General features: G+C 35.9%; 49 protein-coding genes and 1 rRNA gene (1 of these 50 cut by a window edge). 25 read left to right on the top strand and 25 right to left on the bottom strand.

Annotated elements, in window-relative coordinates:
- Window positions 1-221: 221 nt before the first annotated feature.
- The 6 genes from rrf (at window position 222) to ccoS (ending at window position 4,851) form a co-directional block, all read left to right on the top strand.
- Window positions 222-337, top strand: a 5S ribosomal RNA gene (gene rrf / locus PHQ93_RS08955).
- A 316-nt stretch (window positions 338-653) separates the two neighbouring features.
- Window positions 654-1,241, top strand: coding sequence for a D-sedoheptulose 7-phosphate isomerase (gmhA, locus tag PHQ93_RS08950; RefSeq protein ID WP_299943297.1), 588 nt, complete (start codon window positions 654-656; stop codon window positions 1,239-1,241).
- Between the two features lie 6 nt (window positions 1,242-1,247).
- Entirely contained in the window at window positions 1,248-1,772 is a 525-nt protein-coding gene (gene gmhB / locus PHQ93_RS08945) for a D-glycero-beta-D-manno-heptose 1,7-bisphosphate 7-phosphatase (RefSeq protein ID WP_299943294.1), read from the top strand.
- On the top strand, window positions 1,756-2,241 hold the full coding sequence (locus tag PHQ93_RS08940; RefSeq protein ID WP_299943291.1) for an asparaginase domain-containing protein: 486 nt from the start codon (window positions 1,756-1,758) through the stop codon (window positions 2,239-2,241). The genes gmhB and PHQ93_RS08940 overlap by 17 nt, the downstream gene beginning before the upstream one ends.
- On the top strand, window positions 2,177-4,633 hold the full coding sequence (locus tag PHQ93_RS08935; RefSeq protein WP_299943288.1) for a heavy metal translocating P-type ATPase: 2,457 nt from the start codon (window positions 2,177-2,179) through the stop codon (window positions 4,631-4,633). Before PHQ93_RS08940 ends, PHQ93_RS08935 begins: the two co-directional genes overlap by 65 nt.
- A 2-nt stretch (window positions 4,634-4,635) precedes the next feature.
- On the top strand, window positions 4,636-4,851 hold the full coding sequence (gene ccoS, locus PHQ93_RS08930; protein ID WP_299943286.1) for a cbb3-type cytochrome oxidase assembly protein CcoS: 216 nt from the start codon (window positions 4,636-4,638) through the stop codon (window positions 4,849-4,851).
- A gap of 44 nt (window positions 4,852-4,895) precedes the next feature.
- On the opposite strand, the gene PHQ93_RS08925 is transcribed toward ccoS, so the two are convergent.
- Window positions 4,896-5,180, bottom strand: coding sequence for a cytochrome C (locus PHQ93_RS08925; RefSeq protein WP_299915953.1), 285 nt, complete (start codon window positions 5,178-5,180; stop codon window positions 4,896-4,898).
- A gap of 145 nt (window positions 5,181-5,325) precedes the next feature.
- Between PHQ93_RS08925 and rfaD the strand changes: the two genes are divergently transcribed.
- Both rfaD and rfaE1 read left to right on the top strand, forming a co-directional pair.
- Window positions 5,326-6,336 carry an ADP-glyceromanno-heptose 6-epimerase gene (rfaD, locus tag PHQ93_RS08920; protein ID WP_299943282.1) on the top strand — a complete coding sequence of 337 codons (1,011 nt, stop codon included), beginning with the start codon at window positions 5,326-5,328 and terminating at the stop codon, window positions 6,334-6,336.
- The gene (gene rfaE1 / locus PHQ93_RS08915) at window positions 6,333-7,757 is read left to right on the top strand and encodes a D-glycero-beta-D-manno-heptose-7-phosphate kinase (protein ID WP_299943279.1); all 1,425 of its coding nucleotides are present in this window, start codon (window positions 6,333-6,335) and stop codon (window positions 7,755-7,757) included. Before rfaD ends, rfaE1 begins: the two co-directional genes overlap by 4 nt.
- On the opposite strand, the gene waaF is transcribed toward rfaE1, so the two are convergent.
- Together waaF and PHQ93_RS08905 are read right to left on the bottom strand one after the other, a co-directional pair.
- A complete protein-coding gene (gene waaF / locus PHQ93_RS08910; protein ID WP_299943276.1) occupies window positions 7,754-8,731 on the bottom strand; it encodes a lipopolysaccharide heptosyltransferase II in 978 nt (325 codons plus the stop codon). The genes rfaE1 and waaF overlap by 4 nt on opposite strands.
- An 8-nt stretch (window positions 8,732-8,739) precedes the next feature.
- Window positions 8,740-9,999 carry a glycosyl hydrolase gene (locus PHQ93_RS08905; RefSeq protein WP_299943273.1) on the bottom strand — a complete coding sequence of 420 codons (1,260 nt, stop codon included), beginning with the start codon at window positions 9,997-9,999 and terminating at the stop codon, window positions 8,740-8,742.
- A 58-nt stretch (window positions 10,000-10,057) separates the two neighbouring features.
- Here PHQ93_RS08905 and PHQ93_RS08900 point away from each other — a divergent pair, with 58 nt between their 5' ends.
- From PHQ93_RS08900 to PHQ93_RS08885, 4 genes are read left to right on the top strand one after another with little or no spacing between them, the layout of a single operon-like run.
- A complete protein-coding gene (locus tag PHQ93_RS08900; RefSeq protein ID WP_299943270.1) occupies window positions 10,058-10,429 on the top strand; it encodes a nucleotidyltransferase domain-containing protein in 372 nt (123 codons plus the stop codon).
- On the top strand, window positions 10,419-10,838 hold the full coding sequence (locus PHQ93_RS08895) for a DUF86 domain-containing protein (RefSeq protein ID WP_299943268.1): 420 nt from the start codon (window positions 10,419-10,421) through the stop codon (window positions 10,836-10,838). The genes PHQ93_RS08900 and PHQ93_RS08895 overlap by 11 nt, the downstream gene beginning before the upstream one ends.
- On the top strand, window positions 10,838-11,800 hold the full coding sequence (locus PHQ93_RS08890) for a glycosyltransferase family 9 protein (RefSeq protein WP_299943266.1): 963 nt from the start codon (window positions 10,838-10,840) through the stop codon (window positions 11,798-11,800). Before PHQ93_RS08895 ends, PHQ93_RS08890 begins: the two co-directional genes overlap by 1 nt.
- A gap of 60 nt (window positions 11,801-11,860) precedes the next feature.
- Window positions 11,861-12,697, top strand: coding sequence for a bifunctional 2-polyprenyl-6-hydroxyphenol methylase/3-demethylubiquinol 3-O-methyltransferase UbiG (locus tag PHQ93_RS08885; protein ID WP_299943263.1), 837 nt, complete (start codon window positions 11,861-11,863; stop codon window positions 12,695-12,697).
- Here the strand turns inward: PHQ93_RS08885 and PHQ93_RS08880 are convergent, their stop codons facing one another.
- The 6 genes from PHQ93_RS08880 to PHQ93_RS08855 are packed head-to-tail and all read right to left on the bottom strand — an operon-like array spanning window position 12,698 to window position 18,117.
- A complete protein-coding gene (locus PHQ93_RS08880) occupies window positions 12,698-13,477 on the bottom strand; it encodes a glycosyltransferase family 2 protein (RefSeq protein WP_299943260.1) in 780 nt (259 codons plus the stop codon).
- Window positions 13,437-14,171 carry a hypothetical protein gene (locus tag PHQ93_RS08875; RefSeq protein ID WP_299943257.1) on the bottom strand — a complete coding sequence of 245 codons (735 nt, stop codon included), beginning with the start codon at window positions 14,169-14,171 and terminating at the stop codon, window positions 13,437-13,439. The genes PHQ93_RS08880 and PHQ93_RS08875 overlap by 41 nt, the downstream gene beginning before the upstream one ends.
- The gene (locus PHQ93_RS08870; RefSeq protein ID WP_299943255.1) at window positions 14,161-15,369 is read right to left on the bottom strand and encodes an O-antigen ligase family protein; all 1,209 of its coding nucleotides are present in this window, start codon (window positions 15,367-15,369) and stop codon (window positions 14,161-14,163) included. Before PHQ93_RS08870 ends, PHQ93_RS08875 begins: the two co-directional genes overlap by 11 nt.
- Window positions 15,366-16,460 carry a glycosyltransferase family 4 protein gene (locus PHQ93_RS08865; protein WP_299943252.1) on the bottom strand — a complete coding sequence of 365 codons (1,095 nt, stop codon included), beginning with the start codon at window positions 16,458-16,460 and terminating at the stop codon, window positions 15,366-15,368. The genes PHQ93_RS08870 and PHQ93_RS08865 overlap by 4 nt, the downstream gene beginning before the upstream one ends.
- The gene (waaC, locus tag PHQ93_RS08860) at window positions 16,457-17,437 is read right to left on the bottom strand and encodes a lipopolysaccharide heptosyltransferase I (protein WP_299943249.1); all 981 of its coding nucleotides are present in this window, start codon (window positions 17,435-17,437) and stop codon (window positions 16,457-16,459) included. The genes PHQ93_RS08865 and waaC overlap by 4 nt, the downstream gene beginning before the upstream one ends.
- Complete coding sequence (locus PHQ93_RS08855) at window positions 17,437-18,117, bottom strand: DapH/DapD/GlmU-related protein (protein ID WP_299943247.1); 681 nt, start codon at window positions 18,115-18,117, stop codon at window positions 17,437-17,439. The genes waaC and PHQ93_RS08855 overlap by 1 nt, the downstream gene beginning before the upstream one ends.
- Before the next feature lie 116 nt (window positions 18,118-18,233).
- Between PHQ93_RS08855 and PHQ93_RS08850 the strand changes: the two genes are divergently transcribed.
- From PHQ93_RS08850 to PHQ93_RS08815, 8 genes are all read left to right on the top strand, one after another.
- Complete coding sequence (locus tag PHQ93_RS08850; protein WP_299943245.1) at window positions 18,234-19,943, top strand: ABC transporter transmembrane domain-containing protein; 1,710 nt, start codon at window positions 18,234-18,236, stop codon at window positions 19,941-19,943.
- A 150-nt stretch (window positions 19,944-20,093) separates the two neighbouring features.
- A complete protein-coding gene (gene hemN / locus PHQ93_RS08845) occupies window positions 20,094-21,461 on the top strand; it encodes an oxygen-independent coproporphyrinogen III oxidase (protein ID WP_299943243.1) in 1,368 nt (455 codons plus the stop codon).
- 2 nt (window positions 21,462-21,463) lie between these two features.
- Complete coding sequence (locus PHQ93_RS08840; RefSeq protein ID WP_299943240.1) at window positions 21,464-22,747, top strand: (Fe-S)-binding protein; 1,284 nt, start codon at window positions 21,464-21,466, stop codon at window positions 22,745-22,747.
- A gap of 5 nt (window positions 22,748-22,752) precedes the next feature.
- On the top strand, window positions 22,753-23,568 hold the full coding sequence (lgt, locus tag PHQ93_RS08835; protein WP_299943238.1) for a prolipoprotein diacylglyceryl transferase: 816 nt from the start codon (window positions 22,753-22,755) through the stop codon (window positions 23,566-23,568).
- A 402-nt stretch (window positions 23,569-23,970) separates the two neighbouring features.
- The gene (locus tag PHQ93_RS08830; protein WP_299943235.1) at window positions 23,971-24,591 is read left to right on the top strand and encodes a DedA family protein; all 621 of its coding nucleotides are present in this window, start codon (window positions 23,971-23,973) and stop codon (window positions 24,589-24,591) included.
- A gap of 114 nt (window positions 24,592-24,705) precedes the next feature.
- Complete coding sequence (locus PHQ93_RS08825; protein WP_299943232.1) at window positions 24,706-26,001, top strand: DEAD/DEAH box helicase; 1,296 nt, start codon at window positions 24,706-24,708, stop codon at window positions 25,999-26,001.
- Between the two features lie 6 nt (window positions 26,002-26,007).
- Window positions 26,008-26,715: a tRNA pseudouridine(65) synthase TruC gene (gene truC / locus PHQ93_RS08820; protein ID WP_299943229.1), complete on the top strand. Its 708-nt coding sequence runs from the start codon at window positions 26,008-26,010 to the stop codon at window positions 26,713-26,715.
- Window positions 26,716-26,786: 71 nt separating this feature from the next.
- Complete coding sequence (locus tag PHQ93_RS08815) at window positions 26,787-27,230, top strand: hypothetical protein (protein ID WP_299943226.1); 444 nt, start codon at window positions 26,787-26,789, stop codon at window positions 27,228-27,230.
- On the opposite strand, the gene PHQ93_RS08810 is transcribed toward PHQ93_RS08815, so the two are convergent.
- From PHQ93_RS08810 to tpx, 4 genes are all read right to left on the bottom strand, one after another.
- On the bottom strand, window positions 27,227-28,369 hold the full coding sequence (locus PHQ93_RS08810) for a hypothetical protein (protein WP_299943224.1): 1,143 nt from the start codon (window positions 28,367-28,369) through the stop codon (window positions 27,227-27,229). The two genes, PHQ93_RS08815 and PHQ93_RS08810, sit on opposite strands and share 4 nt — an antisense overlap.
- A 64-nt stretch (window positions 28,370-28,433) precedes the next feature.
- Window positions 28,434-29,966: a sensor domain-containing diguanylate cyclase gene (locus PHQ93_RS08805; RefSeq protein ID WP_299943222.1), complete on the bottom strand. Its 1,533-nt coding sequence runs from the start codon at window positions 29,964-29,966 to the stop codon at window positions 28,434-28,436.
- On the bottom strand, window positions 29,963-30,793 hold the full coding sequence (locus PHQ93_RS08800) for a substrate-binding domain-containing protein (RefSeq protein ID WP_299943220.1): 831 nt from the start codon (window positions 30,791-30,793) through the stop codon (window positions 29,963-29,965). The genes PHQ93_RS08805 and PHQ93_RS08800 overlap by 4 nt, the downstream gene beginning before the upstream one ends.
- A gap of 4 nt (window positions 30,794-30,797) precedes the next feature.
- Entirely contained in the window at window positions 30,798-31,307 is a 510-nt protein-coding gene (tpx, locus tag PHQ93_RS08795; RefSeq protein ID WP_299943218.1) for a thiol peroxidase, read from the bottom strand.
- 110 nt (window positions 31,308-31,417) lie between these two features.
- On the opposite strand from tpx, the gene PHQ93_RS08790 reads away from it, so the two are divergent.
- Window positions 31,418-31,654: a hypothetical protein gene (locus PHQ93_RS08790; RefSeq protein WP_299943216.1), complete on the top strand. Its 237-nt coding sequence runs from the start codon at window positions 31,418-31,420 to the stop codon at window positions 31,652-31,654.
- Here PHQ93_RS08790 and exbD read toward each other — a convergent pair.
- The 6 genes from exbD to PHQ93_RS08760 are packed head-to-tail and all read right to left on the bottom strand — an operon-like array spanning window position 31,651 to window position 36,347.
- Window positions 31,651-32,046: a TonB system transport protein ExbD gene (gene exbD, locus PHQ93_RS08785; protein WP_299943214.1), complete on the bottom strand. Its 396-nt coding sequence runs from the start codon at window positions 32,044-32,046 to the stop codon at window positions 31,651-31,653. The genes PHQ93_RS08790 and exbD overlap by 4 nt on opposite strands.
- Before the next feature lie 6 nt (window positions 32,047-32,052).
- Window positions 32,053-32,502 carry a TonB-system energizer ExbB gene (exbB, locus tag PHQ93_RS08780; protein ID WP_299943212.1) on the bottom strand — a complete coding sequence of 150 codons (450 nt, stop codon included), beginning with the start codon at window positions 32,500-32,502 and terminating at the stop codon, window positions 32,053-32,055.
- Window positions 32,502-33,332, bottom strand: coding sequence for a sensor histidine kinase KdpD (locus tag PHQ93_RS08775; protein WP_299943210.1), 831 nt, complete (start codon window positions 33,330-33,332; stop codon window positions 32,502-32,504). The genes exbB and PHQ93_RS08775 overlap by 1 nt, the downstream gene beginning before the upstream one ends.
- Window positions 33,322-33,975 carry a response regulator transcription factor gene (locus PHQ93_RS08770; protein ID WP_299943208.1) on the bottom strand — a complete coding sequence of 218 codons (654 nt, stop codon included), beginning with the start codon at window positions 33,973-33,975 and terminating at the stop codon, window positions 33,322-33,324. Before PHQ93_RS08770 ends, PHQ93_RS08775 begins: the two co-directional genes overlap by 11 nt.
- A complete protein-coding gene (gene pyrC / locus PHQ93_RS08765; protein ID WP_299943206.1) occupies window positions 33,968-34,975 on the bottom strand; it encodes a dihydroorotase in 1,008 nt (335 codons plus the stop codon). The genes PHQ93_RS08770 and pyrC overlap by 8 nt, the downstream gene beginning before the upstream one ends.
- Window positions 34,976-34,988: 13 nt before the next feature.
- A complete protein-coding gene (locus PHQ93_RS08760; protein ID WP_299943204.1) occupies window positions 34,989-36,347 on the bottom strand; it encodes a phosphomannomutase/phosphoglucomutase in 1,359 nt (452 codons plus the stop codon).
- 198 nt (window positions 36,348-36,545) lie between these two features.
- Between PHQ93_RS08760 and PHQ93_RS08755 the strand changes: the two genes are divergently transcribed.
- Entirely contained in the window at window positions 36,546-36,989 is a 444-nt protein-coding gene (locus PHQ93_RS08755) for a hypothetical protein (RefSeq protein WP_299943202.1), read from the top strand.
- Window positions 36,990-37,031: 42 nt separating this feature from the next.
- Here the strand turns inward: PHQ93_RS08755 and PHQ93_RS08750 are convergent, their stop codons facing one another.
- The gene (locus tag PHQ93_RS08750; RefSeq protein ID WP_299943200.1) at window positions 37,032-38,483 is read right to left on the bottom strand and encodes an acetyl/propionyl/methylcrotonyl-CoA carboxylase subunit alpha; all 1,452 of its coding nucleotides are present in this window, start codon (window positions 38,481-38,483) and stop codon (window positions 37,032-37,034) included.
- Window positions 38,484-38,589: 106 nt separating this feature from the next.
- Here PHQ93_RS08750 and PHQ93_RS08745 point away from each other — a divergent pair, with 106 nt between their 5' ends.
- Window positions 38,590-39,465 carry a GyrI-like domain-containing protein gene (locus tag PHQ93_RS08745; protein ID WP_299943198.1) on the top strand — a complete coding sequence of 292 codons (876 nt, stop codon included), beginning with the start codon at window positions 38,590-38,592 and terminating at the stop codon, window positions 39,463-39,465.
- A gap of 9 nt (window positions 39,466-39,474) precedes the next feature.
- Here the strand turns inward: PHQ93_RS08745 and PHQ93_RS08740 are convergent, their stop codons facing one another.
- The 3 genes from PHQ93_RS08740 to PHQ93_RS08730 form a co-directional block, all read right to left on the bottom strand.
- On the bottom strand, window positions 39,475-39,735 hold the full coding sequence (locus PHQ93_RS08740; RefSeq protein WP_299943196.1) for a type II toxin-antitoxin system RelE/ParE family toxin: 261 nt from the start codon (window positions 39,733-39,735) through the stop codon (window positions 39,475-39,477).
- A 10-nt stretch (window positions 39,736-39,745) separates the two neighbouring features.
- Complete coding sequence (locus tag PHQ93_RS08735; protein ID WP_299943194.1) at window positions 39,746-39,967, bottom strand: hypothetical protein; 222 nt, start codon at window positions 39,965-39,967, stop codon at window positions 39,746-39,748.
- Between the two features lie 155 nt (window positions 39,968-40,122).
- Complete coding sequence (locus PHQ93_RS08730; RefSeq protein ID WP_299943192.1) at window positions 40,123-40,317, bottom strand: hypothetical protein; 195 nt, start codon at window positions 40,315-40,317, stop codon at window positions 40,123-40,125.
- A 190-nt stretch (window positions 40,318-40,507) separates the two neighbouring features.
- Between PHQ93_RS08730 and PHQ93_RS08725 the strand changes: the two genes are divergently transcribed.
- Complete coding sequence (locus tag PHQ93_RS08725) at window positions 40,508-41,233, top strand: FkbM family methyltransferase (protein WP_299943189.1); 726 nt, start codon at window positions 40,508-40,510, stop codon at window positions 41,231-41,233.
- 48 nt (window positions 41,234-41,281) lie between these two features.
- Here PHQ93_RS08725 and PHQ93_RS08720 read toward each other — a convergent pair whose 3' ends face one another.
- Together PHQ93_RS08720 and PHQ93_RS08715 are read right to left on the bottom strand one after the other, a co-directional pair.
- Window positions 41,282-41,932 carry a nucleotidyl transferase AbiEii/AbiGii toxin family protein gene (locus PHQ93_RS08720; protein ID WP_299943186.1) on the bottom strand — a complete coding sequence of 217 codons (651 nt, stop codon included), beginning with the start codon at window positions 41,930-41,932 and terminating at the stop codon, window positions 41,282-41,284.
- On the bottom strand, window positions 41,920-42,228 hold the full coding sequence (locus tag PHQ93_RS08715) for a hypothetical protein (protein ID WP_299943184.1): 309 nt from the start codon (window positions 42,226-42,228) through the stop codon (window positions 41,920-41,922). Before PHQ93_RS08715 ends, PHQ93_RS08720 begins: the two co-directional genes overlap by 13 nt.
- Before the next feature lie 144 nt (window positions 42,229-42,372).
- Here PHQ93_RS08715 and pepN point away from each other — a divergent pair, with 144 nt between their 5' ends.
- A protein-coding gene (gene pepN / locus PHQ93_RS08710; protein ID WP_299943181.1) for an aminopeptidase N crosses the window boundary here: on the top strand, window positions 42,373-44,532 show its 5' portion. It continues 402 nt past the right edge of the window; the window shows 2,160 of its 2,562 coding nt (coding positions 1-2,160); the start codon lies at window positions 42,373-42,375; its stop codon lies beyond the right edge, outside the window.

The raw sequence follows: 44,532 nt of genomic DNA, 5'->3' as shown, positions 1-44,532 counted from the left end.
TTTAGCTGACCAGTACTAATAGTACGTTTGTCTTTTTTTTAGAAACTTAGGTTTCATTTCAAGTTCACTACCTTACTTAGTGTATAAGTATCCTGTAGTAGTTATTTAGTTATGTTGACTTTAACAAGAATACTTTATGCAATAAAATGCATAAAACTTGCTCTAACTTAAGAACAATCATTTTTAAGTACACACAATAAAGTGTATTTAAATGTGATTGTCTAGGTGGCTATAGAGAGAGGGAAACGCCTGGCTCCATTCCGAACCCAGAAGCTAAGCCTCTCATCGCTGATAATACTGATCCTTGCAGGGTTGGGAACGTAGGTCGCTGCCTAGTTGATCATTTCTTCTTACTTAACAAATCACAATTAAATTATTCTTTATAAAACGCTAAATTAAAACATCTAAATAATTCTAACTATTAACTTTTAAAATCATAACTACAAATTGAACTCTCTGAATATTTTTGTTTTTAGATTGCCGCGCTTCTAAAGAAGCTCGCGATGACGAATATGCTCACTGTAAAGTTTAAAAAAAACTGTGGCAGTCCATAATTAGATTTTGCATATGGTATTTGTAATATTTTTAGATATTCTTGAAGCTTTAACAATTGATTATATGGTATTATTTTATATACTATTTTAGGGTGTTATATGAAAAAATATATTAAAGATCAAATAAAAAAATCTTATGAAACTAAACAAGCTATTTATGAAAATGAGGATTTGTTAAACAAAATTGAAGAGGTTTCTAAATTATGTGTAGATGTATATAGAGCTTCAAAAAAAACTATAATTGCAGGTAATGGCGGCAGTGCGGCTGATGCTCAGCATATAGCAGCCGAACTTGTAGGCAGATACGGGTTTGACAGGCCGTCTATCCCATCTCTTGCATTAACTACGGACACATCGTGTTTAACGGCAATCGGAAATGATTACGGGTATGATAAAGTATTTTCAAGACAATTAGAAGGTATGGGGCAAAGCGGAGATATTTTTATAGGAATATCAACTTCGGGGAATTCAAAAAATATAATCAATGCGTTTGAAGTTGCAAAACAAAAAGGTATAAAAACAGTTGCCTTGGTTGGTCGCGACGGTGGAGAAATGGCTAAGATGGCTGATATTGCTCTAATAGTTCCGTCTGAATCTACGCCGAGAATACAAGAGTCTCATATACTTATAGGTCATATAATCTGCGATATTATAGAAAAAGAGATATTTGGCGACGGTGTTAATTAATAGCTGATGAATAGAGCGCTTTTTTTAGACCGTGACGGTGTTGTTAATGTTGAGATAAACTATCTTTATAAAATTGAAGATTTTGAGTTTGTAGAGGGAATATTGAATCTTTGCAAATATTATCAAGATAAGGGTTACATTATAATTATCGTAACAAATCAATCCGGTATTGATAGGGGTTATTACAGCGAGTCAGATTTTAATTTTTTAACTTTATGGATGACTAAAGAGTTCGCAAAACATGGAGTTGAGATAAAAAAAGTCTATTATTGTCCTCATCATCCTGATATCTCTATGGCATGCAATTGCAGAAAACCAAGCCCCGGTATGATATTAGAAGCCCAAAAAGAGTATGATATTGATTTGAAAAACTCTATTTTAGTCGGTGATAAAGAGAGTGATATAGAGGCGGCGTTAAGTGCCGGAATAGTAGAGACTTATCTTTTTGATGAGAAAAAAATTTACAAAGAGTCAAAAGCTACAAAAATAGTTTCAAAATTAGAGGAGATTTACAATGTTAATACTAAATAGCGGTGGAACTTTTAATAAGCAATACAATCCACTAAACGGAGAACTTGAAGTTCCATATAACAACTCTGCAATAGAGAGAATTTTGCAAAGCGTAGAGTCTAAGTATGATGTGGCAGGCGTTATCTACAAAGATAGTTTGGATATGACTATGAGTGATAGAAAAATGCTTGCAAATATTATAATGGAATCAAAAGACGATACATTTGTAATAGTACATGGAACGGATACGATGCATATGAGTGCAGAGTTTTTATCCGAAATCTTTGATGATAGAAAAATCGTTTTTGTAGGTGCTATGAAACCATTTGAAATAGATAATATCGAAGCTAGTTTAAACCTCGGTATGGCAATAGGATTTGCAAAAGCAGTTCAAAAAGTCGGAGTTTATATTTGTATGAACGGCTATGTTGAACCGTGGCACAAGATACGAAAAAATACAAAATTTGGAAAATTTGAAGTTGTCTCATAAGGTTTCTTGTTCTCATTGTCATTTAGAATTTGATCCTTCGGTAATGATAAAGGATAAAGAGCATTACTTTTGTTGCGGCGGCTGTCAGAATGTATTTCATCTGCTTTGCGATGAAAAACTTGATAGTTTTTATGAAAAAAGTAAAAACCAACTACTCTCTCCGCCGTCTGAAAATTTTGAAGACTCTTCAATTTTTGATACGCCCTCTTTTTATAATAAATTTGTTAAAGTAAATAGTGACGGATTTTGTGAAGTCTCTCTCATTATAGAGGGTATTCACTGTTCGGCTTGCGTATGGCTTAATGAAAAAGCACTCAATAAGATGGATGGCGTTATAGAAGCAAACATAAACTTTACAAATAACAAAGCAACAATTGTATGGGCGGATGATGTCGTTAAATTATCCGCAATTATAGATATGATACGCTCCATAGGTTACAATGCATTTGCGTATGACTCATCGGCGCAAGAGATACATGCAAATAGAGAAAGAAAAGCATACTACTTAAAAATGGCGGTTGCTATATTTGCATCAATGAATATTATGTGGATTGCGGTTGCGCAGTATGCAGGATACTTTAGCGGAATAACTCAAGATGTAAAGACGATACTCAATATTGCAGAGGGTATACTCGCAACACCGGTGCTTTTTTATAGCGGCTGGGTCTTTTTTAGAGGTGCATATTACGGTTTAAAGACAAAAGTCGTAAATATGGATTTGCTTGTAGCAACGGGGGCTTTGCTTACTTATCTATATTCAATTTATATAACTGTTTTAGGGCGGGGAGAAGCATATTTTGACTCGGTAAGTATGATTATTACATTTGTTCTAATCGGTAAATTTTTAGAGGTTTTAAGTAAAAAAAGCGCTGCGGATGTGCTTGATAAAATAACAAAAAATATACCTACGGATGTTAAAATTATCAAGCAAAATAGTATAGTAATATGCAAATTAGATGATGTTATAATCGGAGACATAGTAGTAGTATCTTCAGGAGAGAGAGTTTTGCTTGACGGAGAGATAGTTAGGGGAAGCGGCTTTTTTGATGAATCTAGCTTAACGGGGGAGAGCGAACCTGTATATAAAAGTGTCGGCATGAATGTAGTCAGCGGTACTACAAGCATTGATGCCGATATTCATTTTATGGCAACAAAAGATTTTAAACACTCAACTTTATCAAATATTGTTACTCTTTTAGAATCTGCCATAAATAAAAAACCAAAAATAGAGCTGATGGCAAATAGATTGTCCGAATATTTTTCAACCGCTATTTTAACACTCTCGTTTATAACATTTATTGTATGGTGGATATATTCAAGTAGTTTTGAGATATCTTTTATGGCAAGCGTATCTGTAATCATAATAGCTTGTCCGTGTGCTTTGGCTCTTGCTACGCCTGTCGCAACCTTAGTCGGACTTGGTTTAGGGGCTTTACGAGGTATACTTTTTAAAGAAGCGGCGGGGCTAGAGAGTATGGCAAAAGCGGATACTCTAGTTTTGGATAAAACGGGAACTGTTACGGTCGGAAAACCTGAAGTAATTAGTGAAAGTATCTATAAAGATTTTGATAAAAAATTGCTCTATTCGCTTGTTAAATCATCAAATCATCCCGTTGCAAAAGGAGTTGCAAAGTACATAAAAGAGCAGGATGAAAAGATAGATGAAATTGTTTTTGACGAGTATATTCAAATTCCGGCAAAAGGGATAAGAGCAAAATACAAGGGTGCAGAACTTTTAGGCGGAAATTTAAAATTATTGCAAGAAAACAGTCTAAATGCAGAAGTTTTGATGGAAGAGACAACATTTTATTTTGTAGTCGATAATGAAGTCGTAGCGATGTATGAACTTAGAGATAAGATAAAAGATGGTATCTCGGAGTTGATGGAAAATATGCTTAAACATAGTATAGAGGTTGTACTTTTAAGCGGAGATCACGAAAATATCACTAAAAAAGTAGCTCTTGAAGTCGGCATAAAGAATTTTATGTTTGAACAAACGCCGCAAAATAAAGCTGAATTTATAGAGAAACTGCACTCTGAAGGTAAGAAAGTAGTTATGGTCGGAGACGGCGTAAATGATATCTTGGCACTCGCGTCAGCTGATATAGCGATTGCTATGGGCAGCGGAAGCGATATAGCGGTTGAAGTCGGAGATGTTGTTCTGCTTGATGATTCTCTAAGATCATTAAGTGATGCTTTTAAAATCAGTCGTACGACATTTGGATTAATTAAACAAAATCTGTTTATATCGTTGTTGTACAATGCGCTAACAATTCCTTTGGCAATGACGGGATATGTTATACCTCTTTTTGCGGCTATTTCTATGTCGTTTAGTTCGCTTTTGGTTGTGGGTAACTCTATGCGAATTCGCCATAAATGGGTAAGGAGTTAAAAATGGACAATTGGGTAATTGCGATGATGCTTGGTGTCTCTATATTTTTAGGTGCGCTTGGACTTTTTGCATTTTTATGGGCAGTTAAAAACGGGCAGTTTGATGATGAAGAGAAGTTCTTAAACGGTGCCAAATTTGACGGTGAAAATGAGCTAAATGATGCCGTTAAACGAGAGGAAAAAAAAGAGAATCTGAAGAGAAAGTATAAACCGGAATAAAATTTAAAAGAGGATAAATTGCCCAAAAGGGCAATTTAGGTAAATTATTTACCTACAGTTTTAGAGAATGCATCTAAATCAGCATCGCTGTATTTAGAAACTTGACCAGCCATAAGACCTTTCATTGGTCCGCCGTATGTACCAGCTTTGTAACCTTTAAGAGCTGTAGCGATATCAGCGTGAGTCATCTCAGCAACATTTTTAGATTTACCTAGAGCAGGTTTTGTCCAGTCAGCACCGTGACATCCTTGACATGCACCAGCTTCTACAGCAGCCATTAAAGCAGTAGTTGCAGTTAAAGCAACGATTGATAAAACGATTTTTTTCATAATTTTCTCCTTGAATTTTTTTAATTTCGGGCAAATTATAGTGATTTTACTCTTAAATAGATGTTAATAGAGTATCTGTTATTATTTTGTTAAAGTTATTAGTGTACATAAGGTAACAAAATAAATATGATTGGTAGTTAAGCAGATGAAATATATAGAAAATAGTTTAAAGAACAAGACGATTTTGATTACGGGTGGTGCAGGGTTTATAGGCTCAAATCTGGCATTTTACTTTCAAGAAAACCATCCTGAAGCCAGAGTTGTCGTGCTTGACAGTTTTAGAAGCACCGAGTTGTTATCTAACGGAAATCTTAAAAGTTTTGGGCACTTTAAAAATTTAATAGGATTCCGCGGTGAGGTAATAAGCGGCGATATAAACGATAAAGATTTACTGCTAAATTTGGAGACAAACTATAAATTTGACTATATTTTTCATGAAGCCGCTATCTCTGACACTACCGCGCTAGAGCAAGATTTGATGATAAGAACAAATGTTAATGCTTATAAAGATTTGTTAGACCTTGCCTTAAAGCACGGTGCAAATATGATTTACGCATCATCTGCGGCAACTTACGGAAATGCGCTCTCACCTCAGAGAGTAGGGTATGAATCGCCGCAAAATGTTTACGGTTTCTCAAAACTCTGCATGGATAATTTGAGCCGTGAATATATGGGCAAAAGTGATAGTAAAATAGTAGGACTTCGCTATTTTAATGTTTACGGCGCAAGAGAGTATTTTAAAAACACAACCGCATCTATGATTTTGCAGTTTGGTCATCAGATATTATCCGGTAAAAATCCACGATTGTTTGAAAATAGCGATAAGATTTTAAGAGATTTTATCTACATAGAAGATATCATCCAAGCAAACATAAAAGCGATGAATCCAAAAGAGAGCGGAATTTTTAATGTCGGAACGGGTAAGGCAAGAAGTTTTCAAGATATAGTGGATATTTTACAGAATGAACTTGGAACTACTCTGCCTTGCGAGTATATCCCAAATCCGTTTGTCGGGAGTTATCAGTTCCATACAGAGGCGGATATCTCTACAACAAAAGAGGCACTTGGGTATGAGCCGTGTTTTGAGATGGAAGAGGGCATTCAAGCTTATGTCGGTGAAATCAGAAGAATTTATGAACAAGAAGTGAAAAAATGAAAAATTTTAAAGGTTTGCATCCTCGTATTTTGGTTGTCGGTGACTTGATGATAGATCACTATTTGTGGGGCAGTTGTGAGAGAATCTCTCCTGAAGCGCCTGTGCAGGTTGTCGATATTGCAAAAGAAACAACTGTTCTAGGCGGTGCCGGAAATGTGATAAACAATCTTGTATCTCTTGGAGCGAAAGTTTGGGTAAGCAGTGTTATAGGTGATGACGATATCGGTGTTGAACTTGTCGGTATGCTTCGCTCTCTTGATGTCGATACCTCAAATATAGTTACTCAAAAGGGTAGAAAAACATCAAAAAAAAGTCGAGTAATAGCCAGTTCGCAACAAATTTTACGATATGACAAAGAGAGTAAAGAGCAGATATCAAAAATTTTGGCAGATGATATTGTAAGTTCTTTGCAAGATGTTATTTGCAACTATGATGCGGTAATACTTTCCGACTACGGCAAGGGCGTGTTAAGCGATGAGCTATGTCAAGGGATTATAAAACTTTGTTCAAAAAACAGCGTAAAAGTTTTGGTTGATCCAAAGGGGAGTGACTATAGCAAATACAAGGGTGCATATCTTCTCACGCCAAATAAAAAAGAGGCGATGATGGCTACTAAAATAGAGATAAAAGATAAAATCTCACTTGAACAGGCTCTTTTAAAACTTAAAGGAGAGTGTGAACTGGGTATCTCTATGATTACTCTTTCAGAAGACGGGATAGCGACTTATGAAGATGAGATGAAGATTTTTCCGACCGTTGCAAAAGAGGTTTTTGATGTAACGGGTGCGGGAGATACGGTTATAGCTTCCATTGCATATGCTCTGAGTGCCGGTGCAAATATAGATAAAGCCGCATCATTTGCAAATCTTGCAGCAGGTGTGGTTGTGGGCAAAATCGGCTCGGCAACCGTTACGCTTGACGAGATAGAAGAGTATGAAGCAACTCTGCATAAAAGCACTTCAGACGCACATATAAAGAGTTTTGATGAGATAAAAGAGATAGTAGAGCGATATCGCAGAATTGGTAAAAAGATAGTCTTTACAAACGGCTGTTTTGATATCTTGCATGTCGGACATGTGAAGTATCTCCAAGAGGCAAAGAGTTTTGGAGATGTTTTGATAGTAGGACTTAACTCTGATGCGTCTGTAAAAAGGCTCAAAGGTGCATCAAGACCTATAAATGTGGCAGAGGATAGAGCTTATCTTTTGGCGGCTCTTGAAGCTGTTGATTTTGTCGTGCCGTTTGAAGATGATACGCCTTATGAGCTTATAAAAATGATTTCCCCGGATACGCTTGTAAAGGGTGGCGATTATGAAGGTAAAGAGGTAGTTGGAACCGAGTTTGCCGGCGAGTTAAAACTTGTTGATTTTGTAGATGGAAAGAGTACGACAAAAACTATACAGAGGATACAGGAGAGTTAAAGTTTTAACTCTCTTACCGCCTCTACAACCTCATAGGCTGTAATGCTCTTCATACACTCATGATGACCAAGAGGACACTCTCTTTTAATACACGGTGAACACTCCAAATCATGTCTTACAATCTTACCTTTTTCATTCATCCATGGATATGTTTGTTTGTACTCTGTCGGTCCAATTATAGCTATTGTAGGAGTTTGATAAGCAGCGGCAATATGCATAGGTCCGCTATCATTTGTAAGCATTAGTGAACATCCGCCGATATATGCACAAAGCTCTTTAATATTTGTCTTGCCTGCTAAGTTAATATAGTTTGTTACACCTAAAGATTTTAGATTTGACTCTATCTCATTTGCAATGTCAATTTCATTTGGAGCACCTAAGATTACTATATCAAACTTGTTGCTATACTCTTTTGCTACTTGTGCAAACCGCTCCGGATACCATCTTTTTGCAGAGCCATAAGCGGCGCCGCCATTGATGCCCATGGTAGGCTTATCAAATTTTTTTGCATCTATATGGAGTTTAAGATTTGATGTTTGTCCATTCCAACTAGGTGTGTTAATCATCGCAAGTTGTGCATACTGCTGAGCTAGATGTTGGGTATATTTTGATATTTTAGGCGTATGTGAGAGTAAAAACATAGAGTGCCACGATTTTTTAGCAATACAAATTACTGAACCTGTAAATTTTAAAAGCAGAGTTGAATGAATTTGGTTTCTAAAAGTAATAGCAAAATCAAATGCTCCTAATTCACGGGCAAGTTTATAGGTAGCCAAGAGTCTGCTTGAGCTTTTTTTTGTCTCATCAATTACGGTTTTTTCACATTGAGGATGATACTTTATAGCTTCAATAGAGACATAACTACCGACAAATGTAAATTTGGCATCCGGATAATGTTGTGATAAAAGTTCAATGGCAGGAGTTGCCATAACCGTGTCCCCAAGCCAGTTAGGTAAAATTATTAATATTTTCATGGTTGTTATTATACCGCCTCTTTTATGTAAATATATATCGGTGATGAACCTATGTTTATTTTTTCGCTTTTTATTATCTCTCCATCACGAGAATAAACTTCAAAAATATCTTCATTTTTTATAGTTGTCGGTTTGAGCGACCAGTGGATCTGAAGCAGTTTGTTGTCAACTAAGCATTGAAGTATATGGTAGTCTCGTTTTATGTCAAATCTTAGAAATTCGGCATTTTTTAATGTTTGAACCATAAATTTATATGTTGCATATGCAGAGCGTTTTTTAATACCGTCTCTATTGTCGACAAGCCCATACCCAGCAGCAATAAGCTGATGCCACGATACGGAATCAACCTGCCCGGAGGCAAAAGCAAGTAGATAGTATCGTAACATATAATCCGCATAAAGCTCTTCGTTAACACACTCATATTCGCTTGTCGGAGCGTACGGAGCGGTACCGCTTATAGGCCAGTTTGTTTCTGTAATGTAAAGCTTATGCTTGCTTTTAGGACTTAGCCAAACCATTGTTCCCAGAAGTGCGATTTTGTCTTGTAAAGTAAAACCCATCTGCATATTTTCAGGTGCACCTCGTCTGTCTACGTATAGAAGTGAAGAGATTCCGTCATAACAGTAGTTGAAAAAGTTAAAAAGTGTGTGAGCGGTAAAGTGGTATTCAAAATCTATAACTCCGCTACCGATAAGTTTGATGTGAGAAAATTTTGAGATTTTCAGATCATAGGCGACTTTATAAAACCTGCTATACTCATCGACGCTAAAAAATCCCCATTTTGCTCTGTTTATGGTTGAACCTATTTCAAAAATATCTACATATTTGCCGAGCGCGCTAAAAATAGTCTCTAAATCTTTTTGCAAAAGTGACAAATCTTCTATATGTTCTCTATCTTGCATGATTTTAAGGGTTACTTTTTTATCTTGGCATAGAAGAATGAAATTTTTTAAAAGCGGTAGTTTTTCCATCTCCCAAAGCTTCAAACGCAGTAAAATCTTATCCACTCCAAGCTCTTCTATCATCATAAGTGTTGCTTGCGGCTCTCTCTCAAAGTCAACACCTATGCAAAAAAAATCGTTTGAGTTTATCTTTTTTCTTTTTACAAAGGGTGTCATCAAAAGCGAGACGGGTAATACAAAAATAGAGACAAGAAGAGTTTTAAGTAGTGAGCCAATTTGACCTTTTCTCATCTGCTTTTTGTAGTTTTTATCTTGTAACGGATATGGTTGATCGGAATAGTTATCCCAGATGTATGGTTGTTTCATAAGGCGAATTATAACCTTTTTGAGATAAAATGGTTCTATTTTTAAAAGGGGAGTTTTTGTGACACAATCTATAATAAAAAATTTATTGATACAAAAGCTACAAACTCTTGCTAATGTTGAGTTCGCATATCTGTTTGGTTCTTATGCAGAGGATTTACAAAAAGAGTCAAGCGATATAGATATTGCCGTTTTTTTAAATAAAACAGATTTGGATTCGCAGCTGCAGTTAAACTATGAGCTCTCAAAATTTCTAAAAAGAGATGTTGATTTGTTACTGCTTAACAGTGCAAAAAATCTCTTTCTTTTAGAGGCAGTTTTAAAAAAAGGTGTTATTTTAAAAGATTGTGATGAAAGAGTTGATTTTGAGCTTAGAACCGGACATGATATATTGGATTATAAAGAGTTTAAAAGAAGTATAGATGCAGCGTAGAATTTTAAAAAAAATAGAAAAAATTAACTACTATTTAGATCTTTTGGATAATTATAAGGATGATTGCAAAAATAGATTTTTAAGTGACCCGATGTATGAGGGAGCACTTCTTCATTATCTCTATTTGGTAAGTGATGGCTCTATATCCTTAGCAGAGATGGTCATAAAATATAAAAATTTCGAATCAGCACAGAGCTATTATGAAGCCATAGATATTTTGGGTGAAAATGGAGTTTTGCCAAGAGAGTTTTCATATGATTTTGCAAAAATAGCATCATTTAGAAATTTTTTAGCACATGATTATGAAAAGATAGATTACTTAGTTATTTGTGAAGATGTTTTAGCAAAGCTTGGTGATATAAGGAAATACCTCTCTTATATTCAAAAAGTTATTTCGAGAGAGAATTAATGAATATTCTTGTAGTACGCACAGATAAATTGGGTGATTTTGTAACAGCTCTTCCTGCTATATATGTTTTAAAAAATCATAACCCTCAAAATAGAGTTATTGTATGCGTTGCTCCGTTAAACAAAACTTTAGCACAGAGCTGCGACTTTATAGATGAGGTTATAGTTGATGATGGCGGAAGTTTTTGGGGATTGGTTGCAAAGCTAAGAGAAGCAAAAATAGATGCCTCGATAACTCTTTTTTCAAATACGCGCGTCGCTCTTGCTCAGTTTCTGGCAGGGATTCCAAAACGAATTGCACCTGCAACGAAAATAGCTCAAATCTTTTATACTTCAAGAGTGGTGCAGAGACGAAGCGAAGTAAAAATGGCTGAGTTTGAGTACAACTTAGAGCTTACAAAGGCTCTTTTTAGCGATATAACTTTAGAGTATAAAAAACCGCTTTTAGAGTTTATCGATGCGAAAGAAATTTATAGAGTTTTTTGTGCAAATAACGATATAACAAGAGAAACAATAGCTTTTCATGTGGGATTTGGCGGTTCAAGCGATGCAAACTGGTCTTTGGATGAGTATGAGATTTTAATCCGCGCAGTTGTAAAACAGGATAGATATCAAGTTGTTTTAACATTTGGTCCTGATGAAAAAGGGCTTTTTGAAGAGATGCAAAATAGACTCTTTGATGTAAATGTAGTTTTTTATCTCTCGCTTGAAGGATTGGTCTATTTTGCAAAATTAGTGAGCAATTTTAAACTCTTTGTCTCCACTTCAACCGGAACTTACCATATAGCCTCTTTGGTAGGAACTCCGACTATGACTTTTTTTGCAGACAATCTTTTTGCAAGCGCTAAGCGATGGAAAAGTATTGGAGATGAAAAACTGCAAAAGCACTTTATGATACCTTATGATAAAGAAAAAAGAGAAGAGTTATTTGAAGAGGTAAAAAAAGCATTGCTTTGTTATTAATTAAATATAATGTTGCGAACAGAGATTGTGATAAATATAAAAAAAAAGGTATCTTAATTTATGAATAAATATGAGTATGATTTCCCAAAAAAGGGAATTAATAAATATACAACCCAGTATATAAGAAATTTACCGGATCTTACGGGTAAGATAGTCTTAGATATCCCATGCGGTGATGGAAGAGCGAGTTATGAGTTTAAGAAAAAAGGTGCAGAAGTAAAAGCTTTTGACCTTTTTCCGGATTTTATGAAACTAACAGACATTGAGTCTAAATATGCTGACTTGTCAGAAGAGTTACCCATAGAGAGCGAATCAGTAGATTATATTATATGCCAAGAAGGCATAGAACATATACCAAATCAGCTAAAAGTACTCCAAGAGTTTAACAGAGTTTTAAAAAAAGATGCAATTCTTTTAATAACCACGCCAAATGATTCACAGATTAAAGTTAGAATGTCAAATTTTTTACTAGAAACTGATTTATGGAAAAGAATGCCTCCTACAGAGGTGGACAGTATATGGTTTGCCGAAAATGATACAAATAAATTGTACTATGGTCATCTGTTTTTGCTTGGAGCACAGCATTTTCAAACTCTGCTTACTCTCTCTGGATTTAAAACCAAAAAACGAATAAAGACAGATTTTAGTACATCTTCGCTAATTCTTGGAGTTGTCTTTTACCCTGTTTTGGCAGTAATGACTTTTCTTGCATATTTTTTATATAAAGATGAAAATAAACATGTAGAAGAGAAAGCAAGAAAAAGAATCCTATTTGATAGAGCTATTTTAAATCTTTTACCTACAACTCTATTTAATAAACATATATTTTGGGAGATTAAAAAAGAGAGCAATAATATAGAAACAATTTCTAAACTAAGACAAATGTATAGAACTTAACTATAGTTTTTGGTTTAGTTCATAAAGTTTTATATATTTGTAAAAATTTGTAGCCATATGGGAAAATGCTATCACTAAACCAGCGTAGCCATCTAAAAAACCTCTTTTTATAAAGTAGGTTTTAAAAAATGAAAACAGACCGTTAAAAAAGGCTTTGCTTGGAGATGAGCTTTTTTTACCCACATTATCATTTGCAAATGCGCTCGAGTAGCGGTCAAGTTTGATAATAAAGTCCGTGATAGTGGCGTATGGATAGTGTTTTACACTGCCCTTTATCGGTACTACGCCAAAGCCATTTTCAATCACTTTTTCATGCACTTTTTCATCCGTAAATGCCGTTTTAGTTTTGTTAAAGAGTCTGACTATAATGTCATTTCCCCAACAGTGCTTTACTTGGGTATTTTTATAGTAGTTTTCTCTTAGGATGGTGTATATATTTTTATCGTTTAACTCTATGGAGGTTAGATTTTTTATAAACTCATCCGATAAAACTTCATCTGCATCTAACGACAGTACCCAATCATTTTTTGCAAAAGAACAAGCCAGATTTTTTGTGCTGCCAAATCCCAAGAACTCACCTTGAAAAATAGTAACATTTGAGTATTTTTTTGCAATCTCTAAAGTTTCATCCGTTGAGCCGTTGTCGTATAAAACAATATCCTCAAAATATTTTAGAGAGCCAAGGGTTGCATCTATGGTAGTGGCCGCATTTTTTACGATAATAACGCATGAAATGTTTTTAATCGACAACTGCTTCTCCTCGTAATCTTTTTTTTGCATTTTTTCTATCTTTATGAGCTTGTGACTGTTTTAGTGCGGTTTTAACACAACTATCTTCATCGCTGTTTATCAGCTGGCAATACTCTTTTATAATTGTTTTTAAGTCCTCATCTTTTGCCCAGAGTTTGGAGAAATTTTTGAGCCTTTCCTCTAAGCTAAGAGGTTTAAACTCCATTCGGTTAATGTCTACTATTTTAAATATATAAGTGCCGTTTTCTTCTTTAATCAAAATATTGCCCGGTGAGTAGTCAAGATGAAAAATACCTTCTTCGTGAAGTTTGTATGTAAACTCCGCAAAAGCCTTAAATACCGCATCTTTTTTTGGAAACTCTTTACTGACAAGAGGCTCTCTTATCGTAAAATCATATTTGAAATTTTCGCTTACAAAATAGCTTTCATCGATTAAACCAAATTTTTTAAACTCTATATATCCTATGGGTTTTGGTACAAAATCTTTTATCTTTATACTGTTCTCATACGACTTTTTTGCTTTTGAGTCTTTAAAAAATGTATAGACTATTTTATTTATTATGTTTGGAATTTTAAAAGATTTTACAACCAAACTCTCATCCTCGAAATCGATGATTTTTATCTCGTTTCTTGCTTTGTGAATTGAATTTCTTGAATCATTAAAATATGTTCTTATCTTTTTTAAGAAATCAATATATCTATTATCGATTGATTTAAACTTCATTTTCTATCCTATGTTGTGCTATAAAAATTCCTGCAAAAAAAGCAAGGAATGCGGCTGAAAACTGTTCATGAAACATAGTTTCTACTAAGCTTGAAATTGAGTAAACGCTTACGAAAACAATCATCATGTTAAAATAGTATTTATCTCTAATATCGAGTTTTAAGATACTATAAAAGAGCATTAGATATAAAAACAACCCAGCTATTCCCAAATGAACTGCAACTTGTATATAAAAGTTATGATAACTCGGCATCTTTGCAACGCAATGCATATCAGGATGGTTTACCAAGATACTCTCTTTTAGGCTATCCATCTCACTTGTAATCCCAATTCCGAGTATTGGGTTGTTTAGAAAAATTTCGCTTCCGATACTCCAAGCGCCAAATCTTAGACCGATTGAGGTGCAGTAATCTTTTTTGTTTATTAATTCTTCTATATTTGATATGCCGATATCAACTCTCTTTTTAAAGTTTGGGCTAAGTTGATATGATGTGTAAAAAAGTGATAAAATTAAGAAAAGTATGCCAAAAAAAGCCAAAACTCTATTTTTTATATTTAAAAAACCAACTAAAAAAATAGATACTGCAAATGCCGCTTGACCTGTTCTCCCGGCATTCACAAAAAGATTTATAGTTGTTGTTAAAAAAAAGACAGAGTAAAATATTTTTATCTTTACATTTTCTTCATAAAATATTTTATTTAAAAGAAGCAGTGATGTAAATGCCAAAAACATTGAGTACTGAATATGATTTATAAAGGGGGTTGGAAAATCAACTGTTGCATTTTTAAAACTCCACAGCTCGAAAAACACACCATAAGAGATAACCTCACTTAACAGCATACCTGCTAAAAATGCAGAAATTGCGTGTATGAGATATTTTTTCTCTATTGCAGTGGCAATGACTAAAACAAGTATAAAATACCAATATTTTCTTATGTAGTAGATACCACTGCTAATATTTTCAGACCAAAGCAGAGAGAGTATATTAAAACTTATAAAAGCTAGGAGATAAAAAATAGCCCTGTTTGATTTTATAAAATCTATTTTTTTTCTAAAATCGTTTGAAAATAGCCATAAAACAAATAGCAGTGCTGTTAATACTGATATGCCACCCCTTGATATGGGCAATAAAAATGCATACAAAACAAATAGATAATTAATATAATTGTCTATAGCTATGTTTTTAAGTTTAATCATTTCGTACTGTCTAAAAGCGAGTTAAAAAATTTGTCAAACTTCTCTACGGTAGTTCTGTGCGACATCTTATTTTCAATGGTATAGGCACAATTTTTTGAAAATTCTTGCAGTTTTTGGGGCGAGTTATAGAGTTCTATGATTTTTTTTGCGATTGCATCCGCATCTTTTATAGGAACTATAAAACCGTTAAAATCGTCCTCTATGATTTCCGAATTTCCCTCAATCGCCGAAGCAATTACCGGTACATTTGCGGCTAATGCTTCAAGAATAACTCGCGGTAAACCCTCTTTGCGGGTTGATGCTTGAACTAAAACACTACATGAGGCTATGATTTGCGGTGCATCATTTCTAAATCCACTTAGATGAATTCTCTCTTGCATACCGCAATTTTTTATCTCGGAGATATAAGGCTCTTGGGAGATATTTTCGCCGATTAGAATGATGTGGATATTTTCAAATTTTGCCAACTCATAAGCAGCCCTTAGCAGATAGATAAGCCCTTTGTGTGGTCTGACATTTGCGACAAAAGCGATATTGAAGTTGTTTTGATTTGTCCCAAACTCTTCAAGATTTATAGGCTTTGTGTTATACCATGAAACTTCATGTCCTTTGTAGATAGTTTCAACTTTTTTTGACTGACTAAGTATCTGTTTTCTTACATGTTTACTCACGGCTTCGGAGACGCAAATAACGCCGTCAACTCTTGGATTTAGTGCATTTAAGTATGAACTTGGATCATGTCTGTAAAGTCCGCCTGTCGTTCCTCTGTATGTTACGAGTTTTACTTTGGTGCCTATGCAGGCAATTACGGCATTTGAGATTGATTTTGAGTTTGTCGCATACACAACATCAATATTGTATTTTTTTATAGTATCTCTTATTTTTATGATGGTGCTTGGCGAAATCTTTTTTTTATAGTGAGTATCAATTACTCTTATGCCTTGCTCTTTAAATCTTGAAGCGTATGCGCTGTTCTCTTCCGTCATAACTGTTATGTCGTAACCGAATTTTAGAAGTGAAATATATATTTCGGCTTCTGGTCTTACGCTGTTGTATGAGCCGTCAGTGGCTGTTAGTACAAGAAGATTCAATTTAGAAGTTCCTTTGCTATTTTTATAATCTCGTCTGCTTCTATCTCACAAATAGAGAAGTCGTTTTTGTTTAGTTTGTAGTGATTTACAACACTTGAAGATTTTACGACTCTGTTTATTGGCGTGATATAGACGCGATTTGTCGGAGTCGGACCGAATATGGTGATTGAGGGTACATTTAATCCCCACGCCATATGAGTCGGTCCCGTATCGTTTCCTATAAGCAGAGAACATTTTGAGATAACATATTTTAGCTCATCTAGCGAGCCGCGAGGCAGTATATGTAAAAATTCGGATTGTTCCTGCATCCAAAGAGCTTTTTTATGCTCCTCTTCGCTTCCCCAAACTATGTAAGTTTTAGTTTTTAATGCCTTGGCAATCTCTACAAACTTCTCTTTTGGATAGTTTCTGCTCTCCCAAGTTGAGCCGATAACAAACAAGTTAAAAATCTCGCTTAAGCCCTCTACCGGTGAAGAAGAGAAGAGAAACTTCTCTTTATTTATGATTTTTTCGCTCGTTGCTTTTATGCCGAGCGGTTCGCAGATGACGGTTGCATTTCTATCAATCGTGTTTGCATCATAAGCGATGCGGATTTTTTTGTTGTAAAAAAGAGACGCAATACCCTCCCGAATTGACTCTTTGTCAAAACCTGCAATGATTTTTGCTCCTATGATTCTGGCTACGATTGCGGATTTTAAAAGTCCTTGTGCATCTATGACGATATCGTAGTTGTTTTTTGAGTAATTTTTTAAGATTTTGTACTCTTTAAAAATATTGCTCTTTTTCTTTTTTATGGACTTCAGGTTTATCGGTAAAATATTGTCTATGTGTGGATTATTCTCAAGGATACCCTTAAAATTGCTCTCGACTACCCAGTCTATCACCGCATCAGGAAGCTCTTTTTTTATAAATTGTAGAGCGACCATGGCATGAATGATGTCGCCCATGGCAGATAATTTTACTATGCATATTTTCATTAATTATGCCATCTTATATCTGTTTTTAAAACTTTTGCACTATTTCCACCAATTACACTGTGTTTAATGCCATTGAAATTTTTAGTTATCGTTGTGTTTGCTGCAATAATGCACCCATCATCAATATATGTATTTTTAAGTATAAAACATCTAGCACCTATCCATACATTATTTCCGATAGTAATCTCTGTCGGTTCATTTATAATATTATTATTTATATCTAAAATAGGATGATAATCACTATCCATAATTATAACTTGCCATGATATCCTAGCATTGTCTCCGATACTTATTTTTTTATTGCATAAAATTATAGTATCACCGGTTATACCGAATCTATCTCCGGCATTAAAAATAGCTTCTTTATCTATAATAAACTTTGAACCTAAGCCTATTTTTGCTCTGCCTTTAAAGTTTACAATGCCATCAATTTTTAAGATAGTTCTGGTGTATTCATAGTCTATGTGTTCAGCTCCGCCAAAGCCTATTCGAATAATGCCTGTCTTTACTTTAGCGAGATTTACTTTTCCATTTAATGATATAAGTTTAGTTTTATTTGAAACAATTATAGGTAGTTTTACAGCTTGATTAAAAGGCAAAAGTCTAAAATTTACATAAATACTTTTTGGAAGCCCAAATAGGTATTTAAGCATATGTGATATTTTTCTTAATTTTATCATTATTCTTATAGTTATAATCCCAATAAATTTATGTAATAATAGCATAATCGGATTGAAATTAATTGTTATTGTTTTTTGGGTAAAATTCACTCCAAATTAGAGCATTGGAATAGTTATTGAAAAAAATTTTAAAACGCTATATGCCATTTATAAAAGAGTATAAGTTACAATATTTTTTAGTACTTATCGGCATTATTTTAACCGTAGGTGCGACAACAGCAACGGCTCATATCATGAAGCCGCTTATGGATGAGATGTTTATAGAAAAAAAAGAGGAGATGCTCTACTTCATCCCTCTTGGGCTTGTGGGAATATACTTTTTTAAATCACTCGGCAGGTATGTACAGTCAGTTTTTATGAACTATATCGGTCAGCACATTATCACTAGATTTCGCGAAATGCTCTTAGAGAAAATCATCAACCTTGATATGGCGTTTTTATATCTAAATCGCAGCGGCGAGCTGATTTCCAGAGTTACTAACGATATAGACAGAATAAGATATTTTGTCTCAAATATGTTGCCGGAGTTTTTTCGCGAGAGCTTAACCGTCGTCGCACTTCTGGGTTATGTGATATATTTAAATCCCGTACTTGCTTTTTACTCTCTTATCGTCCTTCCTGTAGCGGTTTATCCGATTTTGCTTATCGGCAAAAAGCTCAAAAAATATTCTCGCCGTTCTCAAGAGAAAAATGCGGATGTTCTTAGCAGACTTACCGAAGTTTTCAACAGCAGTGAAATCATAAAAGCAAATGCGACGCAAAAGTTTGAATTAGGGCGTTTTAGCATTCAAAACTGGCAGTTTTTCAAGATAAATATGAAGTCCGTTTATGTAGGAGATATAGTTTCTCCTTTAATGGAGATTGTAGGCGCAATGGGGCTTGCGGCGGTTATTTTTGTCGGCGGGCGAGAAGTCTATAACGGCAATATGAGCGTGGGCGAGTTTACGGCTTTTATAACTGCAATCGGACTTGTTTTTCAGCCGATTCGCCGTATAGGTTCTATCTACTCAAAGATTCAAGATGCCGTAGCTGCAAGCGAGAGAGTTTTTGAAATGCTTGATATGCAAAATAAAATTGTTGACGGAGATAAAGTTTTAGAAGATGATATAAAGCATGTAGAGTTTAAAAATGTAAAGCTAAAATATGATGACTCTTATGCTTTGGATGATGTAAGCGTAGATATAAAAGAGGGTCAAAATATCGCTCTTGTCGGAGATAGCGGGGGCGGGAAAAGTACATTTATAAATATGCTTCTTCGTTTTTATGATCCAAACAGCGGTGAAATACTCGTAAACGGTACAAATATAAAAGAGTTTACGCAAGACTCCCTAAAATATCATATCTCTTTGGTGACGCAAAGAATTTATATTTTTCAAGATACTTTGGCGGCAAATGTAGCATACGGTCAGGAGATTGATGAAGCAAGAGTTAAAAATGCGCTTGTTTTGGCAGATGCGTGGAGTTTTGTAGAGTCGCTGGAAGAGGGAATACACACAAAAATGGAGGAGTTCGGCTCAAACCTCTCAGGCGGACAGAGACAAAGAGTGGCAATCGCCAGAGCAATATATAAAGATGCCTCTTTGATACTTTTTGATGAGGCGACATCGGCACTGGATAATGAGAGCGAAAAGAGGATTCAGGCTGCTTTAGATGAGTATACAAAAGATAAAATTACCATAACGATTGCTCACAGACTTAGCACGATAGAGCATGCGGATAAGATTTTGGTTATGCAAAAGGGCAGGATTATAGCAAGCGGAAAGCATAGCGAACTTTTGGAGAGTTGTGAGGTTTATCAAAGATTAGCGGGAAAACTTCAAAAGTAGGAGGAGGCTCATGACTTCCCCAACCTTTGCCGCTCCGTTAAACCAACAAGCGATACTCACAAAAAAATTATAACATAAAAGGTAAACTTTATCAATATTTCAACACTTTTTAGAGATAATCGCCTTAATTATAAAAAATGGACTATTAATATGTTAGATTTTGCAAAATTTACAAAGTACTCAAAACCGGGACCTCGTTATACAAGTTACCCTACAGCGTTAGAGTTTAGCGATACATTCGGGTATGACGAGTATATAAAAAAGTTAGAACAACAAGATCCCGCTCGTCCTCTAAGCCTATACTTTCACCTCCCTTTTTGTAAAAATGCATGTTACTTTTGCGGGTGTAATGTCGTCTTTACTTCTAAAGAGGATAAGATGGTTCGCTACATCGACTATCTAAAAAGAGAGTTAAAAATACTTGCTTCGTATGTAAACTGCAACAGAGAAGTGATTCAGATGCATTTTGGCGGCGGAACTCCTACTTTTTTCAACGCCCCGCAATTAGAAGAAGTTATAAAAGAGATAAAATCTTTTTTCCCCAATTTTGTAAAAGATGCCGAGATAAGCTGTGAGATTGACCCTCGCCACATAAACGAAGAGCAGATGAGAGTGCTAAGCCAAAACGGTTTTAACCGCGTGAGCTTCGGTTTGCAGGATTTTAACGAAAAAGTTCAAACTGCCGTTCATAGAATTCAGCCATACGCCATCACAAAAGATGCAATGGATTTGGCTAGAAAATACGGTATGCACTCAGTCAATGTCGACCTTATTTACGGGCTTCCGTTTCAAAATCTAGATACATTTAAAGAGACTCTTGAACTCTCCCTTACACTTAATCCAGACAGATTTGCGGTATTTAACTACGCGCATGTGCCTTGGATGAAAAAAACCATGCGTAAAATCGATGAGACGACTCTTCCTCTGCCTGATGAAAAGCTTCGCATAATGCAGCATACCATTAATTTTTTAACTTCGCACGGGTATAAAATGATAGGGATGGATCACTTCGCAAAGCCTGAGGATGAACTTTTCAAAGCGATAGAAAAAGGCGAACTGCATAGAAACTTTCAAGGATACACTACAAAAGGCGGGGCCGATTTGGTAGGCGTGGGGCTTACTTCCATCGGTGAAGGAGTGGACTACTACGCTCAAAACACAAAAGAGATGAGAGAGTATGAAGACTCAATTGATGCCGGCAAACTACCGTTTGAGAGAGGTATCGTTTTAAACAAAGATGACCAGATTAGACAATTTGTAATAATGGAACTTATGAGCAACTTTAAACTTGATATAAAAAGATTTGAAAAACTCTTTAACATTGAGTTTAAAACATATTTTGCAGATGCTATCGAAGCTTTAAAACCGTTTGAAGATGATGAACTTTTGAGCTTAAGCGATGATTTTATAGAGTGCAGCCAAACGGGAACACTGCTCATTAGAAATATTGCGATGCCTTTTGATGCATATATGAAAAAACATGCCGCAAACGCAAAAACATTTTCTAAAACGGTTTAGCGATGAGTAAAACAGCACAAGAAATTTTCAACTTCGGTGCCACTACTGATGAGTGTATAAAGTGCGGAAAGTGTATCCCCGTTTGTACCATTCACAATGTCAATGCCGATGAAGTTACTTCTCCGCGCGGTTTTTTAGACCTTTTGGGAGCTTATCAAAGAGGTAATTTAGAGTTAGACTTAAATGCAAAAGCTATCTTTGAGAGCTGTTTTTTGTGTACGGCTTGCGTTGAGGCTTGCCCGAAATCGCTTCCTACCGATATGGTTATAGAACAAGTTCGTGCCGACATAGGAAAAAAATTCGGTATAGCATGGTATAAAAAAGCTTTCTTTTTGCTTCTTCGCCATCGCTGGCTTAATGATATAGCATTTAAGCTAGGCTGGGTATTTCAGACATGCGGATTTAAGATTCAAGCAGATATCGACTCTATGAGCTCTCGTTTCAATCTGCCGATGTTAAGAGCAGACAGACTTTTACCGAGCCTCAGAAAAACTTCGTTTTTAAACTCGCATGAAGAGAATATAAACAACGGCGGCAAAAGAAAAGTAGCTATTTTTATCGGCTGTTTGGGTAACTACAACTATGTAAATGTCGGAAATTCGCTCTTAGAGATATTGGAGCATTTAGGCATTGACGCATTCTTGGCAAAAGACCAAAAGTGCTGTTCCGCACCTGCTTACTTTACGGGTGATTTTGATACGGTTGACTACAATGCAAAGTTTAATATTGAGTATTTTGAAAGCTTTAGCAAAGATGTTGAGGCTATCATAGTTCCCGAAGCTACATGTTCGGCAATGCTAAAAATCGACTATGAACACTACTTTCATGACCAACCGGAGTGGAAGGCAAGAGCCGTTGCGCTTAAAGGTAAAATTTTTATGGCGACGGAGTGGCTGCAGCACCATACACAGCTTGAACAGCTCTTGGCTTCAAAGAAAAAAGATACGAAGATAGTCACATATCACGACCCGTGCCATGCAAGAAAAATGCAGGGAATCCACAAAGAACCGCGAAATCTTATAAGTCAAAATTACGGTTTAGTTGAGATGAGTGACCCTAACAGCTGTTGCGGATTTGGCGGTGTTACTATGCAGAGCGAGAAGTACCACTTTGCGAAAGCTGCAGGTATTCCAAAAGCGGATATGATTAAAAAAACGGGTGCCGATGTAGTAAGTTCGGAGTGCAGCGCATGTCGTATGCAGATAAACGCTTCTATGAATTATGTAGATGCTACGCAAGTTTTTAAAAATCCAATCGAGCTTATCGCCGATGCGTTAAGAAATTAGTCCAAATGTCGGCATGGAATAGAATATACGAGACATTTGACCCCGTAGCTTTTACTTTTTTTATACCTGTTCATTGGTACGGGCTTATGTATGTTTTAGCACTCCTGAGCGCGCTTTATCTAGGAAAATATTTTATCAAAAAAGATAACTTGGATTTCAAAGGTAAAGAGATAGATGCTTATTTTATCTATGTAGAAATCGGCGTTATTTTGGGTGCTAGGCTTGGCTATATCCTTTTTTACGATACACATACGCTATATTATCTCTCTCATCCGTGGCAGATATTTAACCCGTTTGTAAACGGCGAGTTTGTCGGTATTCGCGGTATGAGTTATCACGGTGCGGTTTTGGGCTTTTTGATAAGCACTTACATGTACTCTAAAAAACATAAAATCGAGTTTGGCAAGATTATGGATTTGGTCGCCATTAGCGTGCCTTTGGCATTTGTTTTCGGGCGCATAGGAAACTTCTTAAATCAAGAGTTGATAGGTCGCGAAACCGACGTTAGCTGGGGTATTTTGGTAGACGGCGTGCTCCGCCATCCTTCACAGCTTTATGAAGCGGTTTTAGAGGGTTTTGGAGTCTTTTTAGTCGTATACATCTACAAAAAATATCAAAAATTCAGCGGAGAGTTGATTTTAGTCTACGGAACAAGTTACGGACTATTTCGCGCAATAGCCGAGATTTGGCGCGCACCCGATGTTCAGATAGGGTATGTTTGCTGTAATGCGATAACTCAAGGGCAGGTTATGAGTTTGGCAATGAGTTTAGTAGGAATCGTTGCATGGTTATATTTTAAAAATAGAAGCGTAAAAAGTTAGATATCTGTTTTTTTGCCGTTACCGTTGTTGCGTAATTCTTTATCTTTTTTAACAGAATTTATGAATTAGATTTCTTTTGCATAATCTAGATCCTTAATCAAGCTTAGGATGACGAAAACTCATAAATCTCGTCATTGATAAACTTGTACCGCAAGGGTATTTCCTTTGGTCATTTAGAATCTATTTTTTTTAGTCATGCAAGAAGCCTATTATATCAAAATAACTTATTATGAAAATACGTGACAATTAAATTATAAATTTAATTTGAGACAACTTGATATAACCTAAAATTAACATTTCTTTGATTATAATGACCTTCTTTAATAATAAATTTTTTCTATAAATATAGTATTTAAGAAATTATTTTATTTTTTTTTAAACATTGATAAACTAAGGGTGTTCGTGGAACAGTTATTGATTGATTGGTTAAAAGAGTACGGCTATATAGTTCTTTTTGCCTGGAGTATTTTAGAGGGCGAGATTGGGCTTGTAATGGCTGGCATTATGTCTCATACGGGAGATATGTTTTTACCGTTTGCAATATTTGTCGGAGGACTCGGAGGCTTTGCCGGAGATCAGATATACTTTTATATCGGAAGATTTAACAAAAAATATATTCATAATAAAGTTCGCTCACAGCGTACAAAATTTGCACTTGCGCATTTGCTTCTTAAAAAATACGGTTGGCCGATTATTTTTGTTCAGCGTTACATGTATGGGATGCGTACGGTCATTCCTATGGCAATCGGGATAACGAAATATTCAAGCCGTCAATTTGCTATAATAAATTTTATCAGTGCCGTTGCGTGGGCATCAATTACGATTATTCCGGCTTATTTTTACGGAGATGAGCTTTTAGATCTTCTTAAGTGGATGAAGGCTCATTGGTATTTTGCGATTCCGTTTGCTATTTTTATTATTGCTACTTTACTGTATAATCTTAATAAGTTTGAAAAAGGGCTTATAGAAAAGCGCAAAAATCGTCGAAATTCGGTAGACTTCTCACAAAACGACGAGAAGTAATCTGCCTTATAAAAGGCAATCTTTTCTAAAGAAATTTCATTTTGTGCCCGTGCGGCTAGCGTGGTTAAAGGGATTTTATTCCTTTGGCGTTTAAAAATAAGTAGGTAATTAAATATGTCATTTGAAAAATTGGGGGTCATAAAACCCATTCTTAGCGCAATAAAAGATTTGGGCTATGAAAAACCTACTACCGTGCAGTCAAGAGCGATTCCTTTAGTTTTAGCAAAAAGCGATATTTTTGCAACAGCTCAAACAGGAACCGGAAAAACTGCTGCATTTGGGCTTCCTATGCTTCAAAGGCTTAGAAATATACCCTCAGAGGGCAGAGTAATAAGAGGTCTTATCATCTCTCCTACGCGCGAATTATCTATCCAAATATATGAAGATTTGCAAAATTATGCAAAAAATATGAGTCTAAATATTGCTGTTTTTGTCGGCGGCAAAGATCTTGAGACGCAGCAGAGGATTTTAAAAGAGGGCGTTGATATAGTTATAGCAACACCCGGCAGGATAATGGAGCATGTAGATAAAGGTTTAAACCTTTCACATGTGGAGATTTTTGTTCTCGATGAAGCCGACAGAATGTTAGATATGGGTTTTATGAAAGAGATAAGAAAGATTCATCCCCTCTTGCCAAAAAGACATCAAACACTCCTTTTCTCGGCTACATACAGCGACAAGGTTAGAAAACTCTCAAAACTTATTCTTACAAAACCGGAGTTTATAGAAACATCTAAAAAGAACTCAACGGTAGACACCATCAACCAAGTGGTTTATTTGGTAGATACCGACAAAAAAGCGGCACTTTTGGCATATATAATCGGTTCAAGAAATTTTAGACAAGTTCTAGTTTTTACCAGAACAAAAGCAAGCGCTGACGAGTTGGTGCTTGAGCTTAAAAAAGACGGACTAAAGTGCGGAATAATTCACGGCGATAAAACTCAGGCAAATCGCTTAAAAACCCTAAATGAGTTTAAAGAGGGAAAAATAAAAGTTCTTGTTGCTACCGACATCGCTTCAAGAGGTTTAGATATAGAAGAGTTGCCGTTTGTCATCAACTATGAACTTCCCTCAATTCCTGAAGATTATGTTCACAGGGTAGGGCGAACTGGGCGCGCAGGGCGAGACGGTATGGCTATAAGTTTGATTGACATTTATGAGAAGTATGACATAAAAGATGTAGAGAGACTTATCGGGATGAAAATTCCCCAAGAGGTCGTAAAAGGTTTTGAGCCTGATCCTACCATACGCAGAAAAGATCAAGAAGAGCTAAAGCTAAAGAGCGAGCATAAAAAAGTAGAAGTAAAAAGAGTAAGAAAACCTTACAAAAAACCAGATGTTGCTAAAAAAGATGCCTCATATAAAAAACCTGTAACTACAAAAAAAAGAAAAACGACAAAACGAGATTAGTAGATATTGTTAGAAATTTTATATAAAGATGAGTTTTTAGTAGCTATAAATAAGCCTAGCGGGCTTTTAGTTCATCGCTCGCCGATTGACAGACATGAAACAGAGTTTGCCGTGCAGATTCTTCGCGATCAAATAGGACAGTTCGTCTATCCCGTTCATCGTTTAGATAAACCGACTTCCGGAGTTTTGCTTTTTGCACTTGATAAAGAGAGTGCAAGGCTTATGGGTGAGCAGTTTATGTCAAGAGAGAGTCAAAAAAGTTACATTGCGGTTGTCCGCGGTTATGCTGATGAGAGCGGTGTTATAGAGCATGCTTTAGTAGAGAAGCTTGATAAAATTGCAGATAAAAATGCATCAAAAAACAGGGAAGCTCAAGAGGCAACTACGGAGTATGAGAGATTAGCGACGGTTGAACTTCCCTTTGCCGTGGGAAAGTATGATAAAACCCGCTATTCGCTCGTAAAACTTCATCCGCTAACTGGGCGAAAACATCAGCTTCGCCGTCATATGAAACATATTTCTCATCATATTTTAGGCGATACGAAGTACGGGAGAGGTGAGCATAATAAGTTTATACGAGAAGAGTTTGGCTGCCATAGAATGCTTCTGCATGCACAAGAACTTCAAATCAGACATCCATACACAAACGGGATGTTAATCATTCAAGCACCGCTAGATGATACATTTGAGTCTATATGCAAATTGTTTAATTGAACCTTTGATTATATCAAAAATTTTAACTGCTATATTTGATATAATCACGCTAATTTTACACAGGAGTTACAGTGGAAGCAATCTACCCGTTCGCAAATATTATACATCTGATTTTAGGAATCATATTTTTAGGTTATGTTTTTAGCGATGTCGTCTTGATTTCGTCATTAAAAGAGAAGTTCAATCCGCAAACAAACAAAGAGATAAACCAAACTTTAGGGGCAAAAAGTTTTAAAATTTTTCCTCTTTCGCTTTTGGTTATCGTTTTAACCGGCGGTATGATGATGTCAAAATATATAAATTCAAATGCCGGTCTTTTTGAGACAACACTACAAAAACTGTTAGTTGTCAAAATAGTTTTAGCTTCAATCATTGTTCTTGGAGTTCTTTACAACCTCTATACTAAAATAACAAAAAAGCCTAAACATCCTTTTATGCAAGAACACTTCCATAAACTGGTTTTGGTTTTAGGATTTTTTATAGTAGTTCTTGCAAAAGCGATGTTTGTCGCTTAAAGATTTTTAGAGATTAGCGACATCATTTGCGAAAATACCGAACCGATTTGTGCTTGTAGAGAAGCTTTCTCTTCATCTTTTGCATGTGAGAGTTTTGTTTCAAGCGATTTTAAAAGTTTTTGCAGTTTCTCTAATGTTTTATCCGTAGAACCGTCGCCCTCTTGCGACTCGGTTTTATAAGAGTTGATGCCTTGAAGCTTTTTTAAACTATCTTTAGTAGAAACAAGCAAATCTGTTTCATTACTGCTCTTTTTTGAGACTGCCAAATCTATCTGAGAAATGACGCCTGCTTTCCCACTCTCAAAGAGAAAAAAACTACTCCCTCTCATAGCGCCGAGCTGCTCGTTAGAGAGAGTTTTAAGTTCAAACGGTGTGGAGATGTCTCCTAAAAATATAGCTCCGATACCCACTTCGCCAAGAGCAATCAGTTTATCTTCTCCTTGGCTCTTTTTCCAGATTCTAAGTTTGTTAAAAATCTTATCGTTTTCGTCAATCCAACCGTTTTTATCATCATCATAAGCCCTAAGCTCCTCAAAACCGTTTGAGCTTTTTGCGCCGAAGAGTTCACTCCCGTTGTCTATGATGTTATTACTGTTCTTATCAAGTGCCAAAAAAGCGCCATTCGCTCCAAGCATAGAGATTTGGTCCTCTTTTCCGTCGCTATCTATATCAAAAGCAAAAGTTTTTGTGCTAAGTGATGGAAATAAGCCGCTTAGTTCTAAGATGAGGGGGTCTTGCAGAGCTTTTGTATTCTCAAAGCTGATATTTGTTTGCTGCATAAAACTTCGAGAGAGTGAAACATTAAGTTCTAGCGCAATTTCTTTGTCGGCAGTTCTAACATAAGCAGTTGTTTGAAAACTTAGTGCTTCTGCTTCGATATAAGTCGAACTAAGCTCAAATCTATCGCTATTTTTTATTCTCTCATTTATGCTCTTAAGCAGAGATGCGCTCAAATCTTTTGTTATGCTGTTTTCATCTTTTAGATGAACTGAGTCTAAATCACTCACCGCAGGAGTTTTTGTAGATTCGTCACTTTTAAAACTCTCTTTAGTGTCAGTCGTACCCGATGCTTGAATCGAGATGCCTTTATAGCTGAAATGTTCCATATTCATAAAAACGCTATATCCGTCAACTCTCATAATATCCTCCTTGATATTTGTCTAATAACACAAAATCGGAAATATATCGTTGCCGTTTAGAGTTTTAACACTCCACAAGCGTAACACGGTTACGCCCGTTTTCCTTACTTTCATACAGCGCGTCGTCTGATTGTTTTAATAGTTTATCTCCGTTTAGAGACAAATCAGGAGAGCAGCTTGCAACTCCAAAGCTCATTGTTACAAACGGAGCCGCTTTTGAGGCTGAGTGTTCAATCCAAAGTTTAGCGACATTCTCTCTTGCTTGTTCCGTCAATCTTTTGGCTTCTGCGGGAGGCGTTGATGGCAGAAGTATAACAAACTCCTCTCCGCCGTAGCGCGCAACTATATCGATAGCACGGCTAAATGTTGACTTTAATACATCAGAGACTCGTCTGATTACGATATCACCCTTTTGGTGACCGTATGTATCGTTATAGAATTTAAAATAGTCGATATCGCACATAACGATAGATAAAATATTGCCTGTTCGTTTGGCTCTCTCTACCTCTTTAGCAAATGCTTCGTTAAAATAACGGCGGTTATAAAGACCGCTAAGACAATCAGTGGTAGCCAGAGTATCAAGAAGACAATTTTTCTCTTTAAGCTCGGCTAAAATTGCCATTTTATGAGTTATATCACGATTGGCTACGCGCACTCCCATATATGTTCCGTCATAGTTATATACCGGACGGCATATGTGATCTATGTAAATGATATCCCCGTCTTTGCGTACAATGCGAAATTCAACCTCTTGCGCATCCTCTTCGGGGCGGTTAGGCAGGTGTGCTTCATGAACATGTTGTTTCCATATAGAGACATCATCGGGATGTATGATATCGGCTAAAAGAGAGGGGTTTTGCATAAACTCTTTAGGGGTGTAACCTGTAACTCTTAGCACCGATGGAGAGACGAAAATAATATTTTTTTCCACTCCGACCCAATACTCCCAGTCATGCGTCCAGTTTGCAACGATGCGGTACTTCTCTTCATTATCTTTTAGTGTTGAGGCAAACTCTTCAAGCGGATGGATAACTTGCCTTGGGATAAGATAAAAACCGTTAAAGAATGCGATAAAGAGAAGCAGGGAACCGGAGAGCAGCATCATAGCAAACAGTGTCTGTTCAGCCTCTTTTTCCTTTTGACTGAAATAGCTGTTTAGCTCGTTCATTTTGCCCTCAAGGGTATCGGTATAGACTTTAACTGCTTCAAGTGCCGCTCTGGCATCTTCAAGGCGATTTTCCGTGCTGTATGAAACTGCACTGATAAGTTTTTTGTAGAGCTGTTCGTAACTGTCAAACAAAGAAGCAGTATCATACATATTATTTTTTTTAATTAGCAATATATCATCATGGATTTGATTTGAAATGTTAACCGCTTCTAAAAATCCCTCTTCGTTTCCCAAAAAGGTGGCATTTAGCGTTGATGAGACCATTCTTTCTATCTTTTTGGTTAGCTTTTGAGAGTGTTGATGAGCTTCAAGCATCTCCGTTAGAGAGTGATGTAAAAAAGCATACATAGCTAAAAAAGTCAACACCGTAATAATACTTGTTATAAGCGTCGGCATCCAAAGTGTGCAAAAAGAGCATTTTAGTTTCATCTCTCCACCGCCACAAAACCAAGCTCTTCAACAGCTTTTTTAAAAGAGTCGTTTTTTATCCATTTAGCGAACCGTTCAACTTTTGGATTGTCTATCTGCCACACAAGATTTAGCTCTCTCTTGATAGGATAAGCTCCCTCTTTAATACTCTCTTTTGAGGGATAAATATTATCAATAGTACTGATACGAATCGGATAGCCCATTGCAATATAGCGCTCTGCCTCTGCATGTGAAACAATGGCAATCGAGCCTTTAAGACCTGCAACCCAAAGCAGAGTGTTTATGTTGGACTCCGCTTCCCATGCATCTTCTCTGATGAGTTTTGCATCGGATGGCAGATTTTTACGTTTTGGGCTTTTTAGGCCGCTGTAATCTTCAAAAACATTTAAAGTTGCTCTATCTGTTCTTCTTGAAATAACGATTAGATTTGGACACTCGCATCCGACATCTTTCCATTTTTTTATGGAACCGTCATAAATCCCGATAAGTTCATTTTTTGTTAGATTTTTTATCTTTTGGTTTTTGTTGTAGATTATCGCTACTGCATCAACGGCGATTGTCGCATAGGCAAAGCGGTTCTTCTCTTCTTCGGTTAGATTTCGCGCAACCATGGCAACATGGCTTCTGCCGTCAATAATTTTCTCAATGCCTGACTCGGTTCCGCCTCCCTCTATGAGCAGCGGTTCTTTAGTCTCTTTATAGTAAATATCTGCAATTTTTTCTATAATCGGCTGAATTGTTGTAGCACCGCTAAGTCGCAAAGTGTTTGAAGTGACCGATTCGGCGTTTAAAAAAACGCCCAAAAGCAAAATGAGAAAAATTTTCAATTTTTTATCTGGCCTCTTTTATAGCATCAAGCGCAGCTTCATAGTTTGGCTCGCTTGTAACCTCTTTTACTATCTCTTTATAGACGATGGTTCCGCTTCTATCAACCACAAAAACGGCTCTGGCACTTAAACCTTTGAGTTTGTTATCATCCATCAAAACGCCGTAAGCTTTGCTTACGCTTTTGTCTAAGTAGTCGCTTGCAACGGTTAGATTTTCAATTCCGCTAGTCGTACAAAATCGCTCAGATGCAAATGGCAAGTCCATAGAGATAACCGTTGTCTCACAGATATCTAGGTTGTTTACATCTTCGTTAAATCGTCTTGTTTCAGCTGCACAAGTGTCTGTATCAAGTGAGGGAACGGTAACGATTAGTTGGATTTTATCTTTTGCACCGCCAATTTCTACACTTTTTAAGTCTGTTCCGACCGCGCTTACAACAGGTGCTTTGTCGCCGATACCAACAGCATCCCCTACTAAATTTACCACTGAACCTTTAAACATCGTTGTTTGCATAAGCACCCCTTATACTTTTTTGTTTATCTTAACATAAAAATTATGTAATTTGTCTTTTATGGCTCTGTTTTTTGAATATAATTGCAAAAATTTAATTAATAAGTTGATATATGCAAAACCCTTTTGAATCAGGTCACATAAAAAATTATATACTTCTTTATGTCAGTGTAGTCGTTATTATGATACTCTTTTTTATAGCTACGACGCTTTTTCATGATGTTAAAGATGTTGAGCAAAAAGTGTTTAGTACGGAAGTAAACGGCACAAAACAAGAAGATAAGAGAGAGTTAAATAAAGAACAGGAGAGTTTAAAGGATAAGTTTAAACTCATGCAAAAGAGTTATTAATTCTCTTTTGTAATTATGTATAACTGTTCGTGATTTAGTCGTTTTAAGATATCCATTACGCTTACGAAGTCTTGAAATTTTGACTCTTTATCGCTTCTAAGAACAACCGTTTGCTCTTTTGGGATTGCTGAGAGTTTAGCTTCAAGCGTCTTTAAATCTACCTTCTCTTTTTCGATAAACAGCTCGCCTTTGCTGTTTACATAGATGGTTATCTCTTTTTTACTATCCTCTTTTTTGGACGCTTTTGCCTCAGGAAGTTCAATCGGGATGATTCCTTGGTTTATGAAAGTGGCGGTTGTTAAAACCATAACCAAAAGTACAAGCATAATGTCGATAAAAGGAACGACATTTATCTCGTCAAATCTTTTTTTGGGTTTTTTAAATTTCGGCATATCGGCTTACTTGCTCTGTTTGTCTTGTTTGATATCAAAAATAGTTAATATTTTCTCAACTTTGCGAAGCAAAAGTGTGTAAACCACAATTGCCGGCATCGCAACGATTAGTCCCATTGCAGTTGCTTTTAGTGCCATTGCAAGCCCTACCATGATTTTTTTGGCATCAACCGCTCCCGTATCTCCCATTGAGTAAAAAGCAAGCATAATCCCGATTACGGTTCCTAAAAGACCGACATACGGAGCATTTGAACCTATAACGCTTATAACGCTTATGTTATCGGTTAAATCCATTTCCAATTTATCTCTGTTATCATAATCATCGACACGTACAGTGCTATAAAACATCATTCTCTCTATAAACAACCAAAGAGTAACTATACTCATAAGTATAAGAAGTCCTATGACTCCGTAATCTAGCGCCATCTCCGCATATGATAAAACATTTTTTTCCACTAATTTTCCTTAAATTTTAATATAACCGTCGTGCCGACATCAGGTTTAGATTTTAACTTTAACACGATTTTATTTGCATCACAAAATCTCTTCACCATACCAAGACCTATGCCAAAACCTCTCATGTTTTCATTGCTTTGGTAGTAGTCATCAAAGATTTTTAAAAGTTCCACTTCATCTATTCCGCAACCGTAATCATTTACATGCAGCGTAAAATTTTGCAATTTTATATCAATTTTGTGAATATATAGTGAATATTTTACAGCATTATCTATAAGATTGTCAATTACTTTTGATAAGCCTACTTTATCATTGTTGATTTGCGTCGGAGTTAGAGAGAGATTAAACTCGACATTTGGAAATATCTGTTTAAAAAAATCAATCCTCTCTCTTATGAGCTCGTCAAGATAAATAGTCTCATATTTTACGCTTGAACTTTGCAGTTTTATCATATAGTCAAGTTCGTTGTATCTCTGGCGTAACATCTCACAAGCACTCTCAATTCTTGCAATTCTCTTTAAATCTTTATCGTTATGAAGATTTTTTTTAAGCATATGAATATTTGCCATAATCGTACTGATAGGAAGATTTAGCTCATGAAGCGTCTCTTTTGAGAGGTTTTGAAGATTTGTAACATGTTCAAAGAGCGGATCTATGGAGAGTTTGGCAATAATAATCCCCGCAAAAGCCACCAAGATAAAGAGTATAAATAGCAGCAAAGAGGTGTTTTGTATCTGTATAACGGTTACAAAATAGTATAAAATAGTTAAGATGGAGATAGCCGTAATCATGTAGTATATAAAAATAATAATACGAAGATTACGAAACAAGTTTATACCCTATGCCGCGTACATTTTCTATATTTATCTGCGGTACCAACTGCTTTATGCGGTTTATGTAGACTCTTAGCGCGCCGTCGCTTCCGCCGTCACCGCTGCTCCATAACTCATCTAAGATAAGCTCTTTTGGAACGGTGTTGTTTGTATGCTTCATCAACAAAGCAAGAAGATCATACTCTTTTTTTGAGAGGTCAAGCTCTTGTTTGTTGTATAAGATACGCTTATGAATATCATCGTTGCATAGCAAGCCTACACATGGGGCATTGTCCGATTTTGCTCTTTTTAAAAGTGCTTTTATGCGAAGAAGCAGCTCGTCAATATCAAATGGTTTTGTTAAAAAATCATCTGCGCCGCTAGTAAAACTTTTTTTGAGCATCTCTTTATCTTTATGAGATGTTAAAAAGATAGCAGGGGTGTTGTCGTTTGAATCTCTTAACTCTTTTAGCACTGTTATACCGTCTATGAGCGGTACATTTATATCAAGAAGATAGAGATCAAATTTTTGCAAAAAGGTTTTATCAAGCGCACTCTGTCCGTTTGGAGAGTGCATGACTTCAAAACCGTTATCTTCTAGCAAATCAACAATAGTATCCGCAAAAAGCAGATCATCTTCAAGCAGTAAAATTTTATTCAACGCTTTGTATTGCCCAGTTAATCACTTGGTTTGCATACATAGGAACGACATTCCCGTAAGTTGCAGGTACGACAAACGGTCGTTTTTCTAAGATAACTTCTTTAAATTCAGGACAAAGTTTATAGATACTTTGTGCATTATCGCTTACAAAAGCTTGAAGGTTGTCAAGTTTGTCATACTGCTCAAAAATCTCACACAGAAGCTGAAGTGCAATCGGTGCGCTAAACACTCCTGCTGCACATCCCGCACACTCTTTTTTCTCTTTTGAGTGAGGTGCCGAGTCTGAGCCGAACATCACCTTTGGGTGAGCTTCGAGTGCTACGCCAAGAAGCGCATCCAAATCCTCAGGTCTTTTTGCGATAGGCTTACAGAAGTTGTGAGGCATCATCATTCCGCCGACCACATCATCAAGGGTGAAAAGCAGGTGGTGAACTGTTATGGTTGCGTAGAGGTTTTTGTATTTATCCAGCATATCAACCGCCGCTTTGGTGGTAATATGCTCCATTATGATTTTTAAATCGGGAAACTCTTTGGCTAAGAGTTCATAAATGCTCATAAATTCCGCTTCTCTATCCATAACAAAACCGTTTGTCTCTCCGTGAACGCAAAGAGGAATCCCTAAAACACTCATAGCTTCTAGTGTTTCGCGCATCGCTTCAATATCAAAAGATGAAACGCCGCCATCAGAATTTGTCGTAATTCCCGCAGGGTAGAGTTTGATAGCCGTAATGTGATCTACAACGCTTGCTAAAAATCTTTTGTCGTAATTTTTATAAAAAAGCGTCATATAAGGTTCAAAATAGTCGTTTGGAACGGCTGCCGTTATCCGTGTTTTATATGCTTTTACATCTTCAAGAGTCTCAATCGGCGGAACAAGATTTGGCATAATGATTCCACCGCTAAAACTATATGCGCTAAGAGGTGCAACAGTTTCAAGCATAACTCCATCACGAAGATGAAGATGCATATCTAGCGGCATTAAAAGAGTATGAGTTTTCATAAAAATTCCTTTGTTACAAACTTTCTTTAGCTTTTATAATAAGATCATTTATAGCTTTTTCGTAGAGTTTTGCCTCTTCTTTTGAAGTTGATTCAAAACGAGTAACCAAAACAGGAGTCGTGTTGCTGGCTCTTACCAATCCCCAGCCGTTTTGGAAGTTTATGCGAACGCCGTCTACATCGATGATGTTTTTTATAGCCGGAAAAGAAGCAGGAGGAGTTTTTAGAAGCTCTTTTACCTTATCTATGATTTTAAACTTCTCGGCTTCCGTCGTATGAACTTTTATCTCTTCCGTTGAGAAAACTTGAGGTAGTTTTGCAAGTTCTGCATCTAAGTCAATGCCGTCATGCACAAGCTCTAACATTCTAAGCGTTGCGTAAATCGCATCGTCATAACCGAAGTAGCGATTTTTGAAAAATACATGTCCGCTTACTTCACAAGCAAGGTCAGCGTTTGTCTCTTGCATTTTTACTTTTAGGTTTGAGTGACCCGTTTTGTACATAATCGCTTTTGCACCGCGCTTCTCTAGCTCATCATACATAACTTGAGAACACTTCACCTCTCCAATTACGGTCGGCTTATCCATCTTCATAGCATATAAAAGAGCCATCATATCGCCTTTTATATTGTTTTTATGCGTTAATACCGCGATTCTGTCGGCATCACCGTCATAAGCAAAAGCGATATCGCCGTCTGTTGCTAAGAGTTTTTTGATATCTTCTAGGTTGTGCTCATCGGAAGGGTCTGGATGGTGGTTTGGAAAAGTTCCGTCTGGGTCTATGTAAAGCCCTTTTGCGTTAAGTTCTAATGCACCAAAAATTCTCTCCGTTACGACACCTGCAACACCGTTTCCGCAATCATAAACGATGCGTGTAGGCATAGCTTTTAGGTGTTGAAATTCGCTCACTAAAAAATCAACATAGCGAGTAAGAGCGTCTATCTTTGTAACATCTCTGGCAACTTTTGCGGGAAAATCCATAGCTTCACACTCACGACCCAGAGCATAGATCTGCTCACCGAAAAACGGAGCTTTGTTTATAGTGATTTTAAAACCGTTGTATTCGCTTGGGTTGTGCGAGCCTGTAATCATCACAGAAGCTGATGCGCTAACTCCGTTAAACTCATTGTAATTACAAAAGTAGTTTACAGGAGTAGGAACAAGCCCCATATCTAGAACTTTTTTACCTCCGGCATTAAGTCCGTGAACAAGGTACTCAAAGAGAATAGGGGAGTGACTTCTTGCATCATAACCGACTGCAACATATTCGCCCTCTATTTTTGAAGCCAAAGCATAACCTATGCGAACAACACTCTGCTCATTTAACTCTTTTTCGAAAATCCCTCTAATGTCATACTCTCTGTAAATGCTCACTTTTTACACCTTTTGTAAATTTATGGATGTAATTTTACAATAAATCACTTAGAATCTCATAATCAATGAGAGTATGCAGCTTGAAAAAAATCAAATAAGTAAATATGTTTAAAATTAGATTTTTTAATACATTTTTTATCATGTGGTGGATAGAATACTCAATACTCATAAATTATTGGTACTTTATGTAAAAATTGAGTGTCAGATATAATTTTTTTTGGAAAAAATATGGATAACAATATCAATAACAGACTTGAAGTCCTTGTTAAAAAAACATACTATATCTACCAGAGATTTAATATTCACTCGACATTTGCTCTCTTGTACCATGAAGAGCCTCTAAGTGTTATTGAATTATCAAAATATGTCAGAATTTCTGATCAGTTTATACCTTTAGATGACAATCACTATTTTATTATTTTTGAGTTTACAGCTGAAAAAAATGCATACAAAGCATCGCAGAATATTATCTATAAGTTGGATAACCATTTTAATGCAAATCAAGGAACTTTTATCGCTTTAAACTCTTTAGATATTCACAAATCTCCTCAAAATATATTGAGCAGACTCAAGCAGATTATAGCTCAAATGCGTAGAGATTGTTGCAGTCGCGTTGAAACGGAAGATATACTGGAGAGATAAGGAGATTGCCGTGCCTCTTAAAGAGGCTTGCAATGAGAATGCTTAATGTCTAGTGATTAATTTATGCTCTTTAATTTTCTTTATAAGATTAGCTATAAATGAAGTTTTTTCTTCCTCTTTTGCTATTGATTTTGTAGCTTTTAGGTTGAAAAGTTCCATTTTTTTATCAAGGTAACTTGTATCTAGTTTTCCTGCGATAAAATCAGCATCTTTCACGATTTCTCTATGAAGAGAGAGGTTTGTAGTAACTCCGTCGATGTAAAATTCATCTAAAGCTCTTGAAGCTTTTTTTACGGCACCTTCCCAGTCAAGCGCCCAAACTATAAGTTTTCCAACCATTGAATCATAGTTTGGAGGAATTGTGTATCCAGCGTATGCACTTGAGTCAATTCTTACCCCTGGACCACCAGGAGTGATATAGTTTGTGATAGTTCCAACTGATGGCATAAAGTTGTTTTGAGGATTTTCAGCGTTGATTCTAAACTCGATTGCATATCCGCGGAATTTGATCTCTTCTTGTAAAAATTTTAGCTTATCACCCTCTGCAATCTCTATCATTCTTTGAATAATATCTATTCCGGAGATAATCTCAGTTACAGGATGCTCAACTTGAACCCTTGTGTTCATCTCTATGAAGTAGATATTGTCGTCTGCATCAAGTAGATATTCTACTGTTCCAACACTCTCGTAGCCTAATTTTAGCATTGCTTTTGTAGAAATTCTATAAAGCTCTTTTCTCGCTTCAGGGCTTAGTCTAGGAGAAGGAGCAATTTCGATTACTTTTTGGTGTCTTCTTTGAATCGAACAATCTCTCTCGCCTAAGTGTACAACATTTCCGTATTTATCGGCAACTATTTGGATTTCGATATGTCTTGGATTTTCTACATATTTCTCAATGAAAACTTCACCTTTTCCAAAATATTTTATCGCCTCATTTGTTGCAGAGTCAAACATTTCATTAAAAAGATTTGCACTTTTAACGATTCTCATACCTCTTCCGCCGCCGCCAAAAGCAGCTTTTATGATAACAGGAAAGCCTATTTGCGTAGCAACTCTTGCACCCTCAGCTTTATCTATAACCGGCTCATCCGTTCCTTCTAAAACAGGTACGCCGATTTCACGCATTGCAACTTTTGAAGCCATCTTATCGCCAAAAAGTGCGATGTGCGCCGGTTTTGGACCGATAAAAATAAGTCCTCTATCTTCACAAGCCTGTGCAAACTCTGCATTTTCAGATAAGAAACCATATCCTGGATGAATAGCATCACAACCTGCTTTGAGCGCCAAAGTGATAATTCTGTCATAGTCAAGATAAGCTTGTAGAGCGTCTCCCATAATCGGATAACACTCATCAGCTTTTTTTACCCAGATTCCCTCTAAATCAACTTCAGAGAAAATAGCTACGCTTTTTACATCCAATTCTTTACAAGCTCTAATAATTCTTAGAGCTATTTCGCCTCTGTTTGCAACCAGTATCTTGGTAATTTTTTTCATGCCTAAACCTTGTGGGAAAATTTTACTAAGATTTTATACTTTTTTTAAAATAATTTCTTCACTATTTATGCGCAAAAAGTTATCTATTTTTGCTAAAATACAGATTATGAAAAAAAATACACTGCAAAAAAGAGTGCAAATTGCAAACGACATTATGTATTATGTTTACACGCACATTGACACAAATATCAATATGGACGAACTTAGCACCGATTTGGAGATTTCCAAATTTCATATGCATAGAATTTTTAAAGATGTTTTTGGAAAAAATATTTATGAGAGCATAAAATCCATAAGATTGCAAAAAGCGTCAAATCTGCTCCTAACTAACAAGTTCTCAACAATAAGCGATGTCGCAAATATTTGCGGTTACAGCTCTCAAACCTCTTTTATCCGCGTTTTTAAAGAACGATTTGAAATGACGCCAAAAGCGTGGAAAAACGGCGGTTATAAAGAGTACTCACAGCATATTATCGAGCAGTCGCCAAAAGCAAAAAAGTCAACCGCAAAATTTGACCATTTAGAGCCTACCATTGTAAAAATGCCGCTGATAGAGAGCTACTATATAAGACACAGCGGGTACAATGCACAGATAAAGCAAACATGGCAAAAACTTCAAACTTGGATATTTAGCAACAACATCACGGAGTTTAAGCAGATTGCTCTTTTTCACGACAATCCGACCGTAACAGAGCTTCACGAGTGTCAATATGTAGCATGTGTAGTTGTAGAAAACGGCTTAAACATCAAAAGTGACAGACTGCCGAAGTTTAATATCTCGGATGGAATTTATGCGAAGTTTGATTTAGTCGGGGAACAGGGAGATATGCTAAAATTTATCCAGTGGGTTTATCATGAATGGTTACCGAAAAGTGAATACGAAACCACCACAAAACCGCCGTATGTAATCTATAGAAAAAACAATTACTTATCTGAAGACGGCAGATTTGATATAAGTTTTTACCTCTCGATAAAGTTTTAGAGATACTATTTAGTAAATATCACCTCTATTATCGCCATTTTCAATGTATATAATCAACTCTTCATCAATAACATCATATAAAAATCTATAGTTTCCTACTCTTAGTCTAAAGCCATGGCTGTTTTTCATTTTTTTGATATCTAGAGAGTCACTTTTTGGGTATGGATTTACTTGAAGTAGAGTAAGTTTTTCTTTGATTGTTTGTTTGTCTTTTGGATTTCTGCTGTTGATAAACTTTATAACTTTTTTGTGAAGTTTGATTGTGTACATATAGACAATCTTATTTTATATCGTCTAAAGTACCATAATTTTGAGGAGACTCTTTTCTCTCTTTTCTGCCATTAAGTATATGTTTATAATCATCTTCATTTTTAGATAAAGCTTCAATTTTAAAAGAGTTTGTATCTAATTTTTCAATAATTTTTACATCAGACTTCAAATGATTTAAAAAGTACATAATTTTATCGAGTGCAGAGTCTTTCACCTCTATGGTTATTTGCATTTTAAAACCCTATATTTGTAGTAAATAAAATTATATCAAAAATTTGTTTTACATTAAGCGTGAGATTTTTTAAAGGGGTCGAATTCGATTCCTTTAAAAATGAAGCCGCCAACTCTTAAGAAGTTAGCAGGTAAATAAACTTATATGTAAGAAAATTATTTTGAGTTGCCGTACTTCTCCTGCAACTCTTTTACTTTTTCATAGCTCTCTTTTTGTGCTTCTACAATTTCATCAAACGATAAGCCTTTCATAATTGTTGCATACAAAAAAGGCTTATCTTTACGCCAATTTCTTAATGTTCTAGGGTCAATATCAAAAAGTCTTGCCATGTCTTGCTGTGTTAGTTTCATTCAAAAACTCTACACAAAAAAATATTCTAAAAAAATTCGGAATTATTTGTATGTAATTTATTTTGAAATAGGAATTATATGTGTATAATAAAAATTATTTTAGGAATTAAATTCCCAATAAACTTAAAATATAAGAAACAATAGAACTTTATATATAAGAGTTGCTAAGAAAAGTAAGGAAAAAGACTTAATGATAAAAAAATACTTCAAAAGTGATGATTTCAGAAAATTGAAATTAAAATTTAGACAATTAATTGGGACAGAACCAAAATTTTCTAAGGATGTAAATCTGCAAACAGAAAATTTCTCAGGATGGCATCTTGTCTCAAGTTTAGTCAATGAAAATGATATAGTTTATTCTATAGGTATTTGTGATGATATAGGATTTGATTTATCTATAATAGAAAATAAAAAAGTGCAATTATTTGCATTTGACCCAACGCCATATTCGGTCAAATGGATTGATGACCAAAAACTACCTGAGGGATTTCATTTTTTTCCTTGGGCGGCTTCCGGAGAAGACGGAAAGTTTTTTCTTTACCCAAGAGTAGATAAAAAAGGAAAAAAATCAGAAGTTATGTACACTTTTCACACACAAGATGAGAATCGAAATGATGGCGTTATTGTTGATGCATTTACGGTTGAATCAATGATGGAAAAATTAGAACATACAAAAATTGATCTACTAAAAATTGATATCGAGGGTGCTGAATATGAATTTCTAGACACTTTGCTTAACTCTTCATTAAGACCAAAACAGTTACTTGTTGAATTTCATCATCGTTTTAAAGGAATTGGAAAGCAAAAAACAATTGATGTTGTTAATCGCTTAAAAAAAGAGGGTTATTTGATAACGCATATATCAATAACCGGCAGAGAATTAAGTTTTGTGCATAAAAACGAAATTAATTTGTAAAAAATCACTCATAAACTCGAAGTTTTATGGGTGCATAGGAATAGTGCTTTAGCAAGTAGCGTTAGAAATTTCATCCACAAGTTTTGGATATTCTTTATCAAAATCATCCAAAAAATGTTTATCAACAAGTATGATATCATCAAGCAGTGACCGTGGAAAACTTTTAAGCCTCACTATAAGCTCTTCATCGCTAAAACCGGCTTTTTGATGAGCCGATTGAACTGTTTCAACCCAGTCAAATTTATAAAATTTCCAAATCAAATAGATATCAAATATATCTTTTGGATTGTCTCTACCTATGACTGCCGTGAGTTTATTGCTGAGAATATTTTCAATATTGTCTATGATATATCCATCTTTTGTTACAACAACATCTTTATATCTTGCATCTATATCATTTACAAAATCCACTTGCAGAAAATTATTGATTTTATATCTTGTAAAATCTTTTGACTCTATTTCGATGCTAAGGTCAAACTTAGCCGCAAGTGCTTGTTTTATCTTTTTGATAGCAAAACTGTATCTTGGGGAGTTGTTGGTAAAAAAGTCTAAATCATCCGAATATCTTTTTTCTTGATAAAATCTGCTAAGGCAAGTGCCGCCGGTTAGGTAAAAAATATTTTCAACACTAAAAACCACCTCTAAAACTTTATCTTGAAGCTCATAGAGTTTTTGATAACCAAAATTTATGCTATCCATTTGAGCTCATCTATCAAAAGAGGTTTGTCAAAAAAATAGACTTCCGCCATATTTTTTCGCCTAAAAGCAAAGTCCCCGTTAAATTGCGGTACCTTATAATTTTCCAAAAGAAGTTTTAAGTCATCTTGGGCAAATAGAGTTAAATCAGAAAAAAGCTTGGTACTGTTTAGCAAAATTTTTTCAAACAAAAATGATTTTTTTTGCAAATCATTACCCTCTGCTATGGCTTTTATGTCTTGGACTTCAAGCCTCATATCCCAAAAACAATCTTTGAGTATTCTTTGATAATCTAACATTTTTACCGCCTTTTATAGTGTGATATTAACATATTTTCACTCAAAAATTGGCTTCTTTGCCAAATTTAATCATAAACCAAAGAGCACTCTATAAGCCTCAAATAACTCTCTTATGCTATTATTATAAAAAAATAAAGAGAAGTTATGAGTAAAGTAGAAACTATTTATCTAAAAGATTATAAAAAGAGCGAATTTACCGTCAAAACTTGCGATTTGGTTTTTGAACTTTTTGAAGAGTACGCACAGGTTACAAATCTTATGCACATCATAAAAGTAGATAAAAACTCTAAAGATTTACTGTTAAACAGCGTTGATTTGGAACTTATAGAGATATATTTGGATGATGTAAAACTTAATGAAAGTAGATACATTATCGAAAAAGAGCATTTGAGAGTTTTAGATGTGGGTGATGAGTTTAAACTTATCATCATTAACAAAATTTATCCGCAGTTAAACAGCGAACTTGAAGGGCTTTACAAATCGGGAAGTATCTTTTGTACGCAAAATGAGCCGGAGGGTTTTAGAAGGATAACTCCATATATAGACCGTCCCGATGTTATGGCGGTGTTTAGAACAACCCTTGTGGCAGACAGGGAGAGATACCCGATTTTGCTTAGCAACGGAAACAGAGAGACAAATTTTAAACTTGATGATAAAAGACACGGTGCCACTTGGTTTGATCCGCATCCAAAACCCTCATACCTTTTTGCGCTTGTTGCAGGAGATTTGGGGGTTATACAAGATAAGTTTGTGACAAAGAGCGGTAAGTATGCAAGGCTTTATATCTATACCGACAAAGGCAATGAGTCTAAGTGCAAACATGCGATGAAATCACTCAAAGAGTCTATGAAGTGGGATGAAGATGTTTATGGCAGAGAGTATGATTTAGACCTTTATAATATCGTCGCGGTTGATAGTTTTAACATGGGAGCGATGGAGAACAAGGGGCTGAATATTTTTAATTCCGCTTATGTTTTAGCGGATGAAGATAGTGCAACAGACGGTAATTTTATGGCGATTCAGAGTGTTATCGCACATGAGTATTTTCATAACTGGACGGGTAACCGCATCACTTGCCGTGACTGGTTTCAACTCACACTAAAAGAGGGTTTGACAGTATTTCGCGACCAATGTTTCTCTGCGGATTTAAACTCAAAAGAGGTTAAACGGATAGAAGATGTTAGAGCTTTGCGAGAGCGACAGTTTGTTGAAGACGGCTCACCCACGGCTCACCCGATTCAGCCTGATTCGTATATGACGATAAATAACTTCTACACGGCGACGGTTTATGAAAAAGGTGCCGAGGTTATTCGTATGATATATACTCTTTTGGGTGAAGAAAAATACCGCAAGGCAACGGATTTGTACTTTGAGACTTTTGATTCTCAAGCAGTGCGAACGGATGATTTTTTATGGGCGATGAGTAAGGCGGGCGGAATAGATTTGAAACAGTTTGAGAGATGGTATCATCAATCAGGTACGCCAAAACTCCAAGTTGACGAGAAGTTTGAAGAGGGCAAATACACTCTTACGCTTACACAGATAATTCCAAATGCGGTAGACGGCAGTGAGCAAAAACCGTACTATTTTCCGCTAAAAATGGCGCTTTTAGATGATAGCGGCAAAGAGATAGAAGCAAAAACACTCACTATTTCAAAAGAGAGTGAAGATTTTGTTTTTAAAACAAATTTAAAACCGATTTTATCGATAAATAGGGATTTTTCGGCTCCTATTATTGTTGAACAAGCAGAAAATAACTATGCTTTTTTAATGAAACATGACAAAAACAGCTTTGTAAGATATGAGTCGGCTCAATCTTTTGGTGTTGCAACGATGGAAGCTTTGATGAGGGGTGAGGCGATAGATGAAGCGTTTGTAAAAGCTTACGGACATATACTAGGTAGCGAACTGGATCTCTCTTTCAAAGCGCTTCTTTTGGAACTGCCAAGTGTAACGGCACTGATGCAAAGACAAGAAGAGGTTGATTTTGAGCCTATTTATGAGGCTAAGGAGAAGCTGGAAAAACATTTGGCTGCTGCATTTGAAGATAAACTCTTAGAGATTTACACTCAAAACCACAAGCCTTTATGCAAAGAGCTTGATGCAAAAAGTATGGGTGAGCGAAGCATAAAAAACCGTTGTTTAAAACTTCTCTCGGCTTTAAAGAGCGATAAGATTATTGAAACGGCAAATGCGCAGTATAACGACTCTATAACTATGACGGACAGGGTGGTCGCACTTGATATCTTAGAAAATATCGCACCGCTTCATGCTAAAGTCTCACAAGAACATTTTTACAAAAGA

The organism is Sulfurimonas sp. (genome assembly GCF_028714975.1).
Taxonomy (GTDB): domain Bacteria; phylum Campylobacterota; class Campylobacteria; order Campylobacterales; family Sulfurimonadaceae; genus Sulfurimonas.
The sequence above is the reverse complement of the archived record's forward strand: the minus strand, read 5'-3'. Positions and strand labels throughout refer to the sequence as shown.

Bases quoted from the DNA above. Each gene is read 5' to 3' on its own strand.
- gmhA (WP_299943297.1), top strand. From the start codon at position 654: ATGAAAAAATATATTAAAGATCAAATAAAAAAATCTTATGAAACTAAA.
- gmhB (WP_299943294.1), top strand. From the start codon at position 1,248: ATGAATAGAGCGCTTTTTTTAGACCGTGACGGTGTTGTTAATGTTGAG.
- PHQ93_RS08940 (WP_299943291.1), top strand. From the start codon at position 1,756: ATGTTAATACTAAATAGCGGTGGAACTTTTAATAAGCAATACAATCCA.
- PHQ93_RS08935 (WP_299943288.1), top strand. From the start codon at position 2,177: ATGTTGAACCGTGGCACAAGATACGAAAAAATACAAAATTTGGAAAAT.
- ccoS (WP_299943286.1), top strand. From the start codon at position 4,636: ATGGACAATTGGGTAATTGCGATGATGCTTGGTGTCTCTATATTTTTA.
- PHQ93_RS08925 (WP_299915953.1), bottom strand. From the start codon at position 5,180: ATGAAAAAAATCGTTTTATCAATCGTTGCTTTAACTGCAACTACTGCT.
- rfaD (WP_299943282.1), top strand. From the start codon at position 5,326: ATGAAATATATAGAAAATAGTTTAAAGAACAAGACGATTTTGATTACG.
- rfaE1 (WP_299943279.1), top strand. From the start codon at position 6,333: ATGAAAAATTTTAAAGGTTTGCATCCTCGTATTTTGGTTGTCGGTGAC.
- waaF (WP_299943276.1), bottom strand. From the start codon at position 8,731: ATGAAAATATTAATAATTTTACCTAACTGGCTTGGGGACACGGTTATG.
- PHQ93_RS08905 (WP_299943273.1), bottom strand. From the start codon at position 9,999: ATGAAACAACCATACATCTGGGATAACTATTCCGATCAACCATATCCG.
- PHQ93_RS08895 (WP_299943268.1), top strand. From the start codon at position 10,419: ATGCAGCGTAGAATTTTAAAAAAAATAGAAAAAATTAACTACTATTTA.
- PHQ93_RS08890 (WP_299943266.1), top strand. From the start codon at position 10,838: ATGAATATTCTTGTAGTACGCACAGATAAATTGGGTGATTTTGTAACA.
- PHQ93_RS08885 (WP_299943263.1), top strand. From the start codon at position 11,861: ATGAATAAATATGAGTATGATTTCCCAAAAAAGGGAATTAATAAATAT.
- PHQ93_RS08880 (WP_299943260.1), bottom strand. From the start codon at position 13,477: ATGCAAAAAAAAGATTACGAGGAGAAGCAGTTGTCGATTAAAAACATT.
- PHQ93_RS08875 (WP_299943257.1), bottom strand. From the start codon at position 14,171: ATGAAGTTTAAATCAATCGATAATAGATATATTGATTTCTTAAAAAAG.
- PHQ93_RS08870 (WP_299943255.1), bottom strand. From the start codon at position 15,369: ATGATTAAACTTAAAAACATAGCTATAGACAATTATATTAATTATCTA.
- waaC (WP_299943249.1), bottom strand. From the start codon at position 17,437: ATGAAAATATGCATAGTAAAATTATCTGCCATGGGCGACATCATTCAT.
- PHQ93_RS08855 (WP_299943247.1), bottom strand. From the start codon at position 18,117: ATGATAAAATTAAGAAAAATATCACATATGCTTAAATACCTATTTGGG.
- hemN (WP_299943243.1), top strand. From the start codon at position 20,094: ATGTTAGATTTTGCAAAATTTACAAAGTACTCAAAACCGGGACCTCGT.
- PHQ93_RS08840 (WP_299943240.1), top strand. From the start codon at position 21,464: ATGAGTAAAACAGCACAAGAAATTTTCAACTTCGGTGCCACTACTGAT.
- lgt (WP_299943238.1), top strand. From the start codon at position 22,753: ATGTCGGCATGGAATAGAATATACGAGACATTTGACCCCGTAGCTTTT.
- PHQ93_RS08825 (WP_299943232.1), top strand. From the start codon at position 24,706: ATGTCATTTGAAAAATTGGGGGTCATAAAACCCATTCTTAGCGCAATA.
- PHQ93_RS08810 (WP_299943224.1), bottom strand. From the start codon at position 28,369: ATGAGAGTTGACGGATATAGCGTTTTTATGAATATGGAACATTTCAGC.
- PHQ93_RS08805 (WP_299943222.1), bottom strand. From the start codon at position 29,966: ATGAAACTAAAATGCTCTTTTTGCACACTTTGGATGCCGACGCTTATA.
- tpx (WP_299943218.1), bottom strand. From the start codon at position 31,307: ATGCAAACAACGATGTTTAAAGGTTCAGTGGTAAATTTAGTAGGGGAT.
- PHQ93_RS08790 (WP_299943216.1), top strand. From the start codon at position 31,418: ATGCAAAACCCTTTTGAATCAGGTCACATAAAAAATTATATACTTCTT.
- exbD (WP_299943214.1), bottom strand. From the start codon at position 32,046: ATGCCGAAATTTAAAAAACCCAAAAAAAGATTTGACGAGATAAATGTC.
- pyrC (WP_299943206.1), bottom strand. From the start codon at position 34,975: ATGAAAACTCATACTCTTTTAATGCCGCTAGATATGCATCTTCATCTT.
- PHQ93_RS08750 (WP_299943200.1), bottom strand. From the start codon at position 38,483: ATGAAAAAAATTACCAAGATACTGGTTGCAAACAGAGGCGAAATAGCT.
- PHQ93_RS08745 (WP_299943198.1), top strand. From the start codon at position 38,590: ATGAAAAAAAATACACTGCAAAAAAGAGTGCAAATTGCAAACGACATT.
- PHQ93_RS08740 (WP_299943196.1), bottom strand. From the start codon at position 39,735: ATGTACACAATCAAACTTCACAAAAAAGTTATAAAGTTTATCAACAGC.
- PHQ93_RS08735 (WP_299943194.1), bottom strand. From the start codon at position 39,967: ATGCAAATAACCATAGAGGTGAAAGACTCTGCACTCGATAAAATTATG.
- PHQ93_RS08730 (WP_299943192.1), bottom strand. From the start codon at position 40,317: ATGAAACTAACACAGCAAGACATGGCAAGACTTTTTGATATTGACCCT.
- PHQ93_RS08725 (WP_299943189.1), top strand. From the start codon at position 40,508: ATGATAAAAAAATACTTCAAAAGTGATGATTTCAGAAAATTGAAATTA.
- PHQ93_RS08720 (WP_299943186.1), bottom strand. From the start codon at position 41,932: ATGGATAGCATAAATTTTGGTTATCAAAAACTCTATGAGCTTCAAGAT.
- PHQ93_RS08715 (WP_299943184.1), bottom strand. From the start codon at position 42,228: ATGTTAGATTATCAAAGAATACTCAAAGATTGTTTTTGGGATATGAGG.